Origin of the sequence: Paenarthrobacter sp. NPDC091669, assembly GCF_044756725.1 — a bacterium.
Lineage (GTDB): Bacteria > Actinomycetota > Actinomycetes > Actinomycetales > Micrococcaceae > Arthrobacter > Arthrobacter bambusae_C.
In genome coordinates this window covers 387991-440873 of sequence record NZ_JBIVTK010000001.1, presented here as the reverse complement: position 1 = coordinate 440873, position 52883 = coordinate 387991, and the positions used below count along the sequence as shown (strand labels likewise).

Below are 52883 nucleotides of genomic sequence, written 5' to 3'. Positions count from 1 at the left end.
CTTGGCTTCGCCCGACAGGTAGCCGATCAAGTGGTGTTCATGGATGGCGGCGTGGTGGTGGAAAGCGGCCCGCCCGAGCAAGTGTTGGGCAGCCCCCGGCACGAACGCACCAAGGCGTTCCTCTCCAAAGTTTTGTAAGCAGCAACGTTCCTTCAGCACCACGAAAGGCATCACCATCATGACCCGTCTCCAAGTCGCGACAGACCTGGCACCAAGCCCGGCCGGCCCATACTCCCAGGCAATTGTGGCCAACGGGTTCCTGTACACCGCCGGCCAAACGCCGCATGATCCCATCACGGACGAACGCGTGGGGATCACCATCGAAGAACAGACCGTCCAGGCCATGGAGAACCTGGGTAACGTCCTGGGCGCGCACGGCCTGGACTTCTCCCACGTGATCAAGGCCACCGTCCACCTCCACCACCCGCGCCGCGACTTTGACAGCTTCAACGCCATCTACGAAAAGTACGTCGTAGCCCCTTACCCGGCGCGGACCACCGTTGGTTCATTCCTTGGTGACTTCCTGGTGGAGATCGACGTCGTGGCGGCCATCCCGTAGCAAGAGCCCCCGCAGGAACGTTCCAACACCTTTCACGCGGCCCCGTCCGATGCAGATCACGGCGCATTGGGCGGGGCCTTCCTTGACTGCGCCCATAACACGGCCGCATCACGTCAGTCCCGGCAGCTCCGTCCCGGCTTGTCCAGCCCCTGAAAGGCCGTCATGTCAGCCCAAGCTATCCCCTACCCAAACCGCGGTGACCCCGCTTCCGCAGAACCGCTGAGCGACCAGCAGCTGCTGGCGATGGTGCGGGGAGGAGATGTTGCCGCCTTCGGCGAACTGTTCATCCGTTACCGTCGGCTGGGAGGATTCGTGGCCCGCGCGGAATCAGACAATGCCAGCGACGCGGCAGACATCGTGGGTGAAGCGTTTGCCGCCGTCTTCCAAGCGATCATCGAGGGCAGGGGTCCGGTGGAGTCGTTCCGGCCCTACCTCCTGACCACCATCCGCAGGATGGCCCACCGAAAGAACCAGACATCAGCCCGGCTGGTCCTCACTGACTCCAGCACGGTGGATGCCCTGGCCTTTGGCGGTGACGATCACGTCCTGGGGACCCACGAGACCATCATTTTGGTGCACGCCTTCCGTGAACTTCCCCGGCGCTGGCAGGATGTGCTCTGGTATGTGGACGTTGAGGGCCTCAGGCCGGCACAAGCCGGACCGTTGCTGGGGCTGACCCCGAACGCCCTGTCCGCCTTGGCCATGCGGGCCCGCGAGGGTCTCCGCCAGATGTACTTGCAGAAGCACGTGGGGGAGCCCGCCATTCAGTCCTGCGCACACTATCTGAGGCATTTCGGCAGGTACGTCCGCAACGGTATGAGCGGAAATGCGCAGGCCAGAATAAGGCAGCACACGGAGCAATGCACCCACTGTTCAGCTGTCTTGGCCGAACTCCGGGAGCTTCAGGCTTCCATGGGCGCCAACGCCAAAGGCCAGCCAGCCTCAGGCGGCGTCCTTGTCCGGGGCGACTGATGTCTGTCCTGCCACCACTGCGTCGCCAATCGGCGCCTTTCCTCCAGCCTGATTCCCGGCCAAACGTCGGCGCTCCAACTCGCAGTTGATGAGGTCCAGCAGCGCCTGCGCCGGCTCGGACAAGTGATGTGTGTCCGGTGAACCGAGTTGGTCGCAATGGACCAGTACGTGGCGGATTCGTTCCAGCTCCCGCGACGGCACCAACGGCCAGCGGTGGAACAACTGCCGGACGGCTATTGCTCCGAGGAGGGCATCGGGTTTGTTGGCCACACCGTGGTTTCCATGGTGAGCGGCTGCCCGTCGCCTGGCGATGGTGGCCGCCGAGAGCGCGACGCCATGGGCCATGAGATTCTCGGCCTTGAGTGAATTCGGGGCCATGGGGGACCTCCCCGGGTAGGGCGAAGGAAGCCGTATGCCTGACTTTGAAATTAGCTTACAGAATGTGACTTATGTCATGTCAATCATTACGTAAGATCGCCGCCGTCGTGCCCTGATATTCGTCCGGAGCGGGCATGCGCCCGCGTCAAAAGTCGCGCCGGACCGCCATTTTGTTTTGATCGAAGTGATGGCGCGCCCGGCGGAGAAAGCTGCCGAGCGCCTCTGTTTCCGACTCGGTGCGAAGTATTGAGAAGTCCATGATCCCAGCGCGCTCGTCAGTGTCCCACACGCGCCAGCCCGTGCCGTCACGGTCGATCCAAGCCGAAAGTTCGGCGCGGCCGGTCCGACCGAACCAGTTTGCGGTTGCCACGCGAACTGTGGCCAGATAATCCGCTACCCTCGCCATGGTCAGGGATTCGGGGTCCGCCAGCAACTCGTCCAAGCCGTGCAGATAGTGCAGCTCTTGATTGTGCATGGTCCCAGTATCCTTCGGAACTGTCCTGGAGACATGGGCGCCGCCACCCAGGCAGGTGGCGGCGCCGGTCGTTCAGCCCAGGTGAACGTGCGGGGTGTCGCTGGTTCCGCTGAAGCTCTTGCGGTCGATTCTGATCAGGAGAAGTGCGAGTGGGGTTATCACAACCGCCACCCCGGCCGCCCAAAGGAACACCATTGAATAGCCCGAGGTCAGCGCCGCAAGGGGCCCGCCGGCAGTTGTCGTGGTCGCTGCCGCGGTGGCAGCAGCCGCGATGGCGCTGAAGAGTGCTATGCCCAGCGATCCGCCGATCTGCTGCGAAGCGTTGACCAGGGCGCTCGCCACTCCGGCGTCGTCCTTGTCCACACCAAAGAGGGCCAGGTTCTGCATGGGGACGAAGACCAGGCCCAGCCCGATGCCCATGAGGATCAACGCGGGCAGCATGTTCACCGCGTACGTCCCGTCCGGCGTGACCTGGGTCAGCCACAGCATGGCTGCGGCCATGAAGACCGGACCAAGTGCGCTGGGGACCTTGGCGCCCAGCCGGGGCAGGTTCTTCGCTGCGATGCCCGCTGTGATGATCAGTACCACCGTCATGGGCAGGGACGCGATTCCGGCCGCGAACGGGGCGAAGCCCAGAACGATCTGGAGGTAGAAATTGATGAACAGGATGCCGCCAATCAGCACTGCTCCGGCGAGGAAGGACGCCAGGAATGCGGCGGCGCGGTTACGCTCGGTGGCGACGCGCAACGGAAGCAGCGGATTCTTGACCTTGCGTTCGACGGCGACAAAAAGTACCAGCAGCAGCACACCTGCCGCAATGAAGCCCCAGGATTCCACCGCACCCCAGCCGTGTTCGGCGTTGGCGAAGCCGTAGACCAGGGAACCCAGACCCAAAGCGGCAAGAACGACGCCGGGCCAGTCGTATTTGGTGGAGCCTCCCGCTTTGCTTTCGCCCACCAGAAGCCACACGCCGATCAGCGCGATGATTGCGATGGGTACGTTGACGAAGAAGCACCACCGCCACGAGACGAATTCGGTGAGGAAGCCGCCCAGCAGAACTCCTGCAGCTGCACCGACACCGCTGATGGATCCGAAGATGGCGAAAGCGGTGCCGCGCTCCTTGCCGCCGGGGAAGGCCACCGTCAGGAGTGCCAGGGCCGCCGGCGCGAGGAGGGCGGCGAAGATGCCTTGGAGGGCGCGGGCTCCGATGAGTTCCCAGGGCTGCTGGGCCAAGCCGCCGATAAGTGATGCCGCCGCGAAGCCCGCGGAGGCTGTGATGAAGGTCCTCTTACGTCCCCAGAAATCGGAGATCCGTCCGCCCAAGAGGAGGAAGGCGCCGAAGACGAGGGCGTACGCCGTGACCACCCAGGAGCGGGTGGAATCGCTGATGCCCATTTCCAGCTGGAGGCGGGGGAGTGCCAGGTTCACGATGGTGCCGTCCAGAACCACCATGAACTGGGCCAGGGCCAGGAAGGGCAAGGCCCGCCAGCCGATGTTGCCCTTACCGCCCGGTGGGGGGCTGGTGTGTTTGCTTGGGCTCGTCCGCCCGATGTCTCCAGTAGTTGCGATGCCACGCGTCACCCATTCTTGAAAGTAGTAATACTTATAAAAGTATAAGTACTACGGCTGGCATGTGTAAGCCCGGGCGGGGGTGACTTGTCTTACGTGCTCTTCGAGTTCGAAGGGGACGTCTCAGGTTCTGAAAGAAACGACGCCAACCGCTGAAGCGCCGGGAGGCTGGCCGCGATTTGTTCGCGTTCCTCCGGGAGCAGGCGGGCGCTCGCCGCGATGATTGCGTCAGCCCATCCATCCTCCAGGAGCGCCTTGATCCGCCGGGACTCGTCCGTGGGGTGGAGGGAAACGTAGCGCTTGTCTGAGGCATCCTTGACGCGCGTCACCAGACCGGCAGCTACGAGCTCACGCAATTGGGAACTGACGTTGCTCAGCTGCCGCCCCAGCCTGCCCGCCACCTCGGCAACGGTGACACCAGGATGGCCTTCAACCACGCGAAGGATTTCCAACACACCATTCGAGATGGGGCGGAGTCCTGTCTCGTTGAGTGACTTGCGGCGAATGTCGGACGAGATATCAATCATGCAGACGGCCAGGGCCTTGTGGTCCACAGTCTCTTCTCCCATCCCCCAAGCATAGGTGTGGCCGCACCCCTTCAACTCCCCGGACGTCGGATGCAATAGTGGCAGGATGATCAACCAGCAACAGCTTTGGGACCACGACGCGGCTGAGCACTATGACACCCCCGGGGTGGGGATGTTCTCACCAGATGTGCTTGGCCCCACGGTGGAGGTCCTGTCGGAACTTGCGTCGGGAGGTCCCGCCGTCGAGTTTGCCATCGGTACCGGACGCGTAGCCATCCCGCTTCTGGAAGCCGGCGTGCCAGTCAGCGGCATTGAGCTGTCACACGCCATGATCGCCCGCCTGCGTGAAAAGGTGGGGGAAGACCGGATTCCCGTGGTCCAGGGCGATATGTCCCAGGTTTCGATAGGTTCCCATTACACGCTGGCAATTTTGGTCTTCAACACCATCGCCAACCTCCTGACCCAGGACGAACAAGTCCGGTGCTTCCAGAACGCTGCCGGCCACCTGGTTCCAGGCGGCCGCTTCGTCGTCGAGCTCTGGGTACCGCAACTGCGTTCACTGCCGCCCGGGCACGGCGGAACGGTGGAGGTGAGCCAGCCCGGATACCTCTTGGTGGATACCTATGACGTGCTCCGCCAACACGTTATCTCCCATCATGTGCGGTTCGGCCCCGAGGTTGCGGATGGGCGCGATGCGCGGATCGGGCGGACACCGCACCGCTACATCTGGCCGAGTGAACTCGACCTCATGGCACGCATTGCTGGATTCGAGCTGGAACACAGGTGGGCCGACTGGGACCGCAGCGAGTTCACCGCGGAGTCCCGCAGCCACGTGTCGGTATACCGGCTCGCTGATCACCGGGTGACCTGAGCCTGCCGGGCGATAAATTAGGCTCGAAAGGGCTGCCGTCCCATCACGTCGGGGCGCACTCTAGTTTGGGGGAATAGTGAAGGTAAAACTCAAGGCTGCTTTGATTGCGGTCGTCCTTTCTGCGGGTTTGGTGGCCTGTACGCACCTGGAAGCTTCCCCCGGCCCGACCACCCCGGCGGCCGCCGTCGTCGTGCCTTCTGCATCGGCGACGCCATCATCCGACGCCGATAAACCGTCCCTGAAGGGGCATGCGGTGAGTGATTCGTTCGGCAATGTCGATTTCTACACAACGGTTGACGGCGATACCCTCGCCGACGTGGCAGCCTCCTTTAAGCTCTCCACAGCCAAGCTCGCCGAGTTCAACGGGATCGATCCCGGCACTTTGCTGAGTGTGGGCACCACCTTGCGCCTCATCCCTGCGCCAGGCCCGATCCCTGGCGCCATGGGAACCGCAACCGAGGATGCGAACGGCATCCCCACGAGCTACGTGATTGCCGATGACGACACTCTCGACGGGATCAGTTACCGGTTCGGGGTCAGCGGGGAGCAGTTGGCCGAAGCCAACAAAGTCCCGTACGTGCACGAGCAAGGAAACACCTATTTCATCCGCTCGGGGCACCTCATCCAGCTGCAGAAGAAGCCAGTGGACAGCCGGTCCGGTGCCGGTGTGACGATCACCAATTCCTTCGGCCAGCCAGTCTTCTACACCACGGTGGACGGAGATTCGTTCGACAGCCTCGGATACCACTTCAGGTCCACCACCGAGCAATTGCTGATGTACAACCCGTCCCTTTCGGCTGGAACACCCCTTCCCGTCGGCACGAAAGTTCGTTTGATACCAGGTGATCTTCCTATTGCGGGCGCCAAAGGAACCTTCACTTCGGACGCAGGGGGCATCCCCCTGACGTATACGACGGCGACGGGAGACACAGAGCGGCAAGTCGCCTTCCGCTTCAGCGTGGTTGACCTCCGGGCAGCGAACAGGCCGCTGACCGGCGGCGCCGCCGCTTGGTACAACGTCATTGACCCACCGACAGGAACTTTCGCGCCGGGCCAAACCATCAGCCTTGCGTTGGACAAACCGATCAATAAGTAGCGGGGACTGCTGGTCGGGGGCCTGTGCCTTCGCGGCGGACAGAGGTATAGTCGGCCCATGCTCTCCATGCGTCGATTTATTTGCCCCCGACCGGTGTCCGGTCGCGAGGGCACTAAGGCGCGCGCCTAGGTCCTGGCGCCGGAGTGAGTCGGGGGAGGAACCCAAACACTCCGAAACTTAAGGACCAGCAATGCCTGTTTATTTAAGCCCTGCCGAGCTTCACGATGCTTTGACCATCAGGGACCTCTCCAACCCCGACCATGGTCCGCATGCCATGCAGAAACTCTTGCGTGACGTGGTGGACACGCTTCAGACGCAGTGGAGCGTGCCCGGCAGAACCATACGTCACACCCCCTTGGTAAGCGTTGCGGACAACTATGACCGATTGGGGTACTGCCCCGCGGACATTACCCGCGACCAGCGATACTCCCGCTACGTCAGCCCCACCGTCATGCTGCGCAGCCATACCTCGGCGTCCATCCCGACGCTCCTGCGGGCGCTTGATCCTGCCGAGGGCGTGGACGAGCTCTGGGCGATCCCAGGCCTCGTCTACCGGCGGGACTCCATTGATCGCACCCATGTAGGCACGCCCCATCAGGTGGACCTGTGGCGCGTAAGTTCCATCCGAAAGCTGCACGGCGGGCACCTTCAGGAAATGATCAGTGCCTTGGTGGCTGCCGTCCTCCCGGGCGCTGAGTGGCGTGCCGTTCCGGCAGCCCACCCTTACACGACAGAGGGCTTGCAGCTTGACGTTCTTATGGGTGGCGAGTGGCTGGAACTCGCGGAGTGTGGGCTCATGGCACCGCAGCTTTTCCTGGACGCGGGCCTTGATCCCGGAAAATGGCGGGGCCTTGCGCTGGGGATGGGTTTGGACCGCGCCCTGATGCTTCGCAAGGGCATTCCCGACATCAGGCTGCTGCGGTCTGCGGATCCGAGGATTGAACGGCAAATGCTTGACCTGTCGCCGTGGCATCCTGTCTCCCGGATGCCTTCCATCAGCAGGGACATGTCAATCGTGGTTGCAGAGGACATGGACGATGAGTTGCTTGGCGATGCGGTTCGTTCGGCTCTGGGGGAGCAGGCTGAGGATCTGGAAAGCGTGGAGCTGTTGGCGCTGACGCCCTGCCGGAAGCTTCCGGCGGCAGCGCGGGACCGGCTCCGCATCAGACGGGGGCAGGCCAATGCCCTGTTACGGGTGGTGATGCGTCCCCTTGGGCGGACAATGACCGATCCAGAGGCGAACCAGATCCGGGACGATGTTTACCTTGCTCTGCACGAAGGCCCGGTCAAGGAACTCATCGCAGGCTAGGTCTGCTGCGCTGTGTCGGTGGTCGCCTCAGGCACAGCCGGCACAGTGGGGCCACGCCGCGGCGACTGAAGTAGGCGCCCGACAAAACCAGACCCAGTGAACCGCGTGAGGAAAAGTCAGGCTCTGCTGCAGGATTGCTAGGCTGGACCCATGACCCGTCGACTTGCAGCCCTGTCCGCCGTTCCCGTTCTGCTGCTGCTCGTGGGCTGCGGAGCCGTTGAGGAAGCAGCCGGAAACGCTGCCAGCGAGGCCGCATCAAAAGTTGCTACCGCCGCTGCCGACGAAGTGACCAAGCAGATCTGCGCTGTTGTCCAAGACGGCTTGGTGGGCGCCGAGGACAAGCAGGTACTCGCTGGCCTGGTGACAGCCGCCGAAGCTGCAGGCGTCCCCTCCGATATCACCACGCCCCTCCGTCAGATCGCCGACGCCGGCGACCAAGTACCGGCCGAGTCCGTTCAAGCACTGAAGGATGCCTGCCCGGCATAGCAGCTGTTGCGACGCGGGCATGTAAGAAGCGGCCGTGTATGACTCTGCTGTGCATTACGTCTGCCGGGCATTCTGCAGTTGTGGCTCCCGGGGACGTTCCGTCGCGGGTGGCCTGTCCGGCGGCGCCGGTGACATAGCGTCCTCGTGCCCTGGCAAACGTGGCGGTTTCGACCGGTAGATGTGCCCTGTAGGGGTTCGGACTTCCATGGTGTGCGTTTGGCCATGCGGCACACTGGCGCTCCAACCGGGATTTTCCTTGGTGTGATTGCATGCCTCGCATAGCCCCGCGCCGTTGTTGAGGGTGGTGGTCCCGCCGTTGTGCCATGGGACCACGTGGTCGAGATGCCTGATGGGCGCATCGCAATACGGGGTTCGGCAGATGTCGTCCCGGACCTCGATGAAGCGACGTAATCGTTGGGGGAAGATCCTCGCTTTGGCGTCCATGGTCAGGAGTTCGCCGCTTCCCGGAGCGGTGTAAAGTCGCCGGATCATCACTCGGAAGTCTTGGCGCTCCTTCGCTTCCGCATCTTGGTGGCTCTGGCTCGTGGACGTGGCGGGCGTGGCCGCAGACCCTGTTTGCGCGTCCGACCCGGTTGTCCCAGCCTCTCCCTCTGGCTCGGTGGGCCCGTCGGTCAGGAGAACTCTTGCCCATTCAGCGGGGACGATTCCGTACCCCTGGAGGCGGGCCGGTTCGCTGTCACCTTGGAAGAGCGTGCGGTCGGTCATGACGAGTTGGAGGTCGATCCCTGCGACCCCGCCAGGTGTTCCGGTGACGCGTTCCACCAAGGTGTCGGCCATGATCTGTCTACGGTTTCGGCTGTCGCCGGTCGAGCGGGCTGAGTCTGCGTGACGGCTAAGGGCAGCGTAGGCGGCGACACCTTGAGCCACTGGAAGCAGAGCGGTGAGGATTGTCATGGTGTCCGGAGCCGGGCGAAGGCTGACCCTACGTTCTGCGGCGGCGTGACTGGCCCGCTGGGTGACCGAGCGGGGGTCGCGCCGGTAGGCTGCGGCCTTGGCTGCGGCGATGATGGACCGGTCCCCGGACCCGTTGAACGTGCCCGTGTCCGGTGCCAGTTCTTCATCCACGGCGGCGCGGTCTTCAACGCTGAGGCACGCAGTTTCCTTGACCAACAGCGTGGCGCGCCATTCGTTAAGCTGGCCTGCTTCGAGAGCGGCCATGGTGCGTGGCATCTCCGTGACCAGTGCCTTCGCCAGCCCGAGGAGCCGGGACCCGCGGTTCGGTGATTCGCGCCGGGCGAGGGCTACCTGCGCGGCGACACCGCGGCCTTGCTCTGCCGTGGGAACGCCTGCTTCGGCCTGCTCCCGGCGCTGAGTCAGATCCAAAGCGACAGCGGCCCTGGCCTGACGCGCAGTGATCGCGGATTTCAGGTCCTCCAGGGCACGAATCTCATTGACAAGCTCGCCACTGCCTGTGCTCGCGGGCAAGGAAGCAATAACGGCCGCGAGACCCGCCAACGTAGCACCGGGCCGAGCCGTCTCCCAGTCGGGAGAATCGGATATCAGGCCTGACTTCGCCTATGTGGAAAACCATGCCTGACATCCGCCATCGCCTGGTTCGGCACCGTTGGGATGAGGCGGGTGGGGGTATTAGTGCTTGGAAGCCCCAACCCTTGCCAGCACCACCCGGGTCCTCACCGTGATCGCTGCGCCGAGGACCGACGCAGCAGCGACAGCCGCCGCGACCGCCGTCGGGAATGACTCGGGTGCAGCGGCGCTGCGGCCGACGGTGATCCAGGCCAGTCCCCACGCGATGGCGGCTGCGAGGGCGAGGCGGCCGTGTCCCTTGATGGCCAGAGCGATGCCAACAACGGCCACCACTGCCAGGACGGCCACTGACCAGACCTCGGGCCGCAACCCGAAGCCTGAAAAGCCGGAGGCCTTCAAAGCGGCGGCGATGTTGGCGCACACGGCAACGCTGGTCCAGCCGAGGTACAAGCCCAAAGTCCCGTCCACCACAACAGCCTCAACCCATGAGGTGGCACGGCTCTGGCTGTAGCGAAGGAACGCCAGGACGAGGGTCACCAGCAGGGCCAGGATCACCAGAACACTGACAAAGAGCCAGCCAGCTTGTACGGACAGGATCCACGCGGCGTTCAGAACCATGGACACGGCCACGATCCAGCCCAGGGAGCGTTGCCGCAGATTGGCCCGTTGGGACGGCAACCACTGCCATACCGTGTAGGCAACCAGTCCGGTGTACACCACGGACCAGATGGAGAAGGCAGGGGTTGCGGGTGCGAGGAGCGTGGAGTCGGCGGCCAACGCACCGCCTGCTGCCTGGGCGATGGGGGTCCCGCCGAAGACTCCGACGCCGATCATCGAGCCAACGATGCAGATCACCAAGCTCACGGTGACTGCGACCTGCCGCAAAAGATCCGGGTTTTGAGTTTTCATATGCTGAGCCTCTTTCCTGGGCTGATGTGCGGTGTCATGCATTCACGAGGTCCGTGATCTACTATCAAATTGCTAGCAAGACAAGCTTTACGTTTATCAAAGGACCATCGGATGGACTCGGAAGGCCACGCAAAGGGCTATTGGTACGGCAAAGACCCAGGTCAGAAGGCCATTGCCATTGATGTGCTGAATGCCCTGCGGGATTACCGCGCCTCCGAGCAAGCGATGCGCCGCAGGACGCGTTCGTCCATGGGAATGGGTGAGAAGGACCTGCTGGCCCTCCGCTATCTGTTCGAAGCCGAGGCCTCGGGCACGGTGATGAAGCCGAAGGACTTGGGCGACAAGCTCGGCATAACGTCGGCGTCCATGACCACACTGATTGACCGTTTGGTGGAGTCGGGCCATATTCGGCGCGAACCCCATCCGACCGACCGGCGTGCCCTGATCCTGAAGGCGACGCCGGGGTCGGACCAGGAAGTACGGCACACCCTGGGCGGAATGCACCGCCGGATGCTGGATGCGGCGTGCGCCTTGAACCCGGACGAGTCGCAGGTGGTGGTGAACTTCCTGCAGCATATGCGCGAAGCCTTGGACACGATCGACGAGGATCCTGGAGATCCAGAAGAGACCGACCACGCCGGGAACCCAACCCCGTCATGACGTGAGGCTCCAGTGCAGGATGAAGATGAGCGTCACCAGGAATCCTGACCCGTAGTTGAGCCAAATAAACCGCCGCCAGGCCACATTGGTGCGAGCCGCCGTCGTATCCGTCACGTTCCACCACGGCGCGCAGTTGGCGATGTACGGGAGGGCGATGATTGCCGCGAGCGGCCCGGGCCACGGCGTGGCGAGCATCGCGAGACCCGCAACAAGCCAGAGCACGACGGCGAGCCGCACCGTCCGGCGGGCACCGAACACTGTTGCTATGGAGCCGATGCCGGCCTGCCGGTCGGGCTCGATGTCCTGGACGGCGCCAAAGGCGTGCGCCGCCATGCCCCAGAGGAAGAAGGCCGCCAGCAGGATCACCAGGCCGGGGGTCACCTCCGCGCCGGCCAGCGCCAATCCGACGACGGCGGGACTGACGAAGTGCGTACTGGACGTCAGCGAGTCCAAGACTGGCCGTTCCTTGAAGCGAAGCCCAGCGACGGAGTAAGCCACCACCGCGAAGGCGCTCACGGTCAGGCTGATCCATGCGGCAGGTCCGCCCGCAAACGCCAGCACCAGCAGGAACGGCACATTGGTGATGGCCGCGAGCCACAGCATGGGGCGGTGCAGATGGGGCTGGAGGAGCGCACCCTCCATGCCGCCCTTGCGCGGGTTCTTCAGGTCGGATTCGTAGTCGAAGACGTCGTTGATCCCGTACATGGCCAGGTTGTAGGGGATGAGGAAGTAGAAGGTGCCCACCACCAGGACCCAGTCGATTTCACGGGTGGTGAGCAGCATTGCCGCCGCGAACGGGTAGGCGGTGTTGATCCAGCTGACGGGGCGGGACGCGAGGACGGCTTGCGGGACCAAGCCCTTGAGCCTCGATTCCGTCCGGCTTTCACTGGATTGCTTGCGGTTCCGCGTCAGCCACATCCATAGTCCGGGAAGCGCCACGACACCTGCCAGGGGGTACGCAAAGTCCTCAATCGGGGCGAGCCCAAGCTTGACGCCGAGGATGTGCGAAGCGTCGTAGTGGAAGAGTTCCATCCCGATCATGACGGAGTCGAACACCGCGGTCAGGACGGCCAACGCGGCAAAAGCGAGGCCCACAGCTTTCCAGTGCTTGCCTGTTTCTCCGGGCTGGGCGCCTTGCCGGGCGAAGATCACGCCGGCGATCACTGCTGCGGCGATGAACGCGAGGGCGAGCCACAAGTACGTCATGCGTTCTCCCGCTCCCGCTGCTTCGCACTGCGCGACGCCGTGCTCGAGCCAAGCAGCCGCCGGGCGCCCGTGTACAGGACCATGGTGCAGAGCACCAGGAAAAGCAGGAACACGGGTTCTTCGATGGGCAGCTCCGGGGCGATCAACAGGCCCGTGGCGATGGTGCCTTCACCTCGCAGGAAAATTCCCAGACCGATTCCGGCCAGGTCCCAGGCGAGAAGGAACAGGACCCCGACGGCGGTGACGATCGCCGCTGCTTTGGCGTCGCGCCAGAAGAACAACCGGAAACGGTGGTCAAGCAGGAGCATGCAGGTGATGCCCAGCAGCAACGACACCAAGTAGAGAACACCCATCAGCCAATCCTGCTAGCTACGGGCCTCACAGTGGTAGGGCCGGCACTGTGATCGCCGCGGATTCGTTTCAAGACCAGCTCGGCACTGATGAGGCACATGGGCACTCCCACTCCCGGGGCTGTGGTGGCGCCGGCGTAGTAGAGGCCCTGCACACGCTTCGAGGCATTTTGTGCCCTGAACATGGCACTTTGGCCCAGGGTGTGCGCCGGTCCCAGCATGCCGCCGCGCCAGGAGTTGTACTCATCAGCGAAGTCGGCGGGTCCAATGGTGTGCCTGACCACCACCCGGTCGCGGAGGTCCGGGATGTTGGCCCACTGGGCGATCTGGTCGATGGCGGCATCGGCGGTCCGCTCGATGAGGACATCGCCGCTGCCATCGGGTCCACCCCCTCCCAGCGAAGGATCGGCCGGGACAGGAACCAGGACAAAGAGGTTCTCGTGCCCTTGTGGCGCAACGCCGGTGTCGGTGGCGCTGGGTTTGCAGACGTAGATGGACGCGGGGTCCGGGATGCTGGTCTCCTCGCCAAAGATCGCGGCGAAGTTCGCCTCCCAATCCCGGGTAAAGAACAGGGAGTGGTGGGGAAGTTCCGGCAGGGAACCCTTCACGCCCAGCATCACCAGGACGGCACCGGGTCCGCTGGTGCGGCTCTGCCAGTACTTGCTGTTGTAGCTCCGGTCCCTGACGCCCAGCAGCTGGGTTTCGGTGTGGTGCAGATCGGCGCCGGAGACCACCAGGTCCGCAACGCTGTAGTGCTCCGTGCCCGAGTTGTCGCGCCACTTGACCCCGGTGACTTCACGGCCATCCTTCCCGGACAGGGCAGGCGGGAGCTTCACGCCATCGAAGCGGCCTACCTTCCTGGTCCGGGGTGCCTCGCGGGTGGTGATCTTCAAGGCTTCGGCACCGGTATGGATCCTGACGCCGGCATCCACCGCCAACGACTCCAGCCTCCTCACGAGCTCCCGGAATCCGCCGATCGGATACTGGACGCCGTCGCCCAGGTCCAGCGCACTCATCAAGTGGTACATGGCGGGAGCATCCGAAGGATTGGTGCCAAGGAACACCGCCGGGTAGCCCAGGACCTGCCGGAGCACGGGGTGCTGGAACCGTTGGGACACGTACTTATCCAGCGGTGTCAGGAGCAGTTGCGCGAGCTTGGGCAGGCTCCGCAGGACTTCCGGATGCAGCAGTCCTTGCAGCCTGGTGAACGGGTTGTAGAGGAAGAACCGTTCAGCCATTTCGGTGGTGTGACGCGCAGACGCGAGGTAGGAGGTGAGCTCCTTGGCGCTGCCGGGCTCCACGCTCTCGAAGGTTTCCAGAACCTGATCGCTGCCCAGCGGGACTGTCAGCGGGTCCGGCCGAACGCCGTCGTGGTTTGGCTCGCTGAAGATGCGGTACGCGGGACTGAGCGTCCGCAGGTCCAGCTGTTCCGCCGCGCTGGTGCCGAGCAGCTTGAAGAAGTGGTCGAAGACGCCGGGCATCAGGTACCAGGACGGGCCGGTATCCCAGCGGAAACCGTCCCGTTCCAGGCACCCGGCACGGCCGCCCACCTGGTCGCGCTGCTCCAGGAGCTGGACTTCGTGGCCTTCGTGGGCGAGGAGTGCGGCGGTGGCAAGCCCAGCGATGCCACCGCCGATCACTACAGTCCGCGTCATCGGTGCAGCTCCATCCAGGTTGAGGCGACGGCGCGGGCGGCGAGGCCGGCTTTCACGGCATCCGGCACCCGGACCCGGGAGCGATACAGCTCGTCCACCGTGGTCTGGTCAATCCTGTCCGTGAGGGCCTGGAACAGCGCCAACGCACTCCGGACAGCGGCCCTGGCATCGCGTGGCAGCATCGGAATGACGGCGTTGGCGTCGGCCAGCTGGGCCCGGACCGTCCTGACCCACTCCAGCCGGTCATGCTCCTCGAGGTGGTCCGAGGTGCCGAGGTAGTTGCGGCCCAACCGGGAGGTGTCGTCCGCCAGGTCGCGGAGGAAGTTGATGTTTTGGAAAGCAGCGCCCAACCTGCTGGCGCCATACTGCAAAGCTGCGGCGTCGCCGTCGTCGATGTTCTCATCCCGCATGAAGACGCGCAGGCACATCAGCCCCACCACCTCAGCGGAACCGTGCACGTAGCCATCATGGGCATCAGTGTCGAAACGGAGTGGTGCCGGCTGCTGCGCAGAAGAGCCGGCTGACGTGCGCTCGCCGAGGTCCGTTCGCATGGAGGCGAAGAAGGGATCGATGAGGGTCTCATCAATGCCCGCCGTCCTGGCAGTCTGGGCAAAGGCATGGATGATGAGATCGCTGCTGTAGCCGAGCTTGACCGCGCGGTGGGTTTCGTCGATGAAGTGCGCCAAGGCGTCGCACTGTTCCTGGTAGCTGAGGCCGGCTTCCGCAGTGACACCGTCCACGAGCTCGTCCGCCACCCGCACGAGGGCGTAGATGTTGCGGACGTGCTGGCGGTGCCGGGGCCCCAGCAACCTGCATGCCAGCCCGAAGGACGTGGAATAGGCGGCGATGACCTGGTTGGCGGCCCGCTCGGCCGTCCGGGTGAAATGGGTGAAAGAGGTATCGGTGGCGACGCTCATGATTGCCGTCCTTCCAGCTGCCCCGCAAGGTCGAGCAGTACGTTCCGTGCGTCCTGCGGGATGGTTCTTGTGAGCTGATGATTAAACGCTGCCATTTGTTCCTCGATGAGGCCCTGGACAAATGCTTCTGCCCCGCAATCGCTGAGGTGGCGGCGTACGTGCTCGCCTTCCTCGCCATTGAGTCCGGGCCTGCCGAAGAGGGGCGCGATGTGCGGCCACGTGCTGGTGGTCCGCGCATGGGCGATGATGGCCGTTTCCTTGCCTTCGCGCAGGTCCGAAAAAGGATCCTTGCCGTGGCGGCGCGGATCCCCGAACGTGGACAGGAGGTCGTCCTGGAGCTGGAAGGCCAGGCCAAGATGCCGGCCGGCTGTTGCCAGCGCAGTCTCGACGGCGAAGTCCGCACCGGCCAGCGCTGCGGCGGCACGCAACGGCAGCTCGAAGGTGTACGTGGCGGTTTTGTACCCACACATCACCAGGATGGTTTCCAGGTCCGGGGCAATGACGCCGTCGCCCAGGCCCACGTCCAGTTGCTCGCCGGCCACGGTCTCGTTGATGGTGTGCTCCAGGAGGTCCAGGAGGCGGAGCCGTAATGCGTGGGGGAGATCCGCACGGGCGAAGGCTTGGTGGGTTGCGGCGAGCAGCATGTCACCCATCAGGATTCCGCCGGTCTGGGCCCAGTGAAGGCCGCCATCCGGACGGGGGAGCTCGCCGGTTTCTGCGAGGAGGGAACCGATGAGGTTGGGGTGCCCGCGGCGGACGAGGTCGCCGTCGATCACGTCATCATGCAGGAGGAAGGCGTAGTGGAGGAGTTCGATGGCGGCTGCGATGCTGATGGCAGTTTCGCGTTGGCCGGGGCCTTTTTGTTCCGGCCGTGATGAGCCGCGTTGCAGGAGGGCGTCGTACGTTTCCATGAGCAGCAAAGGCCGGACAAACTTGCCCCCCAGCACGTTCTGGCCGGCCAGGTCCCACAGTCTGGCGAAGTTGGGGCCGTAGGCGGTTGCAGCGCTGGCCCTTTTGCCGATCAATCCGGTCAGCTCGTTTTCGATGGCGCCGCAGAGGTCTGTGCGGCTTCGGAGGGATCCGGAGGTGACGGTCATGAGGTGGCTCCCTCGTGTAAAGGCAACGCCCGCGCTTCCAGGAGTTGGGGGAACTGCAGGCCGAGCCACGGGCTGAAAGCGGACGGCGTGTGGGCCAGGGCATCCTCGAGCAGGGCCGGGGAAATCCAGGCCCAGTCAGCAACCTCGGCTGGATTCGGCTGCAGGGGGCCGCTGATCCGGGCCATGAACACCGGGCAGACCTCGTTTTCGACGATGCCCGTGGGGTCCACCGCCCTGTAGCGGAAGTCCGGGAGGACCAGTTCGATCCTCTTGGCGTCCACCCCAAGTTCAAACTGCGCACGCCGCATCACAGCGTCCTCGAACTGCTCGCCTGGTGCCGGGTGGCCGCAGAAACTGTTGGTCCATACTCCCGGCCAGGTCTTCTTTTCAGGGGAGCGGCGGGTCAGGAGGACCTCGCCGGCGTTATTGAGCAAGTAGCAGGAGAAGGCTAAGTGAAGGGGTGTGTCCAGTGTGTGCACTCCCGCTTTTGCGGCCTCCCCGATAGGTGTTCCGGCGTCGTCCAGGAGGACCACCATCTCTGTCGCGTTCATCCTGCGCCTACCTCCTACACCCGGTGCCTTAGAGAAACTTGAATATTGCTAGACAAGCTAGAAGAAAGGCTACCATGTAGGAAGTTGGGTGTAACATACTCAACATGTCCAGTCCTGAAGAGATTCCTGAAGAAGCCGGGACCCCGGTTTCCTCCGGTATTTATCACCTGGACGCCAACGATCCTCATGAGGACTTGGTGGACCGATCCGGTCTCTCCGAAGAGGATGTCCAGCAGATCAGTGACCTCATGGCGGCCCTTGGACGGCTGCGCGAGGCAGAACAGCGGCTCTCCGACGCCTCCCTGAGGTACATGAAGCTCAACCAATCAGACATGCGTGCACTGCACTACTTGATTGTCTGCGCCAACCATGACGTGATTGCCACCCCCGGAGCAATAGCCTCCCGCCTCAGCATCTCGACGGCGTCAACCACCAAGCTGCTCGACCGGTTGGAACGAGCGGGCCATGTCACGCGACGCGCCCACCCCTCCGACCGGCGGGCACTCGCCATAGCCATTACCCCTGAAACGCACGAGGCAGCGATGCGGACGGTGGGACGCCAGCAAGCCAAGCGGTTCCTGGCGGCAGCCCGGCTCACTCCGGCTGAACGGGAGACCGTGATGCGCTTCCTGGACGACATGGCGCAGGAAATCGAGGTTTCCGAAGAGGCGTGGGCAGGTTCTGCGGGCTCCCCTGTGGCGGACCAGCACTAGTACAGGAAGATCGGCAGCCAATCCCGGTTGTGGGCGTGGACCAGCGCCAGGAACAACACGAAGTCGAAGAGCAGGTGGACCGACACCACGTAGGTGAACGACTTGGTCAGCTTGAAGGTGTACCCCTGCAGCACTGCGAACGGGAACGTTAGTAAGGGACCCCAGGACTGATACCCGATTTCCCACAGGAATGAAGAGAAAACCACGGCTTGCAGGAGGTTGGCCAGCCAGTCCGGGAAGTGTTGCCGCAGCAGCGTGAACGTGGTGCAGATGAAGAACAGTTCGTCCCAGATGCCTACGGCGTTAACGCCCAGGAAGAGTCGCCAGAAGATGTCGGGATCGGAGGCGTCGGGCCAGTTCTGGTAGACGCCGGTGCTGATCAGGTAGACGGGCAGGATGAAATAGCCCAACGCAACGACGCCTATCAAGTACAGCTTCGCTGCCAGGGGCCATTTCCTGCCGGTGTTGATGGGGAACTTGATGATGTCTTCCCGATACGCGAAGCGGGACACCAGCCACGGCACCAGCACTGCCAGCGCGAGCGCCCCACCCATCAGGGCCATGTGCTCCGTGCTGAGGTCCGCGTTGAGAGGCACCAGGCTGAAGATGGTCATGCCTGCCGCGATCAATGCGAGGTGCCGCATCAGCCGGCGGTCAATGAAAGCGGCGGTGACAACACTGGCCAGCAGCAAGCCGTAGCCCAGCAGTTCGTTTCCCATGGCGAAGAGGGGAATGCCGGACAGCGAAAGCAGCGCCGCCGGTAAGAGTTTCCAGCTGAGCGCGGTGCGGGGTGCTTCCGTTGAAAGGGATGTCACCCCCTAAGCATCTCAGGCCGGCTGCCGCGCGACACGGTTTTGCGCGCCTGGAAAAGCGCACCGGCACAACGGCGAAGTGTTCTTCTGTATTATTCGTGACAGGGCCCACAGATGGGCCGGTCGGGTAGTTGTCTGGCTTTGCCAGCGGGGGATACACATAAAGGAATAGCTGATGGCTCAAGAAGAGGGCTCTCTTTCACAGGATGGCGCCAACGCGTCACCGCCTGCTGAAACGTCACCGCCTGTTGTCACGTCACCGCCTGCCATGGCGACCATGCGCGAGCAGGTGAACGACATCATCGAATCCATCCTTGCCGATACCGAACCGCGCAGCGAGGCCGCCAGAATCAGGCTCGGGGCGTTGTTGGAAGCCCACCCCGAAGACCCTCAGCGCGCCTTGTTGGAGCACCTGCTGGAAACCCGCAAAGAGGCCTCACCGGCAGCCACCGTGCCGGTTCACCTCGAATCCGCCAGCGTGCACCTCGAATCCGTTGACGCAGCGCGGACCGTGTCGGTTCCCGTCAGCCACGAAGTCCGGGAAGGAATCCAGGCGGTTCTGGCGGACAAGCTCCTGCTGACGGCCTTCCAGCCCGTCCATGCACTGCCCACCGGCGAGGTAGTGGGAGTTGAAGCACTCACCCGGTTCGTCGGTGAAGACGGCGCCGGCGCCGATGTCTGGTTCAGCGAGGCCGCTGCAGCAGGGCTGGGAACCGAGTTGGAGATCGCTGCCCTCCACTGCGCTCTCACCGCAGCGCACGACGTTCCGGACACCATGTCGGTGGCCCTCAACCTCACCCCGGCAACCTCCAGCGACCCCAGGGTCCGGAACCTGCTGGCCGCGGCGGCACTTGCACCGGACCGGATCATTGTTGAACTCACCGGCAGCCTGGCCGACGTCGGAGGCCAAACCGGCCGCGACGGACTCGGACCGCTGCGCGCCTTGGGTTTGCGCCTGGCCATCAGCGCCTCCGGAGCAGCGTTGGTCGCCTTGGAGCGGGTGGAGCAACTGCGCCCGGACATCATCAAACTGGACCGCCACCTGATTGAAGGCATCGAAAGAAGCGAAGGCCAAAGGATCCGGGCCAAGGCGATCGTTGAGCTCGCCAGGGAGATCGGGTCGGAAGTCATTGCTGTAGGCATCGAGACTGCCGAAGAGCTCAAGGAAGTCACGGCGCTCAACATCACCGCAGCCCAGGGATACCTCCTGGGTCGCCCCTCGGTTCACCCGTTGGACTGGTCGGCGTGGAGCATTCGCGCACAAACGGAAGCCCAGCCTGCCGGCTGACAACTGGCTCCGTGACTTAGTCAGCGATATGCCGCGGATCGTTGCCCACGAAGGTTCCGGGCAGCATTCCGGCGCCGAAGACAGGGCCCGGTTCCGGCCGCTTGGGGTGCCTGCCGTCGTCGTCGTTCCGCTGGGTCAGCCGACGCACCACCCAAGGGAAGAGATGATGGCGGGCCCACACAATGTCGCCTGCCCGGGCCTCCCGCCAGTTGCGCTCGGTCAGGGGTTTGGGCGTCAACGGCTCAAGGGAATGTGGAACGTTGAGGGTGTTGAGGACCATGATGGCGATGGTGTGCTGGCCCAACGGCGAAAAATGGAGCCGGTCAGGATCCCACATCCGGGGATCGGTGAGTTGGCGCAGCCCCCAGAGGTCGGCCACCAAGGCGTCATGGCGGGCCGCCACAGCCCGGACGTTCTCGTTGTAGATGGCCACCTTGCCGCGGGCGAGCCCCAGTACCGGGGTAGCGCCCCAGTCCGGCCCGGTGAACAGCAGGATGGTAGCGCCGGTGGAGGCCAGCGTTTCCACGCCGGCGTCCAGTTCGAGGGCCAATTTATCGGGATCGCTCCGGTGGAAGAGGAGGTCGTTGCCGCCGGCGTTGAGCGTGATCAGATCTGGTTTGAGGTCCAGTGCCGGGCCCACTTGCTCCTCCAGGATTTCATGGAGCAACCGCCCACTAATGGCCAGATTAGCGTACGCGAAATCCTCGTGCCCGGTGCTCAACTCTTCCGCAACCCGGTCTGCCCAGCCCCGTAATCCGCCGGGGCTCCGCGGCTCGGGATCGCCTAAACCTTCGGTGAAGGAGTCCCCCAAAGCCACATAACGGCTCCACGGGTGCAGGCCAGCCCCGAGGCTGCCCGAACCACCCTGCCCCCAACCGTTGGCACTTTGGGCGTTCATCTCCCCATAGTGCGCTGGATCATCGGGTTTTTGTACAGCCAACGCCCATTGAGGTGGGGTTTTAGCGGCATTACCTGTACAAAATCCCTGCCGGGCGGCTTTGAGGCCTGCTTTCGGTGTCACGTCCATCGCCTACGATGACAGCACCGGCGAAGGAGAAAATATGGGCGCCATGGATGAGCTGATCAATTCCAGTGTGGTCACCGAACTGCGTTCCATACTTATGGACGCGGGGCACGGCGTTGAACTGCGGGCATTGGAGCGCTCACATGGTGCCCTCGACGGGCAACGCCTCCGGCAGCGGGTGGATGTAGTGAGGGATGCCCTCCTTCAGGACTTACCGGCGGGATCCTCCGATGTTCAGAGGATCATGCTCGGTGCTCTCGACGACCCTCGGTTTACGGGGTGGATGGTCTGGCCGGCCACCGAAGTCGTGGCCGCCAGGGCGCTTCAATCGGGGTCGCTGACCGACTTTGACGCTGCGCTCACGGTCCTGTCCCGCCTGACTGGGAGGCTCACGGCAGAGTTCGCCATCCGTGACCTCATAGCTGCCCGTCCGGAACGAGCCATCGCCACCATGCAAACCTGGACCAATCACCACGACGAAAACGTCCGCCGTCTCGCCACCGAGGGCTCCCGCGCCTTTTTGCCGTGGGCCAAGAGAGTACCTTGGCTGGTGGCCCATCCAGCGGCAACACAAGGGATACTCGATGCCACCTATCAAGACCCTGCCGAATATGTTCGACGTTCCGCAGCGAACCATCTGAACGACCTGAGCCGGATCGATCCGCTGCTGGTGCTGACCACTGCGCGCCGTTGGAACGGAAAACCTGATGACAGCACTCCAAAGGTCATCCGTCATGCACTCAGGACGCTGGTAAAGAAGGGTAATCCGGAAGCGCTCGCCCTTCTGGGTTACGCGGGCGGTCGGCTCGAGGTCAAGGAGCCTCAACTCCTCCTCACGGCAGTCGCATGGGACGGAACAGTGGAATTTTCGGCCGAGGTAGTCAATGAAGGCCTTCAGCCCGCCACTGTGGCCATTGACTATTCCATCGGCTTCCAGCGGGCAAACGGCACGGTAAGCGCCAAAACCTTCAAGCTCACTTCCCGTCTGATTCCGCCCGGTGAGACCATCACTGTCACCAAAAAACACTCATTCCGCCCCATCACAACCCGCTCCTATTACCCGGGGCAGCACTACGTAGTGGTCCAGGCAAACGGAGTCGCGTCGGCTCCTGCGCACTTCGTCCTGGACAAGCAGGAGCTCAGCTGAACCGGGTGCCCGGCACCGTGCTTCAGGTCCCCATCAGCCGCTGCATCTGCTCCCCGGCGTCACTCCCCGGCGCAGGCGTGTAGACCACGATGTGGAGGTCCGGCCTGTCCGAAGGCGAGACCTGGTGGTGTTCCAGATGCAGCACGCCAACGGCCGGGTGATGGAACTGTCGCTCACGGGATTCGAAGCCCAGGATGTCGTACCGGTCCCAGCTTTCCTGGAACTCCGGGCTGGCTTCCTTGAGCCGGCCTACCTGGTACTCCACATCGGGGTCGCCTAGGCGCTGCCCGGTTTCGGCCCTGAATTCCGCCAGGAAGCGCTTGCTGGTCACATCCCAGTCCGGGAGCAGGTCACGAATATAGGGGTCGGTGAAGACGAGCCACAGCAGGTTCCTGTCGACGGCGTCGAACGTGCCGATGTTGGGATACAGCGCCTCGTAGGCGCGGTTCCAGCCAGCGATGCCCCAATCGGGTGACAGCGCGTAGGAAGGGTTGGGATCCAGTGCGTCCAGCAGACGCTGCACGTGGGCGGGAGCGTCCGCTGCAACCGGACCGGCCGGTGGCGCAGAGGAGTAGCCGCCCAAGGACAGCACGTAGCCCAGCCCGGTGTCGGACAAGTGCAACGTGCGGGCCACCGCTTCCAGTACCTGGCGCGAGGGGCTGATGTCCCGCCCCTGCTCCAGCCAGGTGTACCAAGTGACGCTGACTCCGGAGAGGAAGGCGATCTCTTCCCGGCGCAGGCCGCGCTCGCGGGAACGTCCCACAGGCGGCAAGCCATAGTCGGACCGCAGGGCTTGGTTGCGGCGGGTCCTAAGGAAGAGTCCCAGTTCCTTGCGTCTCTCGTCTTTCACGAACCCAACACTATTACTCTGGTACTTTCACTACTAGTAGCAGCACCGTCTTCCACCCGCTGTAGAACAACAGCAGGATGGTACTTATGCCTGCACTTCGCTCCAGAACAGTTACCCACGGCCGCAACATGGCCGGCGCCCGCGCACTGCTGCGCGCTTCCGGCGTCGCCAACACCGACATCGGCAAGCCGATCATCGCCGTGGCCAACTCTTTCACCGAATTCGTCCCCGGCCACACCCACCTGGCCCCCGTGGGCAGGATCGTCTCCGAGGCGATCCTCGCCGCGGGCGCTGTGCCGCGGGAATTCAACACCATCGCCGTGGATGACGGCATCGCCATGGGCCACTCCGGCATGCTGTACTCCCTGCCGTCCCGCGACCTGATCGCAGACTCCGTGGAGTACATGGTCAACGCCCACTGCGCCGATGCCCTGGTCTGCATCTCCAACTGCGACAAGATCACCCCAGGCATGCTGATGGCAGCCCTGCGCCTGAACATCCCCGTTGTGTTCGTCTCCGGCGGCCCCATGGAAGCCGGCCGCGTGACCCTGACCGACGGTTCCGTGCGCTCCCTGGACCTGGTAAACGCGATTTCCGACGCCGTGGACGAATCCATCTCCGATGAGGACATCAACCTCATCGAAGAGAACGCCTGCCCCACGTGTGGCTCCTGCTCCGGCATGTTCACCGCCAACTCCATGAACTGCCTTGCTGAGGCGATCGGCCTGGCCCTCCCAGGCAACGGCTCCGTGCTGGCGACCCACACCGCCCGCAAGGCGCTGTACGAAAAAGCCGGCGCCACCGTCGTCGAGCTCGTCAAGCGCTATTACGACGACGACGACCACTCCGTGCTGCCGCGCTCCATCGCCACTGCCGAGGCCTTCGATAACGCCATGGCATTGGATATCTCCATGGGCGGTTCCACCAACACCATCCTGCACCTGCTGGCCGCAGCCCAAGAGGCGGGCGTGGAGTACGGCCTGGCCGAAATGGACGCCAAGTCCCGCCAAGTGCCGTGCTTGGCCAAGGTGGCCCCGAACGTCGCTGGGGACAAAACGTATTACATGGAGGACGTGCACCGGGCCGGCGGCATTCCCGCCCTGTTGGGTGAGCTGAACCGCGGTGGCCTCCTGCACAAGAACGTCCACTCCGTGCACTCCAACGATTTGGATGGCTGGCTGGAGGACTGGGACATCCGCGGCGGCAAGGCCACCGAGGAAGCGCAGGCCTTGTGGCACGCGGCCCCTGGTGGCGTCCGGTCCTCCACCGCGTTCTCGCAGTCGAACCAGTGGACCACCCTGGACACTGACGCTGAGGGCGGCTGCATCCGTTCCGTGGAGCACGCTTTCTCCAAGGACGGCGGCCTGGCCGTGCTGCGCGGTAACGTCGCAGTGGACGGGGCCGTGGTCAAGACTGCAGGCGTGGACGAGTCCATCTGGATCTTCGAAGGCCCCGCCGTTGTGTGCGAGTCGCAGGACGAAGCGGTGGAGAAGATCTTGAACAAGACCATCAAGGAAGGCGACGTGGTGGTTATCCGCTATGAAGGCCCCCGAGGTGGCCCGGGTATGCAGGAGATGCTCTACCCGACCTCGTTCCTCAAGGGCCGCGGGCTGGGCAAGAAGTGCGCCCTCATCACGGACGGCCGCTTCTCCGGCGGAACCTCTGGCCTGTCGATCGGGCACATTTCCCCGGAGGCTGCCTCCGGCGGAGCCATCGCGCTGGTGGAGGACGGCGACATCATCAGCATTGACATCACGCAGCGCTCCCTCCGATTGGAGGTCTCGGACGAGATCCTTGCTGAACGCCGCGAAAAGCTCGAAGTCAACGGTGGCTACAAGCCGAAGGACCGCGAACGCCACGTGTCTCCCGCGTTGCGCGCTTACGCTGCCATGGCGTTGTCCGCGGACAAGGGCGCCGTCCGCGACGTCTCCCTGGTGGAGAACCTCTAAGGGTTTCGTTTTCAACAAAAAGCCGCCTGCCGCCGTCGTACTTCACTGAAGTACGACGGCGGTGCGGGGCCACCACAAACGTCGACCTGCCCGGATGGGCAGGTCGACGTTTTTGCTGTTGAGGGCTGAACTAGTTGATGGCTGCCTTCAGTTCCTTGGCGGCCAGTTCGGGATCCGCGGCGCTGTAGATGGCGCTTCCGGCAACGGCGACGTCGGCGCCTGCCAGCTGGACCGCTGCGATGGTTCCAGCGTTCACGCCGCCGGCTACTGAGAACGGGACGCGTGCTTCCTCGCCGGCGTTGAGCAGGGTGCGCAGGTTGTATCCGGGCTGTGCCTGCTCATCCAGGCCTGCGTGGAACTCGACGAACTTGGCGCCCAACGCGCGGGCTTCCTTGGCGCGGGATACCTTGTCTGCCACACCAATCAGGTCCACCACGATGCCCTTGTTGTGGGCCTTTGCAGCCTTGACCGCGCCGGCAATGGTGGAGTCGTCGGCCGTGCCCAGAACGGAAACCAGGTCCGCTCCAGCGTTGAACGCGATGTCGGCTTCAAGCTCGCCGGCATCCATGGTCTTCATGTCGGCGAAGACGATCTTGGTGGGGTGGGCTTCCTTGATGGCGGTGACGGCGGAGAGTCCGGCTGCCTTGATCAGCGGCGTGCCGAGTTCGATGATGTCCACGTGCTCGGCCACTTTGCCGGCCAGTTCAAGGGCGTCCTCGACGGTGAGGAGATCCAGTGCTACCTGAAGTTTCATGGGGTTTTTCTTTCTTTCGGAGGGGTTTGCTTTGGAGCGGGTGGTGCGGGTGGTGCGGGTTTTGGGGTGGGCTACTCGAGGTTGGCGTGGCGCAGCCAGAGTTGTTCGGCAGGCTCGTCGGTGTTCTCCCACAGGGTTTGGAATACTGCCTCGGTGGCGAGAAAAAGGGATTGCTCGAACAGGCTGCCGGAGTACTGGCGGGAAAGGCTGGAGCCATGATCGGTTTTCTGCGCGGCGGGGATGATCACCAATGCATCGGCCAGACCGGCCAAGGGCGATTCCGGGTTGGTGGTCACGGCAGCGACGTCCGCGCCGGCGGCGATGGCTGTTTCGGCTGCCTTGACCACGCCGGCGGTGGTCCCTGAGCCGGAGGCCACCACTAGGAGGTCTCCGGAGGTGATGGCAGGTGTGGTGGTGTCGCCGGCGACGTGGACCGTCAGGCCCAGATGCATGAGGCGCATGGCTGCCATGCGGAGAACCAGCCCGCTGCGTCCGGCGCCGGCGAGGAAGACCCGTTCCGCCCTGTGGATTCGTCCGGCGAGGACTGCCAACTGACCGACGTCGATCGCGTTGGTGGTGCTCACTATCTCGCCCTGGATCAGGGACAGGTTGAGGACGGCCTGGGCTGGTGTTTGGCTCAGGGCGGCCTTTTCTGCGACAGCGTCCACACTCTCTCCTTCAGTTGCCGTGAATGTCTTCCGTTCCAGCTTGGTGCAGTTGATGGGTGGGGGCAACGCTGTTTTATGACGGCTTTTCCTACCCCTTTGGGTAGTGCCTGCACGTCACTGGCACGTATGCTGGGCCGATGCAGAACTGGGACCTCCTTCACTCCGTCAGCGACCTCGCTGCCGCGCCGCTGAACCGCATCGCAGAAAGCCTTCGTCAGGCCACGCTCCCGTTCCTTGCAAGCAACGCCCTGGTCATCTTCACCGAGGACTGCACTGGCCGGCCCCAGAAAAAGGCGGGCGATGAAGGCGTCGTCAGCCGTGTTTCCATCGCAGAATTGGACCGGCTAAGGTCGGCGATGCCGGGGGAGGAGCCGTGGCGCACCTCTGCGGTCATCGCCGGTGAAGAGCGGGAAGTGCTCGCCTTGGGCTACGCGCCCAGCCAAGCGCTGTTGGTCCTGACTGATCCGTCCGTGACTGCCCCGTCCGTGACTGCCGGGCTGGAAGGATCGGAAGCGGAAGAGGAGGCTCTCCGTCTTCTCACCTACCTTTGGCGATTAACCGCCCGACGCATCCAGGAGAAAGTAACCGACGCGCCGCCGTCGTACCTTTTGGAATCGCGGGCCGCATCCGCTGAGCGGATCCGTGTGACGGCCGAGTTGGTAGACCAGCACTCCACCACGCTCGAAACCCTGCTCGCGGCTCTGCGGTCGACATCGATGGACGACGCCGCGGCGCGCGCCTCCGTGACCGACCTCGCCGTCAAAGCCCTGGTGGATCTGCGCACCCTCAGCGACCGCACCAGCGACCTGGTGGAAGAACCGGTAGCGACGGCTTTCGAGCGGCTGCGTGAGGACCTCCGGCCCCTGATGCACTTCAGCAATATCGACATACAGTTCATCGAGCCGCCGGCCAACGGGCGCGCACTCCCCGGCGAAGTGGCCCATGCTGCGCGTGCCGTTGTCCGCGGGCTGGTCCTGGCCATCGCGGAGCAGCCGGACGTCCGGAGGGTCCGCGCGCAGTGGGATTGCGATGGCGAGAACCTGTTGATCAACGTGCGCGACGACGGTCTGGGCGCACTCTCGCCGGATTCGCCCAGCATCGCCCGGCTGCAACAGCGGGTGCAGGCCGTTGACGGGCGGATGTCCCTTGAAGTGATGCAAGGCTGGGGCGCGGACATTTCGGTGGTGCTGCCGCTGGATCCACCGCCGGCCCCCGGCGGCGATGTAGCCGTCTGGGATCTGGCGCCCCGCGAGCTGGAGGTCCTGCAACTGCTCACCGCCGGGCAGCGGAACCGGAGCATCGCCGGCGCCCTCCACATCAGTGAAAACACGGTTAAGTTCCACATCCGGAATCTTTTCCGAAAACTCGACGTGCGTTCCAGGGCTGAGGCAATTGCCTTGGCGCACTCGGCGGGGCTGCGCTAGTGCAATTTAGTTTGTAAGCGATGGCCAAATGGAATGCAATGTGGGCTATGTTGTTTCGTAGGCGGCCAAATCGTCAAGTACAAAGGCTGCTTAGTACGTTTGCAATTGTTCCGTATCGATGAAAGGAAATGCCTTGGCTGTTTCTGTTGAATTGGGCAAAGCACTCGATAAAGCCTATGAAAACTCCACCCTGGACGAAATCCTCGCCGCTCCGCCATCGGCGCTGGCCGGCCTGACCGACAAACACAGCGAGCTGCTCGCCGAACTGGGAATCAAAACAGTCCGTGATCTCGGCAGCAACAAGTTCTTCTCCGCCGCCGGCGTGCTGGTGGCATTGTCTGGAAAGACAGGATAGTCAGCGTAAAAGCCGGATCGGAAACTGTTCTACGCAAGCGAACGACGGCGGGAGGTCCCCGACGTCGTTCGCTTGCGTTTTTCCCACATTTCAACGCAGTATTTCCAAGCAGGCCGGCAGTGACATAACAAGCAGTGACATAACAATGAGTACCCCCCATCTCAGACCAGTGCTGTGGCGTTGGCAGGTGAGCCAGTGGCTCCGATGATGTTGAGGGGCTTGATGCTGACCAGGGCGTCCCAGTTCCCGGCGGCTCGCATGTGCCGGCTCAGGGGACCCAGCTTCCAGAGTTCACCGAGCGGCATACCGAGTTTGGCGAGCAGCTGCTGGTGCATCATGCCGTGATCGTTGGGTGCCGTGTGCTTGAAGGGACTGTCGGGAACGGCCGGAAGGCACTCCACGGCAAAGTTGTCGGCCGCCACGAGGGCAAGCTGGTTGTCCCACGCCCACGCCACGAATTCTTCGGATTGGGCGATGCCCGTAGCTCGGCGGCTTTCCCGCAACTCCTGCTTGTGGCGGTGGGACAAGCTCAGGAACCATTCGCACCAGCCGGTGTGGAGCATGAGGATGTCGCCTGGCCGGAGGGTGACGGACTGGGCTGCCAATGCTGACTCGATCAGATCCAGGGCGAGCGGTTCCCCGTGGGCATGGTGGATCGGCGCGCCCTGGGCTGAGCGATAGCCCTCAAGGTCCACCAGCACGCCGCGGCCCACGATGGGTGCCTCGGACCATTCCTGTATCCCCAGCTCCGGGGTACCTTCCCGCACCAGATCATCCGGGGTGCCGTTGTAGAAACCGACGTCGTCCGCCCTCCGGTGCCTGAGCCCGTCGATCTGCGTAGAGCCCTGAAGGTAGTAACCGTCCAGGTAGTCGTCCCGGTGGGCCGCATGCGATGAGTAGATCGTGTGGCGTGGGGCGCTGCGCTTCAGCGACATTCCGGGGTCGAAAGCGTCCGCGGCGTAGTCCAGGCCAAAGGCCGTCCCGGTCCGGATACAGTCCCGCGCCTGTAAAACCGCTTGCGGGCTGATGAACGACGGCGTTCCGCGGCTTTCCCCGGAAAACAGCCCCCAGGAAGTGCCGGCGAGATTCCCGTCCCGTTGGAGCAGTTCGGCAAAGGTTGGGTACTTTCCGTCAAAAGTGTTCGTCACCGGCTCCGGGCCTCCTCGTGTTGACCTTGCTTTTGATGGCGTTTATAGCTGAGAAGGAAACCGGCGATCGCGCAGATGGAGGCGGCGATGCACATTGGATCCTTCAACGAATCGTTGAGGAACGTCAGCCACTCGCCCTTCCCCACCATGATGGCGATGGCTTGTCCGGCCACGAACACCACCCCACCCAGAAGCAGGGCAGCGAGAGTGAGGACGAAGATGGTTTGGATGAGTTTCACGGGAGCTTCCTTAGATGGGCAGGATGCCGAGAATGATCAGGACCCCAATGCCCAGCAGCGGAAGGGCGTAGTGGGTCAGCAACCGGCCGAACGTCGTGATGGGGTTGACGTCGGCGATCCCGCAGGCAACATACAGCGGCGCACCGCCGGGCGGAACAGCAGCTTCACACGATGAAAAGACCAGGACGGCGACGGCAGCAGTCGTGGCCGGGACACCGGCCGCTACAAGCGTGGCAACGCCAACGGTCCCGACGGCGGCCATGGTCGCTGTCGCGGACAGAGGCGCTGCCACGGCGATCACGATCAATCCAATAAGGATCGCGAGCAGCCATAACGGCAGGTTCATCTGATTGAGCAACGTGGTCATTTGCTGCGGCAAGCCTGTAGCTGCGAGGGCGTTGGCGCTGGCAAAGGCGAACACCACGGTGATTCCGACAACACCGAACCTGGGGGCGGAACTCTCTAGGAGCTTCCACCAATCCCGCCCTCCACGCGGCAGGCGCTTCCAGCCGAGCAACGCCCCGGTGACGATGAGGACCACGGGTATCCAGACAATGACGCTGACCGACTTGGTGACATCGCCGCCAGTCCAGTCGGACAACGCCGTGGCGATGGTGCCGGAGGTGATGATCAACGGAATCGCCACCACGACGAAGAGCAGCAAGGTGGCCCATCCCCGGCCGAAAGCCGTTTTCACGGTGAGTCTGTGTGCGGCATCCAGCGGTGCCATCCCACTTTTGCGGATCAGCAGCCACGTGACGATCAGCCGATGCAGGAAGCACCACAGCCCACCAAACAACAATGGCAGCACAAGATCGTTGCTGTTCAGCAACGGTCCCACGGTGGCGGAACCCACCAGGACGAACATGGAGGCGCTGAAGGGAAACGTGATGCCCATCCCGGCATTGCCGGCCACCAAGGTGGCGGCCGAGGGCTTGTCCAGCTTGGACTTTTCCATCCAGGGAATGGTCACGGAGCCGACCGTAGCTGCGATGGCTGCCTGGTTGTGGACCACTCCTCCCAGCCCGGCGGAGGCCACGGTGGACACCCACGCGGGCCCACCTTTGACCCCGCCGATCAGGGAATTCAGCAGGTCGATGAGCCGATCCAGCACGCCGGACTTGTCCAGCAGGTATCCCATGAAAACGAAAGCCATGGTGGCGTACACAATCTCATCGGTCACCGCCGAGTAGAGCGCTGTCCAACCGATCTCTACGGCAGCGGCTCCGGTGAACGGGAGCACCACCAGGAAGCCGATGATCATGGCTTCGCCGACGCTGCGTTTGATGAGGGTTGTCCACAGCAGGATGACGGCCAAGTAGGCGCCGAGGGCCCAAATGCCGATCATGATGCTGCTCCCGAAAGAAGGTGTGCCGGGGTTTGGTTCACCGGTGGTCCTGTCCTGATTCTTCCCGATGTCCGCTTCAGCGCAAGGGTGCGGCGGCTTCCGCCGGTTCGGATGCCATGCGGGTGAGGGCGGCGGCCGAGGCTGTGGTCATCTCTGCAGGAACCTGCAGGTCCGATGACAGGTAGTCGGCGGTGTCCTGCATTTCCTTGGAGCGGCGCTGGGCGTGTTTCGCCGTGCCAGTGAGGAAGCGGTCAATCACCGCCTGCCCATCACCGGCCAACTGCCGGGCGATCTGGCCGCGGATCCACTCTTCAAGACCGGCAGCCCGTCCAGCCGTCACGGCTTCAACCACCACGGAGGCCAGGCCTTTCATCAGGACGCTGCGGAGCAGCTTGTGGGACATGGCGGCGCCTGGGTCGCCGTCGGCGATTTCGACGTCGGCACCCAATGGCCGGAGCAGGTCCGCCACTGCGGCGGAGCCGGGACCGCTGACCATCAGCGGTGTCTTCGCGCCCTGGGTGGGGACGGGGCCAAGGATCGCTACGTCGGCGAAGAGGGCTTCGCTGGGCACCTGCCCGAGTTCCCGCATGACATGGGGAGACGACGACGTAAAGTCTGCGTAGCAGCTTCCTGTGGGTAACACAGGCAGGCATTCCTGTGCCACGGCCCGGGCTGCTGCAGCGCCTGTGAGAACAAGGACGATGTCTGCGTGGCCGCAGGCCTCCCCTGCGGTGGACGCCCTGGTGACGCCGGTGGGGGTGTTTGGGGCGACGGGGTCGAAGCCGGTGACTTGGTGCCCTGCGGCAACCAGGGCTGCCGCGTAAGTGGCTCCGGCTTCTCCGAGGCCGATGACGGTGCAAGCTGTCATTTTCTTCGTCTTTCCTACTTGGTCCGGTCCGCGATGATGGCGGCCCTGCGGTTGGTCTCGTCGGCGAACACGGCCTCGGCCGCCTCGGCGACGTTCGCTGCCTGATCGCGGGGGATGACGACGACGCCGTCGGAGTCGCCGATGATGATGTCACCTGGCATGACAGGGACTCCGCCGAAGGAGATGGGCGTGCCCAGACGGGATGGGCCGTTCTTGTAAGGACCAGCGGGGGTGGTGGCTCGTGCAAAGACCGGCATTCCAATCTCACCGAGGGTTTCCGCGTCCCGTGCAGCCCCGTCCAGCGCGAACCCGGCTATGCCAAGGTTGATGGCACGTTCCCCGATGAGTTCTCCCAGCAGGGCCCGGGACTCGTCTCCGCCACCGGCGACGACGATGACGTCGCCCGGGCGGGCAAGCTGCAATGCGCGGTGGATGCCTTGGTTGTCTCCCGGGCGGGTCCAGACCGTGAAGGCGGGGCCTGCGATGCGGGCGCCGGGCCAAATGGCCTGGATGGCCGAGTCGGCAACACCCAGGCGGTCCATGGCATCGCCGATGTTCGCTGCCGGGAGCTTGGCGAGGCGTTCCAGGACGTCCCGCGCGGGGCGGGGGAAACCGGCGTCGATGTCTTCAAGGACTGGAGTTGTCATGATGGGGTCTTCCGTGTGTGGTGGCGGGGGTCGGAGAGCGGCTTGGTTCAGTCGGTTTTTTGAACCAGCGGGAGAACCTTCTTGAAGTCCTCTTCCTGGCTCGCCCAGAATTCCTGGTAGTCCTTGCCGGACAGGTAGCTGGTCTGGAGTCCGAGGTCTTCCATCTTCTTGACCACGGTGGGATCCTCGATCGCTTTTTGGAAGGCAGCCTCCAGCTTGGCGGCTACGGCGTCCGGCAGGCCGGCCGGGGCGGAGTAGCCTCGGACGGTACCGGCCTCGATGTCATAACCGGATTCCTTGAAGGTAGGAACGTCCGGGAGGGAGGGAGCACGCTCTGCCGTCATGACGCCGAGCACCCGTGCCTTGCCCTGCTTGGAAAGGTCAGTGACATCGCTGACGTTGGCCACCAGGATGTCCACGTGCTTGCCGAGGAATGCGGTGGTTGCCTGCGCGGCGCCTTCTGAGAAGTGCACGGGAGCGAATTCGGCGTCCGTGGTTTCCTGCAACTGTGCCAAGGCGAAGTGTTCGCCTGTCTGCAGGCCAGTGGTGCTGGCTGTCATGGACTTCGGGTCAGCCTTGGCGGCGTCCAGGAGCTCCTTCAGGGTTTTGTAGGGGCTGTCCGGCTGCACGGCGATCACTGTGGGATCGATGACCTGGCGGCCCAGGGGCTGGAAACTTTCGCGGGTGTATTTCGCACCGCGTGCCGGATCCAGGGGCGAGACGACCACGGATGGGGAGCCTGTGGCGCCGATGGTGTAGCCGTCGGCTTTGGCGCTGGTCAGCTGGGTGTAACCGATCTGCCCGCCCGCTCCGGGCTTGTTGATGACTTCAACGTTGGTGCCGAGTTCTTTCTCAAGAATTGGCTGCACCAGGCGGGCGGCGGTGTCTACGGCCCCGCCGGAGGAGAAGGAGACGATCAGCTCGATCGACTTTCCCTTCTTGGGGAAATCGCCCCCGGCGTTGTTGGCGGCGCCGGCGTTGGCGCCGCAGCCGGTGAGTCCGATGAGGGCGGCGGCAGCGAAGGCGGCCGCGATGCGTGTGCGGGTCATGGTTCTTCTCCTTTGAAGGGGGTGTTGCGGTAGGTATTTACGTTTCGGGGTCTTCGTTGAGGGCTTTGGGCTTGCGGAGTTTGAGAAGTGGGCTTAGGACGATGAGGACGCCTACACCGATCAGGACCATCGAGATGGGGCGGTTGAGGAAGATGCCGAAGTCTCCTTGCGAAATCTCCAAGGACTCGCGAAGTGACCGCTCCATCAGCGGTCCCAGTACCAGTGTCAGGACCATCGGAGCCAGCGGGATATCGAGGTGCCGCAGTGCCAGACCCAGGAGGCCGAAGCCGATCATCACGAACACATCGAAGACATTGAAGTTGATGGTGTAGGCACCGATGACCATGAAGAGCAGGATCAAGGCCGTGAGGATGGAGGCCGGAACCCGAAGGATTGAGGTCCACAGACCCACCAACGGAACATTCAGCAGAAGCAGCAGCAAGTTGCCGATGAACAGGCTTGCGATGATTGCCCATGCAATTTCCGAGTGCTCCGTGAACAGGGTTGGTCCTGGGGTCAGGCCCTGCTGAAGGAAGGCGCCCATCAGTACGGCGATGGTTGGCGAGGCTGGGATGCCCAAGGTGAACAAGGGGATCAGGGCAGCGTTGGCGTGGGCGTTATTGGCGGTCTCCGGGCCTGCGACACCTTCGATCGCTCCCTTGCCCAGCTCGTTGCGGTGCTTGGAGAACTTCTTTTCGGCGCCGTAGGCCAAGAGTGAGGACACTGATCCGGTCATGCCGGGGATGAGGCCAAGACCGAACCCAATGCCTGTTCCGCGTGCCATGGACGGTGCGCTTCGGCGCCATTCCTTTCCGGTGGGGAGCAGGGAGCGCAGGCCTGGTGCATGCACGGCAGCAGCTTTGGAGTCTTTCCGGTAGGACAGGATTTCGGAGAGGCCAAACACGCCCACGATCACGGCTACAAAGCTCACGCCGTCCAGCAGGTTGTCGGACCCGAAGGTGAAACGGGGTGCGCCGGCTACGGGATCAATGCCCACCATGGAGATCAGCAAGCCAAGGGCGCCGGAGATGAGGGCCTTGACCATGGACTTGCCCGCCAAAGCCACCAGCAGCGAGATGCCAACCACCATGAGAGCGAAGAATTCCGGGGGACCGACGAGCAACCCCAGCTCACCGAGGGGCTTGGCAGCGGCCACCAGGCCAAGAGTTGCGATGGTGCCGCCAACAAATGACCCGACGGCGGCGATCGTGAGGGCCGCACCTGCCTTGCCGATCTTGGTCATGGCGTAGCCGTCGATGGTGGTGATGGCCCAGGCCGCCTCGCCGGGGGTGTTCAGCAGGACACTGGTGATGGTTCCGCCGTAAGCCGTGCCGTAGAAGATGGCGCACAACATGATGATGGCACCGGTGGCATCGAGATTCATGGTGAGGGGGATGAGCAGGGCGACGCCGGCCACGGGGCCAATGCCGGGAAGCACGCCGATGATGGTGCCGAGCAGGCAGCCCAGGAAAGCGAAAATCAGGTTCTGCCAGGTCAACGCAGAAGCGAAGCCGTTGGCCAGTTCGTTGAGGGTATCCACGGTTAGAGTCCGATCGAGTTCAGGACGGTAATTCCGGCGGTAGGCAGGGCCACGTTGAGGCCATAGTTGAAGGCGTAGAAGGCGCCGACGCTTCCGGCCAAGGCGATGATCAGCGATGACACCCAGCCGCGGCGGCCGCGGATTTTCAGGTGGTACATCAGGAAGAGGAACATGCTCAGCTGGAAGCCAAGCAGGTCCATGACCGCGGCCAGGAGTGCAAGGCTGACGACGACGGCGATCACCAGGCCGCGGTCGACGCCGCTGGCGGTTTCGCTTGGTTGGCGCAATTCCTGGACGAGCCAAATGGCGGACATGGCAACCAACAGCCCGCCCATCGCGAAGGGGAACATCCCGGGACCCGGGCCGAGGGACGTCCACAGGCCCAATTCCAGGGAGCTGACCAGTACGTAGACGCCGACGACGACGAACGCACCGATCCCTGCCAGCACGGTGGGTGCAACGCGGGTGCGCTGCGGCTCGGTCATAACTGACTCCGTTGTCATGGTCTTCCTTCTTACGTTCCGTGGTATTTCATTTCATAGAATGAAAGAATATTGCGCCTGAAGAAATAGTGACAGGAGCCACATGTGATGTCAAGCGCAAGGAAGTTACATAGAATGAAAGAATGACCGTGAGTTCAACGCACTCCGCCAGTTCAGCCGAAGACGGCCCCAAGGCAGCCAACATGCGCTCGCTTTCACGGGCGCTGGAGGTCTTTGCCGAGCTTCAGCGTGCAGAGCGGCCGCAGCGGTTGAGCGATCTCGCACGGACCTGTGGCATGAGCCTGCCCACCACGCTCAGGATCCTCCGCGTCCTCCAGGATTTCGGCATGGTCAGCCAGACGGACAAGACCTACCGGGTTGGGCCGGCGGTTCTCCCTGCCGCCCGGAGCTTCCTGGAAAACGATCCCCTGGTGGTTGCGGCGCGGCCCATCCTGCAGCAGGTGGCCACGCAGACGGCCCGTACCGCGTCCTTGTACACCCGCCTCGGCTTTGAGCGCATCCTGGTGGCCCGGGTGGATGGCGATTCACCCCTCCGGTACGACCTCCCTCTGGGTAAACGGCTGCCACTCACGGTGGGCGCCGCCGGAAAAATTCTCCTGGTGTCCGCTTCCCCTGAGGAACTGCAACAGGTGGCGCTGGCGGCCTCCGCGTCGGGCCACGAAGATGCCGAATTCACTGCCGACGATTTACGGGCACGACTGCCCCTTCCGGGTGAGGACTTTGCCTATTCCGCCGACGAGCGCGCCACCGGTGTCCTCTCCGTGGCGGTGGCAGTTCCCAACAGGACCGGACGTCCGAGTGAGTCCATTGCCTTGACAAGTCCGGTGGAGACGGCCACTGAAGCTGAGCTGAAAGCAAGCGTTCCGGAACTCCGGCGCGCTGCCGGCCGCCTGTCAGAGCTCCTGATGGGCTCCGTCTACTAGTTACCGGAAGCACGTGACGGGAAGCCCAACACTCCCTACGATTGGGCCCATGGAACCCAATGGGAGTGCCGAACACATCCGAAGCCTGCATGAGCTGGTGGTTGGCAGCTCGGATATCCATGCCATCCTCAACGGTGTGACCGGATTCGCGTCCGATGCGATGAGCAAAGTGGCTGGTGAAAACATCGACTGTGCACTCACGCTGCGCCGCCGCAAGCGCACCGCCACCGTTGCGGGCAGCAGTGAGAGGGCGGTGCATCTGGACAAGATCGAGCAGTCCCTTGGGCAGGGCCCTTGCCTGGAAGCGCTGGACGCAGGCCGCCCGGTACTGCTGGCAGACGTTGCTACCGACACCAGCTGGCCGAAGTACAGCCGGGCCTTGGCCGCTGAGGGTATTCACTCCGCCTTGGGCGTGCCCATGGACCTCGGCGAAACATCCCAGGCGGTCATCAACTTCTTTGCCCCCAATGCCGGCACATTCACGCAAGCTGTGATCGACGAAGCTGCCGCTTTTACGGAGGTCACCGGCAGTACCTTGCGTCTTGCCATCCGGATCGAAACCGTGGAGCAACTCAACGCGGACCTGAAAACCGCAATGTCTTCCAGGACTGTTATTGACCTGGCGTGTGGCGTCATCATGGCCCAGAACCGTTGCACCCAGGACGAAGCCTTCGAGTTCCTGACCAAAGCCTCCAGCCACAGGAACCAGAAACTGCATGCCGTCGCGTCGGACATCATCGCGCACTTGAGTGGCAGCACCGAAAGCCACTTGCGTTTCGAGGACTGAACTTCTCTTGGTGGACTGACCTAGCCGTACAAACCCATCAGCAGCTCCACAATCTGATCCCGCTCCCGCGGCGGATCCTTCCTGGACCACGCCGCATATACAGGAACTGGTGGAGCGTCCCGGACCGGGCGGTAGGTGACGCCCCGTCGTCGATATTGGTGTGCGGTGGATTCCGCCGTGATGCCCCGGGCTTTACCGCTGCCGATGAGCGTCAACCAGTCGTCAACGTCCTGGGTCGGGACAACGTTTGGCGGCCGGATATCCTCTGGCCAAAGGTCCAGCGTGGTGCTTCCCGTCCGTAGATCCATCGCCACAGGCTTCTGGGCGATCTGCGCCAGTGTCACCGACCTCTTCGGCGCCAACACATCATCCGATGCCATGGCGCAATATCGTTTTTCGGCACTTATCCGGACATGCTCGACGGCGGCCGCTTCAGGCAGGCGTCGGAGGATGGCAAGGTCGGTGCCTCCGTCAGCGAGGCCGGCGGTGGGTGTGTTGGAACGGACCAGCTGGAGCTCGGTGGAGGGGAAGGCGACTGCCCATCGCCGCTGGAATTCGGTGGTGTGCTCGCCCAAAGCCGACCAGGCGTAGCCGATCCGGACCTTTCCCGTGCCTGTTCCGGCGTCGCGTTCCAGATCTGCCAGCAGGACAAGAATGCGCCGTGCCTTGCCCACAGCGCGCTCGCCGGCGGTGGTGAGGCGGGCACTCCTGGTGGTTCGTTCCACGAGCCTGACACCCAGGGTTCGTTCCAACCCTGCGATGTTGCGTGACACTGCTGCTTGGGACATGCGCAACTCTATGGCGGCATCGGTGAAGGTGCCTTCGTCCACCACTGCCACCAAGCAGCGAAGCTGCTTCAGCTCAACGTCCATACGCCCATCCTATTCATGCGCTGGGCGTATAAATAGTGGCATCCATGCATTTAGGGGATGACCGGCAGAAGCGCAGAATTTCCCCATGATCGAGACCATGGGAGTGAGTGCAGCCAGCCCGCAGCCGTCCAGGAGAGCCGGCGGAGCGGCCACCCTCGTCGCCAGCGCACTGTCCAATCAGCTGGGTGCCGCAACTGGCTCCCTCGCCTTCCCTGTCATGGGCCCGGTTGGCGTGGTAGCGGTCCGGCAACTGGTAGCGGCCATAGTGCTGGTGCCGCTGGTCCGGCCCCGGCTCCGCGAACTGGGGTGGTCCCAGTGGTGGCCCATTCTCCTGCTCGCTGTGTCCTTCGGGACCATGAATCTTGGCCTGTATGCGTCCATTCAAAGGATTGGCCTCGGTTTGGCGGTGACGCTGGAGTTCCTGGGGCCGCTTGCCGTGGCGCTGATCAGTTCGCGACAGAAGGCCAGCGCCCTGTGCGCAGTGGCGGCAGCTGTGGGCGTCATCGCCATCACGCAACCCCAGGCGTCCATGGACTTCGTGGGCATAGGGCTGGGTCTCATTGCTGCCTGCAGTTGGGCGGCCTACATTCTCCTCAATCGGACCGTCGGCCGACGCGTTCAGGGCATTCAAGGGACGGCGGCCGCTACAGGTGTGTCCGCCACGCTGTTCCTGCCCGTCGCCGTCGTGATTTTCATGAGTCAGCCTGTAGACGGGTTTTCGGTCACGTGCGCAGTGGGTGCCGGCATTCTGGCGTCCGTTCTGCCGTACGTGGCAGACCTGATCGCTCTGCGGAGGGTTCCTGCCCATCTGTTCGGCGTGCTCATGAGCATCAACCCGGTGTTTGCTGCGCTGATCGGGGCCGTCGCCCTGCACGAGGAGCTTGCCGTGGGGCAGTGGGCCGGCATTGGATTGATCGTCGCGGCTAACGCCGCCGTGCTGTTGCTGGGCAGAAACGTGAAGCCGCGTCAGAGTCACAAGGAGCAAAGCCACGACGCCGGCGGCTGAGTCTAGGCGGCTTCGTCGCCCCGGGTACGCGACGGCGGCAGGCGCCCCGCACCGCCGTCGGGCCTCTTGCGTTGGAAGGGGATCGCGGCGGGAGCAGCAGGCGCGGTGGTACTTTCGAGGGTCCTTTTCATTCGAGGCCGGGCCACCAGCAGCGCGGCGAAAGGTGCCAACAACAGCAGGAGGGTCACCGCGCCCACCCCGGCTACACCGGCCAGGAAGACCAATCCCGCCATGAACAAGAGGTGGACATCCGGTGCGTCGGTAAATGCAAGGGTGGCGGTCATAGCCATTCCGTTCAGTGACTTCACATCGTGCTCCTGGGCGCATCCGTTGGGGTGTTTTTCCGTCTACTGATATGTGGGCGGGTCACCGGAAATGTGATGCGATTTCACGAGGCGTTGTTGTTCAGGGTTGGCGCAGAGGCATGGCCTTGGCCTCCGGGGCTGAGTCCTGCACAAGTTGCTTGTTGCGACTGTTGCGACCGAAATCATCAAAACCAAACATTTCTGCAAACACCGCGTCACGTTTCCGCAGGTCAACGCACATATTGAGTGCCCATGTCGTTGAACCGCGGACTGCGCCGTTGCCCTTTTCGGCTGCGATGCGGTTCACCGACGGAGTTAGCAGCGATGGGTGTGGCGGGTTCTGGGGCCCGCCCGGGGCGCCGTCGCTGCGTAAACCGGGCTAGTGCGGTCGGTCGTCTGAGTCGCGACCGGCCGCACGATCCGGTTAACAGCAGCATGGTGAGCGCCACCGGACGCCCACTGTCAGCGGGTCCGGACTATGGTGCGTGGTCCTGCAGTGAACCTAGACTGACCGCATGGCGCAGCCCCAGACCCGCATTGTCCGCGTTGTTTCCCTGGCATTCGTAGCTGCTGCTTTCCTGGCGGGCTGCGCGGGAAGCGGCACCAGCCCGTTCGTCGGAATCTGGGGTGATACCAGTGACGCCAAACAACCCTCCCTGGAGATGAAGTCCGACGGCAGTGCCACCGGTACGGATGGCTGCAACAGGCTCGTCGGCTCTTGGAAAGAGGATGGAAAAACCGTATCGTTCGGAGGTTTCTCGTCTACCCGGATGGCTTGCGAAGGCGTTGATCCGTGGCTGTCGAACGCTGCCACCGCCAAGATCCAGGAAGACGGAAAACTGGCTGTTTTCGGCCAAGGCGGGGATCAGATCGGCACCCTGGCTGCCGGTAAATAGCCCGGCTGGGAGCCGGTGCCTGTTGACGGTCTCACCCGGCAAGACCGGATTCCGTCACGGCTCGACGCCGCGGGGAACAGTCCAAGACCGTCATCGAGTGGCCCGCATGCTGTTGTTCCGCTTCTCATGCGTCAGTTCAGCCAAACCGAGGGCCTCCAGCAGAGGCGGCATGTACATTCCACGCTACACAGCATCGGGCTGAGTGTCTGCAGTCTCAGCATCGGAGGCATCCGAGGTCAAGGGATTCTGGATCTCGTCCGTCATCATGCGTGCCACGAAGAGGGCGACAAAAGCCATGATGGGGCACGCCAGACCGCCGACGAAAAAGATCAGCCAGATCGGAACCACCTCAGCAATGGGGCCGGCGAGGGCCATGGAGACGGGCATCAGGGCCAGGGAAACAAAGAAGTCCAGGCTGGAAATCCGACCCAACAGATGCCGTGGCACGCGCCGCTGCAGCAACGTTCCCCAGATGACGGTGCCGATCCCCTCAGTGACTCCGAAGATCAGCATGGCAGCGCCGAGCATCCAAAAGCTGTTCATGAACCCGATGGCCGCCACGGGCAGGCTGCCGAGGCCCCACGTCAGCACCATGACTGTCAGGTAGCGGCGGGGGAGACGAAGGGATGCCGTTGCCAGGGCGGCGATGGCGCTTCCTACACCCATGATGGCCAGCAGGAACCCGAACATCCTAGAGTCGCCGCCCAACTGGTCCTGGACAACGAAGGGCAGCAGGACCTCGATGGGTCCAATGAGGAAGAGCACCGACAGGCAGGCCCAGATCAGGGTCCACAGCAGCCATGGGGTGCGGATGGTGTAGCTGAACCCCTCCGCGAGGTCCTTGAAGAGGGACGACTTCGCTGGTGTGTCCTTGGTACCAACCGCCCCAACCGTGTCCACTCCCAGAGTTTGCCGGCTCAGGAAGTTCACAATTCCGAACGCCAGCAAATGACACACAGCAACACCCGCCACAGCGTGTGCCGGTGACAGCGCTGCCACCAGGATTCCGGCAAGTGCCGGGCCCGCCGCCTGTTGCAGGACCGGCCGAACGGTGCCCTCCAAGCCGTTGGCGGCCAGGAGGTCGTCGGCAGGCAGGATACGCGGCAGGATCGCCGAGTACGCAGGGAAGAAGAACGCCTGCCCCACGCCCAGGACGAAAGCACCGATGGCCAAGTGCCACAGTTGAAGGACGTTAAGCATGGCCAGCGCCGTGATGGTCGCGATGACGGCCAGATTGGCGCCTTCCACCGCAATAATCAGGAGCCGTTGAGGGAGTCTGTCGGCCGCAATGCCTCCGGCCAGCACGAAACCCACCAGGCCCAGGCTGGCAGCAGTGGCCACCAGTGACAGTTCCAATGGACCGCCGCCGAGGTGGATCACCTCGTAGACCATCGCCACTGCCCACATGCCCGATCCAAAAATGGAAATGGACAGCGCCGAAATCAGCACCCGGAATTCCCGGTGCGCAAACGGACGCAGCGCTCTTAACGCAGCCATTTCACCAGCCTAGACCTGGTAGTTGGCGCTGTGGAAGGCGCGCCTGCCGATGGCGCGTGGTGTAGGAACCTGAGTTATGAAGCGCCCGACGGCGGTGCGTCGTCGTCGTCGATGTCCGGGCCTTCGGCCGGGTCCTGGCTGTGGATGCCGGTATCGTGCGAAACCCAGCCCTCCGGCTCACCTTCCGCCGGGGCGTCGGTGTGGTGGCGGATGACGTGTTCGTTCTTTTCCGAGGCGTTCATAACGGATACTTCCTGTCCTGGGTGGACTGCTTCCGTGAGTGCCCCCAGTCTACGCCGCGGCAGCTCTGCCGGGACGTCCGCTGTGCGCGGAATAGTATCCACATAGCGCCCCGGGAAGGTCTCGCAGGTCAGGGGTGTGGCATAGGCTGAATCCAGCAGTTCCCAGTATGACGACCCAGCTGCCAAGGAGAGGTGAAGATGCCCAAGCGACCCAACCCGGCGGTGAAAATCGCCCAAGAGACAGCCCATAACGCAGTCTTCGATCAGGAAGGCAACACCAAGCCCGGCGTCCATAATGTCCTGCTGAAGGCCGTCGAAGTCCAGCGCCCTTTGGTCCTGGCCAACCTGCGCAGGCTGCAACGCAGACACCCGAATGACACGCCGGCCCAGCTCGCAGCCAAACTGGAGCGCCACTACTTGCTGGCCATCTCAGGTGGAGGTGCAGCGGTGGGTGCAACAGCGGTCGTTCCTGGCATCGGAACTGCAGCCTCCCTGGGACTTTCCGCGCTCGCCACCGTGGGCTTCCTGGAGACCACAGCGCTCTACGCGTCGTCCTTGGCGGAGCTCCACGGCATCCGGCTGACTGATCCCGTACGTGCGCAAACCATGGTGATGGCCATCATGCTGGGCGAGGAAGGAACGTCCATGCTCGGGGCACTGAGCGGCCAGTCGCTCGGCCGCGGAAAGGGCGTAACCAACGCCTGGGGCAGGACCCTTACCAAGAAGATTCCGGGAAGCGGCTTTGGGGTCATCCGCGACTCCATCCAGCGGGCCTTCCTCAAGAACCTTGTGAAGCGCCAGGGGACCGCGTTCCTGGGCCGTGCTTTGCCTTTCGGCGTGGGCGCAGTGGTGGGTGGTGCCGGCAACCTCATGATGGGCCGGGCCGTGGTTTCCACAGCCAAGGAAGCCTTCGGTCCGCTGCCGGACACCGTCCCGGGTGAGCTGCTCCCCAATGCACCAAAGAATGCCTTCGCTCCCGAATCGGCCGAAACCCTCACGCTGGAAGGCGGTAACAGTGGACCTGAACGCTGACCTCGGGGAGTCTTTCGGCTCCTGGACCATGGGTGACGACGCCTCGATGTTCCGCATCGTGAGCAGTGCCAACGTGGCCTGTGGCTTCCACGCCGGTGATCCTCTCACCATGTTGGACAGCTGCCGCGCGGCGTTCGAACTGGATGTCCGCGTAGGAGCGCATGTGGGCTACCGGGACTTGGCGGGCTTCGGCCGGCGTTCCCTGGACATGACCTTCGACGAACTCTTCGGCGACGTTTTGTATCAACTTGGCGCCCTCGATGGGATGGCCCACGCTGTGGGAGCGTCGGTGGATTACGTGAAGCCGCATGGCGCGCTCTACAACCGGATTGTCCGTGACGCCGAGCAGGCAGAGGCCGTAGTCGCGGCCGTCCATGCCTACGATCCCGGGCTGCCCGTGCTTGGCTTGCCGGGCTCCGAATGGCTGAAGCTCGCAGAAGAATCCGGTCATCCAGTATTCCGCGAGGCGTTCGTGGACCGTGCCTACCTTCCGGACGGCACACTTGTACCCCGTGCCCAGGACGGCGCAGTGCTGCATGATCCCGCTGCCGTGGTGGCTCAAGCCGTAAGGCTGGCAACGCGCAAGGAAATCCTGGCCATCGACGGAACCGTTGTCCCGGTAGTGGCTGATTCCTTATGCATCCACGGAGATACCCCGGGGGCCGTCGACATGGCCGCTGCTGTCCGGGAAGGCCTTGAGCAGGCTGGTGTGCAGATTGAGGCGTTCGCGTAGGCCTGATGCTGCGCAGGCCACGTTGTGCTGGTTCGTGAAGGAGGAGTTTGCCGGATGAGTGCAGTGGTGGTGGTCCCCGGAACGCTGACGCTTGCCCTCAAGCCCGATCAAGCGCTGGACCGCAAGTCCCTGCATCTGGCCAACGCCTTGCTGGGAAATCCTGAACATGCAGCCGGACTCGAGGTGCTGGTGGGCGGCCTGAAGCTGAGGTTCGTGACCGGGTCGGCTGTGGCAGTCACCGGTGCCGAGGGTGTGGTGACGCTCAACGGCTCAGAATTTCCGCTGAACAAAGCGGTCAGGGTAGCTCCCGGAGCAGTGTTGGACTTCGGCCCGGCGTTGTTCGGGATCCGTTACTACGTAGGGGTCCAAGGTGGTGTGTCGGTGCCCGGCGAAGCGCTGTCCGCCGGTGCGTCCGTAACGTTCGGAAAGCCACACGGCCAGGGTTTCCCTGAGGCCAACCACCCCGCCCGGCGGGCACCGGACCCCGAGAGGCCGGTAGTTGCCAGGGTCTCACGTATGCCAGAAGGGCCGGGCGACCCGCAGGCTCGGACTATCGACGCCGGCACGTGGCTTCGATTGACCACGGAACCGTGGACTCTCTCGCAGGAATCAGATCGCGTGGGTGCGCGATTGATGGGTCGACCGCTTGAGGTTGGACAAACGGCTCCAGCTGCCGAAACCCAAGCAGCCCATCCTCAACCGTTGCCCTTGGGCGCAGTGGTGCTGCCGCCGTCTGGCCTTCCCGTCATTGCGTTGGCCGGCCGTCCTGCGGCGGCCAAGTCGCCGGTGATTGCCGTAGTGCGCGACGAAGACCTGGACCTGATCGGCCAAGCAAGGCCAGGGCAGATGGTGCACTTGCTCGGCTGAGAAAACGCGGTGTCGATTTTCTCAAGAACGGCATTCCATGAGAAAACTCAGCCCCGCCGTCTTTCGGCCAGTCGCTGAACCTGCCACCCATGGACGTCGGCGAGCCATTCCAACGGAGCGGACGGGCCAACCCTCGGGTCTTCGGTCTCACGGCCGTCCAGCAAGGCCTGCACGTAGGCGCGATCCAAAGCAATCCGTTCCCGCAGTTGCCCAGCCAAGCCCACTGAGCCGTGGCCCGGGATCACGGCAACCACATTGCCGGCCACGGATTCGAAGAGCCGCAACGCTTCGAGGTAGTCATTGAGCGGATCTGCTGCCTCCAGGTCGAGGAACGGCATCAGGATGTCGGACAGCATGTCGCCGGCTACCAGGACACCGGCCCCCTCGACCAGGAGCGCCGCATGGCCAGGGGCGTGGGCTTGATGCTCCAGAATGCGGACGGTGGGTCCGTCCCACGGGATCTGCACAGTGTCGGCACGCAGCCCGGAAATGAGGCCGAGCAGCTCCATCGGAATCTCATCGGCATGCTCCGGTGGCAGCCCCTCGGCTACCTGTTCCTTCCAGTCAGCAGCGGCCAGGACTGTCCGGATGGAGGCCGCGCAGCGCGCCGTGCCGTAGCGGGGCGGGCTGCCGAAGGAAGGGTGCCAGAGCACATGGTCCCAGTCGGGGTGCGTGGAGAAACCGGCCACGACGGGCTGGCCCAACCCGTGGAGGTCGTCCGCGATGGCGGCCATTTCGTTGACCGTAATGCCGGCGTCGATCAGCAGCACACCGTCCCGGCCCTGCACCACCGTGCAGTTGCTCTGGATGAATTCGCTCTCGTGAACCAGAACGCCCTCAGCGACGGGAGTCAGCATGGAAGTGCCTCCCTTTAGAGTTTCTGCGCCAACATGACCAGGATCCCGCTGGGCCCGCGAAGATACGTCAGTTTGTAAACATCCTGGTAGTTCGCCACACCGCGCAGCGGGTGGCATCCGTGCTTCGCGGCGATCTCCAGGGCTTGATCGATGTCGTCCACCGAGAAAGCAACCCGGTGCATGCCGATCTCGTTGGGAAGGGTGGGGCTGGTCTCGATCGCATCCGGGTGGAGGTACTCGAAAAGCTCCAGTTGGCCGTTGCCATCCGGAGTTTGGAGCACCGCGATTTTTGCGTGGTTACCGTCCAGCCCTACGGCCGTATCGGCCCACTCACCACTGACCGTGTCACGGCCCAGCACGGTGAGCCCGAGATCGGTGAAGAAGGCGATGGTTTCTTCAAGATCCCGGACGGCAATGCCAACGTTTTCAAGTTTGATGGGCATGCGTTGAAGGTACCAAGGCCCGTGGGATAGCTCCAGAGCGCCGCCGGTAATTAGCCGAACAGCAGGTGCGCCACTGTAAAGATCGCAAGCCCGGCCAGGGCGCCCACCACGGTGCCGTTGATGCGGATGTATTGGAGGTCCTTGCCAACCTGCAGCTCGATCTTCTGGGACGTTTCCTCGGCATCCCAACGCGCCACGGTGTCAGAGATGACGCCTGCGATGTCCGAGCGGTACGTGTTCACCAAGTAGCCCGCCGCGTCTCCGATCCAGGCGTTGACCTTGCCGGCCAGTTCGTCGTCGTTGACCAGCCGTGTACCGAAATCGCGGACGGCGCCCTTGAAGCGCTGGCTCAGTTCACTGTGCGGATCGTCGACGGCGTTGAGCAACGCAGTCTTCACGGTTCCCCACGTGCGGGACGCCAGTTCGCGGACCTCGGGATCGCCGAGGATCTGGGCTTTGATGGACTCTGCGCGCTCAATCATGGCGGGATCATGCTGAAGGTCCTGGGCCAGATCCTTCAGGTAAGCATCGATCGACTGGCGCACTTGGTGGTTCTGGTCAGACTGAACAGCGCGAACAAATTTGGAGAGCTCCACGTAGACCCTGTCGCCCACCAGGCCCTCCACGAATGTGGGCACCCAGAGGGGCGAGCGATCCGAGACCAGCCGGTTGACCGTGGCGTGGTTTGCATCCACCCAGTCGGCGGCGCGGTCAACCAAAAGGTCAACCAGGGTGTGGTGGTGTCCGTCGGCGAAGATCCGTTCAGCCATCCGGCCCACGGGCGGTCCCCACGGCGGGGTGAGCAGGTGCTTACGGACCATTCCCTCGATGACTGCCTGGACGTCGTCGTCGTTCAGGACAGTGAAGGCGCCACGGATGATCGCGCCGCCTTCCTTCGCCACGCGTTCGGCTCCGCCCGGTGCCGACAACCACGTGCCGGCCTTGCGGGCAATGTCGATGCTGGACAGCTTGTCCTGCACCACTTCCTGGGAGAGGAAGTTGCTCTCCACGAAGTCACTGAGCGATTCGCCGATCTGGTCCTTGCGGCGCGGAATGATGGCCGTGTGGGGGATTTTCAGGCCCAGGGGGTACTTGAACAGCGCAGTCACCGCGAACCAGTCGGCCAACGCGCCCACCATGCCGCCTTCGGCCGCCGCACGGACGTATTCCAGCCAGGGATACTGCTTCTGGAACGCGAACGCCACGGTGAAGATCACCGCCATGGCGATCAGCAGCGCCAGCGCCAACCGTTTCATGCGGAGCAGCGCGGCCGCTTTTTCCATGTCACCTGCTGAAAGGTCGACGGCGGCGCCCCGCCGTGCGCGGGCGGAACCGGCGCGGGCGGAACCTATGGAACCTGTGGAACCCGGCTGGTGGGGCAGCGGATTGGGGTTGGTGACGTCTTCAGTTGGGATTTGTTCAGAGTTCACCTGCATGAGCCCAGCGTAGCCCCCGCAGATGCACGGAGGTGGGCTACCGTGTCTGCATGACTAGCGACGACTTCGCCCCAGGCCGGCCCAAGGTCTACGCCCATCGCGGCGCGAGTGCAGCCTACGCCGAGCACACCAGGGCGGCTTATCTGCAGGCAATCGCCGACGGTGCCGACGGTGTGGAGTGCGATGTCCACCTGACGCGGGACCAGCACGTGGTGTTGCTGCATGACGCGAACCTGGACCGGACGTCCACAGGTACAGGTCCGGTGGCGGAGCACACGTTGGAGGAGCTCCGCTCTCTGGACTTCTCGTCGTGGAAGGGCGCGCGCATCCCCGAGGCTTACGGGGGAGTGGCCGATCAGTTCCTGACGTTGCCGGAATTGCTGGACATCCTGCGCGGGGCCGGCCGCGAGATTGGTTTGGCAATTGAGCTCAAGCATCCCAGTCCTTACCTGCTCAAGCTGGAGGACAGGGTGTTGGCCTTGCTGGAAGAAGAAGGCTGGACGCCGGAGGAGTCCCGGCTGGAGAACATTCAGGTCTCCTTCATGAGCTTCGATACCGATTCCGTCCAGCGCCTGCTGCAGAGCGTGCCAAAAGAGCACGTGTGCCAACTGGTGGACGACTTCACCGTTAAGGAGCTCCGGCAGGAACTCGGGCTGGGCTTCCTGACCGGCGGGGCGGTAGCCAACGTCATGCGTGCCACGCAGCTGGAAGCAGAACGTGTTCTGGACACAGGCGAAGCATCAATTGCCGGCCCCGGAATTGAGTACGTGAGGGAGCATGCGCGTAACGTGCAGCGGTGGTTGGAAGACGGGCGTATATTCCGCGTGTGGACTGTGGATTCGGAACGGGACGTGGCACTGTGCCAAGGACTTGGAATCCATGAGATCACCACCAACAAGCCGGCGGAGGTCCTCAAACAGTTGATGGTGTCAAGCTGACTTTGGCGGCCACCCCGCTTGTGATTGAGTGGTCTCATGTCATTTCGCTGGTCAGCACAAGCAACCCGAACCACGTCCGCAGTAGCTTTGAGCGCACTGCTCCTGGCCAGCGCCGCGAAGCACTTCCGCACGCCTAAGTTCTACTACCCGGTGGTGCCGGACTACCTCTGCCGCAACGACGAGCCGGCCGGCAGCCCGAATGGACCGCTGGCAGTCATGTCCCGGGAGGAATGGGTTGCCTCGTCGGGGTTGATCGAGGCGGCTGCCGCCGTGGGGCTTCTGATCCCTGCCACGCGAAAGATTGCCGCGGATGCCACCACGGCCATGTTCGCTGCATTCCTTGCCGGGCATATAGATGCACTTCGGCGTGCCTATGGTCCCAGCGGCACGGCAGCCGAGCGCCGCATCCACACTGTCCGCCTGCCGCTGCAGATTCCGCTGATCCTGTGGTCGTGGAGTTTGCGGAAATGAGCGGGAGTGCTGCTCCCGTGAAGCTGAGGGAGTCGCCCGCTTTCAAGGTCGCTGTATCCCTCAGTATCGCCACGGGCCTGTATGGAGTGTCCTTTGGTGCCCTCTCCGTGGCGTCCGGGTTCGATTTCTGGCAGACCATGGTGTTGAGCCTGTTGCTGTTCAGTGGTGGATCGCAGTTCGCCTTCATTGGTGTGGTGGCAGGCGGTGGCTCCGGAGTGGCGGCCATGACGGCCAGTGCCTTGCTGGGGTTACGCAACGGCATCTACGGCATGCAAATCAATGCGATGCTCCGTCCCGGCGGATGGAAGCGTTATGTTTCGGCGCACATCACCATCGACGAATCGACAGCGACGGCGTCGGGCCAGTCCGATCCCGACGAGCAGCGCCGGGGGTTCTGGACCGCTGGAATCGGTATATTCATTCTCTGGAATATCTTTACGGCCGTGGGGGCCCTGGCCGGGGACGCGATGGGCGATCCCAAACAATGGGGTTTGGACGGGGCCGCGGTTGCTGCATTCCTGGCCCTCCTATGGCCACGGTTGAAGGGCCGCGAACCTTGGGCCATCGCCGCTGCCTGCGCACTGGCTACCATCCTGGCCGTGCCCTTCGTTCCATCGGGCGTTCCCATCCTGGTGGCGGCTGTGGTGGCAGGTGTCATCGGGTGGTTCAGCCACGCACGCCTGGACGAAGGACTGGAGCCGGACGTGGATCCCTATGCAGAGAAACACCGGCATGAGAAACCTGGAAACGGCGGCACGAAGTGAATCTGTGGCTATGGATCCTGATTGCCTGTGCGCTGGCATACCTCACCAAGCTGGTGGGCTACTTCGTCCCGGCCAAGCTGCTGGAGAGCCCCCGCATCATGCATGTGGCCGGCACCATGACCATTGGCCTGCTGGCCTCCCTGACGGTGGTCAACGCTGTTGCCTCCGGCCAGGGACTGGTCCTTGATGCCCGCATCGGCGCCCTGGCCGCCGCCGCCGTCGCGCTGTGGCTTCGAGCACCGTTCCTGGTGGTGGTGATTTCGGGTGCCGCGGCCGCGGCACTCCTCAGGCTGCTCGGCTGGGGCTAGCGGTACTGCTGGCCATGTGGCTGCTGGACCGGCGGCTGCGCACCTTGCTGGCCCGGCTGCGCATAACCTTGCTGGCCCGGCTGCGCATAACCCTGGGGGTACGGCTGCGCGTAGCCCTGCGGGTAGGCCACGAACTGCCGCCCGGCCGCCGGGCCCAGGTAGGGGGCGGAGCCGTAAGAGAGCATCGGCACGAAGACCACGGGCAACAGGACCAATCCAACGGTGTAGCCGGCATCCTTGCCGAATGACTTGGAGAGGTCGTGAAGGGCCACGATGCTGAAGTAGATTCCTGCGAACGGGATCAGGGTCAGCAGGAACCAGTACCAGGGGCGTCCGGCGATCTCCATGAGCTTGATGCTGTTGTAGATCGGGACAAAGGCCGCCCACGCAGGGCGGCCTGCCTTGGTGAACATTCCCATGTAGAGCACACCCACGATCGCAAAGACCACTGCGAAGTAGATGACCATCAGCAGCATGACCAAACCGGCTGCTGCAGCGGACTCGGAACCGCTGGATGAGTATGAGCTCAGGGGAATATTCATACGCCCGAGCCTAGTGCCACACAGGCCGTCCCGCGATGGGCAGGACTCACCATCAAGTCGTCCTCCACATCGGAGAGGGAAAACCTCGGCTATGGAACCTCGGTCAGCGTCACACCTGGGATGCCGGACTGTTCCGGAAGCGGCCGGGACGGGCGCTCGGTCCGGATGGCGTCTTCGATCAAGGCCACCGGGCGCTTCCAGGCTGCAGAGCCCGGTTCCATGGTGTCCACGGCGCCAATCAGCATGGCAACGAGCCGGACCATGTCCTCGATGGTGATGTCTCGCCGCAAGGAGCCCTGGCCCTGGCCGCGCTCAAGGAGGGTGGCCATGGAGCCGATGATGCCGCGGGTGATGCCTATCAGGAGTCCGCGGCGGCCTGCGACGGCGTCGAGCAGGTTCGCGTCTTCGCTGGCTACCTGCATCACGGCATCGATGACGTTGATGAGTCCCTCTGCAGCGTCCATGCCGTCCAGGGCAGCTGCGGCGACCGGGTCGACGTGCTGGCGCAGTTGGCGTGACAACGCGGCGAGGACCAGTTGCTCTTTGTCCGAGAAGTTGCGGAACAGCGTTGCGGGGCCAACTCCGGCGGTGGCGGCAATGGTCTGCAGGGGCACTTCGGGCCCGTGTTCCCGGAAACATTGCCGGGCGGCGGTAATGATTTTGTCCACATTGCGTGCGGCGTCTGCCCTGAGGGGCTTGCGTTCAGAGGGCTGTTCCATGCTTGTCAGGGTAGCAACGGAGCGCCCTTGGCCCGTTGTTACGCGGGAGTAGGCCGTTATATGACAAACCAGTACGTGAAACACTGGATTTTATGTTGCTTGCTTTCTCAGTCGCCCCTTCGGGCCAGCCCGCATCCGCCGCCAACGGCGGACCCACCCCCGACGCTTCCGTGCACGACGCCGTCGCTGCCGCCGTCAAGATCGTCCGTGAATCCGGATTGCCCAACCAGACGGACTCCATGTTCACCACCATCGAAGGCGAATGGGATGAGGTCTTCGATGTCGTCAAGCGCGCCACTGAAGCTGTGGGCCGCTACGGCAGCCGTGTCTCCCTGGTGATCAAGGCGGACATCCGGCCCGGCTACAGCGGCGAACTGACCGGCAAGGTGGAGCGGCTCGAAGAGGCGATTTCCGCCACGGACTAGATCCTTCCCCAGCGAAGCCACCGGTGCCAGACTGGGGCCCATGATTGAACACGTTGCCGAGCCCGGTTGGGTTGACGTCGAGCGTTACCTGACTGACGTCGTCGTACGTCCTGATCCTGCCCACAAGCGGGCCCTGGCGTCCGCCGTCGAGGCCGGCATGCCGGCGATTGAAGTAGCCCCCAACGCAGGCAAGCTGCTCCGGATGCTGGTTCAGATGTCGGGGGCCAGACGGGTCCTGGAGATCGGAACCCTGGCGGGTTTCAGCAGTATGTGGATGGCGCAGGGACTGCCCGACGACGGGCGGCTGGTGACGTGCGAATTCCTCCAGAAGCACGCGGACGTGGCACGCGCCAACCTTGATGCCGCCGGGGTGGGGCACAAAGTGGACATCCGGGTGGGTGCTGCCCTGGACACCCTTCCCACGCTGGCGGGGCAGGAATCGTTCGATTTCGTCTTCATCGATGCGGACAAGGAAAACGACTCCAATTACCTCGACTGGGCTATCCGTCTGGGACGCCCCGGGACGGTCATCGTGGTGGACAACGTCATCTGGGACGGCGCCATCCTCGAGCCCCAACGGGACCAGGTCAACGCGCCCGGCATCATAAAAATGTTGGACATGATGGGCCAGGATCCGCGCCTGGACGCCACTGCCATCCAAACGGTGGGCAGCAAGGGCTGGGACGGTTTCGCGATAGCGCGGGTGCGCTAGTGGATTTCACGCTTCGCCCCGCTACGGTGGACGACGCCGAAGCGATGGCCCTCATGCATGTCCAGTCGTGGCGCGAAAGCTACGGGCACCTCCTGCCCCCGGTGTTTTTCGAGAAACAGGAAGCGGCACTGCCCGACCGCATCGGGCGCTACCGCGACTACATCGCGGCGGGTCACGCCAGGATGCTGGCCCACGATCCCGATGGTCTCCTGGTAGGAATCGGCGCCGCAGGCCCGGGCAGGGATGAGGACAGTCCCTGCGAGCGGGAGCTTTTTATGCTCTACACCTTGGAACGTATTCATGGCCGGGGAGTTGGCCAAGCATTGGTGGATGCCTTGATCGGCGACGGCCCGGCCTGCCTCTGGGTCCTGGATGACAATCCGCGCGCCCAGGCCTTCTATCGGCGGAATGGCTTTGTTCCTGACGGCAAGCGGCAACTATGCGATCCCTCCTGGTACTCGCTGCCGGAACATCGCATGGTCCGTCGCGGGCTGTAGGAAGTTCCCACCGCCTGAGCTGTTCCCACAGCTGACTCATCTGGATATGGTGATCACGGGCGGTGTCGATGAAGACCGTCCGGTCCGATTCCCGGGAGGAAGCATGTCTATTCCAGAGCAGGATCCAAGCCAGCAGGAAGGCCCCGCGGACGGTGGCGCGGACGGCGTGCCCGGCACGCACGACGGCGGTGC

General features: G+C 63.6%; 64 protein-coding genes (1 of these 64 running past the window's edge). 28 read left to right on the top strand and 36 right to left on the bottom strand.

What is annotated here, in order from left to right; genetic code table 11:
* The 3 genes from ACIQLI_RS02125 to ACIQLI_RS02115 all read left to right on the top strand — a co-directional run.
* Positions 1-138 carry the 3' portion of an amino acid ABC transporter ATP-binding protein gene (locus ACIQLI_RS02125; protein WP_400384789.1) on the top strand. The gene continues 627 nt to the left of window position 1, outside the view, so 138 of the gene's 765 nt are visible here — the last part of the coding sequence; its start codon lies off the left edge, out of view; it ends in the stop codon at positions 136-138.
* A 40-nt stretch (positions 139-178) separates the two neighbouring features.
* A complete protein-coding gene (locus ACIQLI_RS02120) occupies positions 179-559 on the top strand; it encodes a Rid family hydrolase (protein WP_354231966.1) in 381 nt (126 codons plus the stop codon).
* Between the two features lie 162 nt (positions 560-721).
* Positions 722-1531 carry a sigma-70 family RNA polymerase sigma factor gene (locus ACIQLI_RS02115; RefSeq protein WP_400384535.1) on the top strand — a complete coding sequence of 270 codons (810 nt, stop codon included), beginning with the start codon at positions 722-724 and terminating at the stop codon, positions 1529-1531.
* Here the strand turns inward: ACIQLI_RS02115 and ACIQLI_RS02110 are convergent.
* The 4 genes from ACIQLI_RS02110 to ACIQLI_RS02095 all read right to left on the bottom strand — a co-directional run bounded on the left by ACIQLI_RS02110 (position 1502) and on the right by ACIQLI_RS02095 (position 4522).
* Entirely contained in the window at positions 1502-1909 is a 408-nt protein-coding gene (locus ACIQLI_RS02110; RefSeq protein ID WP_400384533.1) for a hypothetical protein, read from the bottom strand. The two genes, ACIQLI_RS02115 and ACIQLI_RS02110, sit on opposite strands and share 30 nt — an antisense overlap.
* A 145-nt stretch (positions 1910-2054) precedes the next feature.
* A complete protein-coding gene (locus ACIQLI_RS02105; protein ID WP_400384531.1) occupies positions 2055-2384 on the bottom strand; it encodes a hypothetical protein in 330 nt (109 codons plus the stop codon).
* Positions 2385-2456: 72 nt separating this feature from the next.
* Positions 2457-3965, bottom strand: coding sequence for an MFS transporter (locus ACIQLI_RS02100; protein WP_400384529.1), 1509 nt, complete (start codon positions 3963-3965; stop codon positions 2457-2459).
* An 80-nt stretch (positions 3966-4045) separates the two neighbouring features.
* Positions 4046-4522 carry a MarR family winged helix-turn-helix transcriptional regulator gene (locus ACIQLI_RS02095; RefSeq protein WP_400384527.1) on the bottom strand — a complete coding sequence of 159 codons (477 nt, stop codon included), beginning with the start codon at positions 4520-4522 and terminating at the stop codon, positions 4046-4048.
* Between the two features lie 64 nt (positions 4523-4586).
* Between ACIQLI_RS02095 and ACIQLI_RS02090 the strand changes: the two genes are divergently transcribed.
* The 4 genes from ACIQLI_RS02090 (at position 4587) to ACIQLI_RS02075 (ending at position 8242) form a co-directional block, all read left to right on the top strand.
* Positions 4587-5351 (top strand): class I SAM-dependent DNA methyltransferase, encoded by a 765-nt coding sequence (locus tag ACIQLI_RS02090; protein WP_400384525.1) that lies wholly within the window; start codon positions 4587-4589, stop codon positions 5349-5351.
* Positions 5352-5427: 76 nt separating this feature from the next.
* Positions 5428-6447, top strand: a complete 1020-nt coding sequence (locus ACIQLI_RS02085; RefSeq protein ID WP_400384523.1) for a LysM peptidoglycan-binding domain-containing protein — start codon at positions 5428-5430, stop codon at positions 6445-6447.
* Between the two features lie 190 nt (positions 6448-6637).
* Positions 6638-7756 carry a hypothetical protein gene (locus ACIQLI_RS02080; RefSeq protein ID WP_400384521.1) on the top strand — a complete coding sequence of 373 codons (1119 nt, stop codon included), beginning with the start codon at positions 6638-6640 and terminating at the stop codon, positions 7754-7756.
* Positions 7757-7906: 150 nt separating this feature from the next.
* Positions 7907-8242: a hypothetical protein gene (locus ACIQLI_RS02075; RefSeq protein ID WP_400384519.1), complete on the top strand. Its 336-nt coding sequence runs from the start codon at positions 7907-7909 to the stop codon at positions 8240-8242.
* A gap of 54 nt (positions 8243-8296) precedes the next feature.
* Here ACIQLI_RS02075 and ACIQLI_RS02070 read toward each other — a convergent pair whose 3' ends face one another.
* Positions 8297-9697 carry a DUF222 domain-containing protein gene (locus ACIQLI_RS02070; RefSeq protein ID WP_400384787.1) on the bottom strand — a complete coding sequence of 467 codons (1401 nt, stop codon included), beginning with the start codon at positions 9695-9697 and terminating at the stop codon, positions 8297-8299.
* Between the two features lie 153 nt (positions 9698-9850).
* Positions 9851-10657 carry a tryptophan-rich sensory protein gene (locus tag ACIQLI_RS02065; protein WP_400384517.1) on the bottom strand — a complete coding sequence of 269 codons (807 nt, stop codon included), beginning with the start codon at positions 10655-10657 and terminating at the stop codon, positions 9851-9853.
* Between the two features lie 111 nt (positions 10658-10768).
* Between ACIQLI_RS02065 and ACIQLI_RS02060 the strand changes: the two genes are divergently transcribed.
* The gene (locus ACIQLI_RS02060; protein ID WP_400384515.1) at positions 10769-11317 is read left to right on the top strand and encodes a MarR family winged helix-turn-helix transcriptional regulator; all 549 of its coding nucleotides are present in this window, start codon (positions 10769-10771) and stop codon (positions 11315-11317) included.
* On the opposite strand, the gene ACIQLI_RS02055 is transcribed toward ACIQLI_RS02060, so the two are convergent.
* Genes ACIQLI_RS02055 through idi form a run of 6 tightly spaced genes read right to left on the bottom strand, consistent with a single transcriptional unit; the run spans position 11312 to position 17093 of the window.
* Positions 11312-12523 carry a prenyltransferase gene (locus ACIQLI_RS02055; protein WP_400384513.1) on the bottom strand — a complete coding sequence of 404 codons (1212 nt, stop codon included), beginning with the start codon at positions 12521-12523 and terminating at the stop codon, positions 11312-11314. The two genes, ACIQLI_RS02060 and ACIQLI_RS02055, sit on opposite strands and share 6 nt — an antisense overlap.
* A complete protein-coding gene (locus ACIQLI_RS02050; protein WP_400384511.1) occupies positions 12520-12876 on the bottom strand; it encodes a lycopene cyclase domain-containing protein in 357 nt (118 codons plus the stop codon). The genes ACIQLI_RS02055 and ACIQLI_RS02050 overlap by 4 nt, the downstream gene beginning before the upstream one ends.
* On the bottom strand, positions 12876-14528 hold the full coding sequence (gene crtI / locus ACIQLI_RS02045; protein WP_400384509.1) for a phytoene desaturase family protein: 1653 nt from the start codon (positions 14526-14528) through the stop codon (positions 12876-12878). The genes ACIQLI_RS02050 and crtI overlap by 1 nt, the downstream gene beginning before the upstream one ends.
* Positions 14525-15445, bottom strand: coding sequence for a phytoene/squalene synthase family protein (locus ACIQLI_RS02040; protein ID WP_400384507.1), 921 nt, complete (start codon positions 15443-15445; stop codon positions 14525-14527). The genes crtI and ACIQLI_RS02040 overlap by 4 nt, the downstream gene beginning before the upstream one ends.
* Entirely contained in the window at positions 15442-16542 is a 1101-nt protein-coding gene (locus tag ACIQLI_RS02035) for a polyprenyl synthetase family protein (protein WP_400384505.1), read from the bottom strand. The genes ACIQLI_RS02040 and ACIQLI_RS02035 overlap by 4 nt, the downstream gene beginning before the upstream one ends.
* Entirely contained in the window at positions 16539-17093 is a 555-nt protein-coding gene (gene idi / locus ACIQLI_RS02030) for an isopentenyl-diphosphate Delta-isomerase (protein WP_400384503.1), read from the bottom strand. Before idi ends, ACIQLI_RS02035 begins: the two co-directional genes overlap by 4 nt.
* 104 nt (positions 17094-17197) lie before the next feature.
* On the opposite strand from idi, the gene ACIQLI_RS02025 reads away from it, so the two are divergent.
* On the top strand, positions 17198-17806 hold the full coding sequence (locus ACIQLI_RS02025) for a MarR family winged helix-turn-helix transcriptional regulator (protein ID WP_400384501.1): 609 nt from the start codon (positions 17198-17200) through the stop codon (positions 17804-17806).
* Here ACIQLI_RS02025 and ACIQLI_RS02020 read toward each other — a convergent pair.
* Positions 17803-18621 carry a CPBP family intramembrane glutamic endopeptidase gene (locus ACIQLI_RS02020; protein WP_400384499.1) on the bottom strand — a complete coding sequence of 273 codons (819 nt, stop codon included), beginning with the start codon at positions 18619-18621 and terminating at the stop codon, positions 17803-17805. The genes ACIQLI_RS02025 and ACIQLI_RS02020 overlap by 4 nt on opposite strands.
* Before the next feature lie 172 nt (positions 18622-18793).
* Here ACIQLI_RS02020 and ACIQLI_RS02015 point away from each other — a divergent pair, with 172 nt between their 5' ends.
* Positions 18794-19906 (top strand): EAL domain-containing protein, encoded by a 1113-nt coding sequence (locus ACIQLI_RS02015; RefSeq protein ID WP_400384497.1) that lies wholly within the window; start codon positions 18794-18796, stop codon positions 19904-19906.
* A 16-nt stretch (positions 19907-19922) separates the two neighbouring features.
* Here the strand turns inward: ACIQLI_RS02015 and ACIQLI_RS02010 are convergent, their stop codons facing one another.
* Positions 19923-20804 carry a GDSL-type esterase/lipase family protein gene (locus tag ACIQLI_RS02010; protein ID WP_400384495.1) on the bottom strand — a complete coding sequence of 294 codons (882 nt, stop codon included), beginning with the start codon at positions 20802-20804 and terminating at the stop codon, positions 19923-19925.
* 163 nt (positions 20805-20967) lie between these two features.
* Between ACIQLI_RS02010 and ACIQLI_RS02005 the strand changes: the two genes are divergently transcribed.
* Positions 20968-22077: a hypothetical protein gene (locus ACIQLI_RS02005; protein ID WP_400384492.1), complete on the top strand. Its 1110-nt coding sequence runs from the start codon at positions 20968-20970 to the stop codon at positions 22075-22077.
* 22 nt (positions 22078-22099) lie between these two features.
* Here the strand turns inward: ACIQLI_RS02005 and ACIQLI_RS02000 are convergent, their stop codons facing one another.
* Entirely contained in the window at positions 22100-22927 is an 828-nt protein-coding gene (locus ACIQLI_RS02000) for a helix-turn-helix transcriptional regulator (RefSeq protein ID WP_400384489.1), read from the bottom strand.
* A gap of 86 nt (positions 22928-23013) precedes the next feature.
* Here ACIQLI_RS02000 and ilvD point away from each other — a divergent pair, with 86 nt between their 5' ends.
* Positions 23014-24876 carry a dihydroxy-acid dehydratase gene (gene ilvD, locus ACIQLI_RS01995; RefSeq protein ID WP_400384486.1) on the top strand — a complete coding sequence of 621 codons (1863 nt, stop codon included), beginning with the start codon at positions 23014-23016 and terminating at the stop codon, positions 24874-24876.
* Positions 24877-25006: 130 nt separating this feature from the next.
* Here the strand turns inward: ilvD and hxlA are convergent, their stop codons facing one another.
* Positions 25007-25630 (bottom strand): 3-hexulose-6-phosphate synthase, encoded by a 624-nt coding sequence (gene hxlA / locus ACIQLI_RS01990; protein ID WP_354514343.1) that lies wholly within the window; start codon positions 25628-25630, stop codon positions 25007-25009.
* A 71-nt stretch (positions 25631-25701) separates the two neighbouring features.
* Positions 25702-26298: a 6-phospho-3-hexuloisomerase gene (gene hxlB, locus ACIQLI_RS01985; RefSeq protein WP_400384482.1), complete on the bottom strand. Its 597-nt coding sequence runs from the start codon at positions 26296-26298 to the stop codon at positions 25702-25704.
* Positions 26299-26435: 137 nt separating this feature from the next.
* On the opposite strand from hxlB, the gene ACIQLI_RS01980 reads away from it, so the two are divergent.
* The gene (locus tag ACIQLI_RS01980) at positions 26436-27722 is read left to right on the top strand and encodes a LuxR C-terminal-related transcriptional regulator (RefSeq protein ID WP_354232019.1); all 1287 of its coding nucleotides are present in this window, start codon (positions 26436-26438) and stop codon (positions 27720-27722) included.
* 133 nt (positions 27723-27855) lie between these two features.
* On the top strand, positions 27856-28077 hold the full coding sequence (locus ACIQLI_RS01975; protein ID WP_400384479.1) for a hypothetical protein: 222 nt from the start codon (positions 27856-27858) through the stop codon (positions 28075-28077).
* A gap of 161 nt (positions 28078-28238) precedes the next feature.
* On the opposite strand, the gene ACIQLI_RS01970 is transcribed toward ACIQLI_RS01975, so the two are convergent.
* From ACIQLI_RS01970 to ACIQLI_RS01935, 8 genes are all read right to left on the bottom strand, one after another.
* Entirely contained in the window at positions 28239-29225 is a 987-nt protein-coding gene (locus tag ACIQLI_RS01970) for a cyclase family protein (RefSeq protein WP_400384476.1), read from the bottom strand.
* Positions 29222-29464, bottom strand: a complete 243-nt coding sequence (locus ACIQLI_RS01965; protein ID WP_400384473.1) for a hypothetical protein — start codon at positions 29462-29464, stop codon at positions 29222-29224. Before ACIQLI_RS01965 ends, ACIQLI_RS01970 begins: the two co-directional genes overlap by 4 nt.
* Before the next feature lie 10 nt (positions 29465-29474).
* Positions 29475-30812 carry a TRAP transporter large permease subunit gene (locus tag ACIQLI_RS01960; protein ID WP_400384470.1) on the bottom strand — a complete coding sequence of 446 codons (1338 nt, stop codon included), beginning with the start codon at positions 30810-30812 and terminating at the stop codon, positions 29475-29477.
* Between the two features lie 76 nt (positions 30813-30888).
* A complete protein-coding gene (locus tag ACIQLI_RS01955; protein WP_400384467.1) occupies positions 30889-31680 on the bottom strand; it encodes a DUF1932 domain-containing protein in 792 nt (263 codons plus the stop codon).
* A gap of 14 nt (positions 31681-31694) precedes the next feature.
* A complete protein-coding gene (locus ACIQLI_RS01950) occupies positions 31695-32327 on the bottom strand; it encodes a methyltransferase (RefSeq protein WP_400384464.1) in 633 nt (210 codons plus the stop codon).
* A gap of 47 nt (positions 32328-32374) precedes the next feature.
* On the bottom strand, positions 32375-33376 hold the full coding sequence (locus tag ACIQLI_RS01945; protein ID WP_400384461.1) for a tripartite tricarboxylate transporter substrate binding protein: 1002 nt from the start codon (positions 33374-33376) through the stop codon (positions 32375-32377).
* 37 nt (positions 33377-33413) lie between these two features.
* Positions 33414-34916: a tripartite tricarboxylate transporter permease gene (locus ACIQLI_RS01940; protein WP_400384459.1), complete on the bottom strand. Its 1503-nt coding sequence runs from the start codon at positions 34914-34916 to the stop codon at positions 33414-33416.
* Positions 34917-34918: 2 nt separating this feature from the next.
* A complete protein-coding gene (locus tag ACIQLI_RS01935; RefSeq protein ID WP_400384456.1) occupies positions 34919-35419 on the bottom strand; it encodes a tripartite tricarboxylate transporter TctB family protein in 501 nt (166 codons plus the stop codon).
* Positions 35420-35541: 122 nt separating this feature from the next.
* Between ACIQLI_RS01935 and ACIQLI_RS01930 the strand changes: the two genes are divergently transcribed.
* Both ACIQLI_RS01930 and ACIQLI_RS01925 read left to right on the top strand, forming a co-directional pair.
* On the top strand, positions 35542-36342 hold the full coding sequence (locus ACIQLI_RS01930; RefSeq protein WP_400384453.1) for an IclR family transcriptional regulator: 801 nt from the start codon (positions 35542-35544) through the stop codon (positions 36340-36342).
* A gap of 49 nt (positions 36343-36391) precedes the next feature.
* On the top strand, positions 36392-37129 hold the full coding sequence (locus ACIQLI_RS01925) for an ANTAR domain-containing protein (RefSeq protein ID WP_400384450.1): 738 nt from the start codon (positions 36392-36394) through the stop codon (positions 37127-37129).
* 20 nt (positions 37130-37149) lie between these two features.
* Here the strand turns inward: ACIQLI_RS01925 and ACIQLI_RS01920 are convergent, their stop codons facing one another.
* Positions 37150-38001: a LysR family transcriptional regulator gene (locus ACIQLI_RS01920; protein ID WP_400384447.1), complete on the bottom strand. Its 852-nt coding sequence runs from the start codon at positions 37999-38001 to the stop codon at positions 37150-37152.
* 85 nt (positions 38002-38086) lie between these two features.
* On the opposite strand from ACIQLI_RS01920, the gene ACIQLI_RS01915 reads away from it, so the two are divergent.
* Positions 38087-39007, top strand: a complete 921-nt coding sequence (locus ACIQLI_RS01915) for an EamA family transporter (RefSeq protein WP_400384444.1) — start codon at positions 38087-38089, stop codon at positions 39005-39007.
* A 2-nt stretch (positions 39008-39009) separates the two neighbouring features.
* On the opposite strand, the gene ACIQLI_RS01910 is transcribed toward ACIQLI_RS01915, so the two are convergent.
* Both ACIQLI_RS01910 and ACIQLI_RS01905 read right to left on the bottom strand, forming a co-directional pair.
* Positions 39010-39315 carry a hypothetical protein gene (locus ACIQLI_RS01910; RefSeq protein ID WP_400384441.1) on the bottom strand — a complete coding sequence of 102 codons (306 nt, stop codon included), beginning with the start codon at positions 39313-39315 and terminating at the stop codon, positions 39010-39012.
* A 97-nt stretch (positions 39316-39412) separates the two neighbouring features.
* Positions 39413-39619 (bottom strand): hypothetical protein, encoded by a 207-nt coding sequence (locus ACIQLI_RS01905; RefSeq protein ID WP_400384438.1) that lies wholly within the window; start codon positions 39617-39619, stop codon positions 39413-39415.
* A 208-nt stretch (positions 39620-39827) separates the two neighbouring features.
* Between ACIQLI_RS01905 and ACIQLI_RS01900 the strand changes: the two genes are divergently transcribed.
* Positions 39828-40208, top strand: a complete 381-nt coding sequence (locus ACIQLI_RS01900) for an META domain-containing protein (protein WP_400384435.1) — start codon at positions 39828-39830, stop codon at positions 40206-40208.
* A 90-nt stretch (positions 40209-40298) separates the two neighbouring features.
* Here the strand turns inward: ACIQLI_RS01900 and ACIQLI_RS01895 are convergent, their stop codons facing one another.
* From ACIQLI_RS01895 to ACIQLI_RS01885, 3 genes are all read right to left on the bottom strand, one after another.
* Positions 40299-40379: a DUF6855 family protein gene (locus ACIQLI_RS01895; RefSeq protein ID WP_400384785.1), complete on the bottom strand. Its 81-nt coding sequence runs from the start codon at positions 40377-40379 to the stop codon at positions 40299-40301.
* Positions 40380-40391: 12 nt separating this feature from the next.
* A complete protein-coding gene (locus ACIQLI_RS01890; protein ID WP_354232036.1) occupies positions 40392-41705 on the bottom strand; it encodes an MFS transporter in 1314 nt (437 codons plus the stop codon).
* Positions 41706-41779: 74 nt separating this feature from the next.
* Positions 41780-41947, bottom strand: coding sequence for a hypothetical protein (locus ACIQLI_RS01885; RefSeq protein WP_354232038.1), 168 nt, complete (start codon positions 41945-41947; stop codon positions 41780-41782).
* 198 nt (positions 41948-42145) lie between these two features.
* On the opposite strand from ACIQLI_RS01885, the gene ACIQLI_RS01880 reads away from it, so the two are divergent.
* Genes ACIQLI_RS01880 through ACIQLI_RS01870 form a run of 3 tightly spaced genes read left to right on the top strand, consistent with a single transcriptional unit; the run spans position 42146 to position 44579 of the window.
* Complete coding sequence (locus ACIQLI_RS01880) at positions 42146-42979, top strand: hypothetical protein (RefSeq protein ID WP_354232040.1); 834 nt, start codon at positions 42146-42148, stop codon at positions 42977-42979.
* Entirely contained in the window at positions 42963-43712 is a 750-nt protein-coding gene (locus ACIQLI_RS01875; RefSeq protein ID WP_400384430.1) for a LamB/YcsF family protein, read from the top strand. The genes ACIQLI_RS01880 and ACIQLI_RS01875 overlap by 17 nt, the downstream gene beginning before the upstream one ends.
* Positions 43713-43766: 54 nt before the next feature.
* Positions 43767-44579, top strand: coding sequence for a biotin-dependent carboxyltransferase family protein (locus ACIQLI_RS01870; RefSeq protein WP_400384427.1), 813 nt, complete (start codon positions 43767-43769; stop codon positions 44577-44579).
* Between the two features lie 47 nt (positions 44580-44626).
* Here the strand turns inward: ACIQLI_RS01870 and ACIQLI_RS01865 are convergent, their stop codons facing one another.
* From ACIQLI_RS01865 to ACIQLI_RS01855, 3 genes are read right to left on the bottom strand one after another with little or no spacing between them, the layout of a single operon-like run.
* Complete coding sequence (locus tag ACIQLI_RS01865) at positions 44627-45436, bottom strand: MBL fold metallo-hydrolase (protein WP_400384424.1); 810 nt, start codon at positions 45434-45436, stop codon at positions 44627-44629.
* Between the two features lie 14 nt (positions 45437-45450).
* Positions 45451-45879, bottom strand: coding sequence for a VOC family protein (locus ACIQLI_RS01860; protein WP_400384421.1), 429 nt, complete (start codon positions 45877-45879; stop codon positions 45451-45453).
* A 50-nt stretch (positions 45880-45929) separates the two neighbouring features.
* A complete protein-coding gene (locus ACIQLI_RS01855) occupies positions 45930-47315 on the bottom strand; it encodes a DUF445 domain-containing protein (RefSeq protein ID WP_400384418.1) in 1386 nt (461 codons plus the stop codon).
* Between the two features lie 50 nt (positions 47316-47365).
* Between ACIQLI_RS01855 and ACIQLI_RS01850 the strand changes: the two genes are divergently transcribed.
* Genes ACIQLI_RS01850 through ACIQLI_RS01835 form a run of 4 tightly spaced genes read left to right on the top strand, consistent with a single transcriptional unit; the run spans position 47366 to position 49796 of the window.
* Positions 47366-48253, top strand: a complete 888-nt coding sequence (locus ACIQLI_RS01850) for a glycerophosphodiester phosphodiesterase (protein ID WP_400384416.1) — start codon at positions 47366-47368, stop codon at positions 48251-48253.
* Positions 48254-48289: 36 nt separating this feature from the next.
* Positions 48290-48724 carry a hypothetical protein gene (locus ACIQLI_RS01845; RefSeq protein ID WP_354232054.1) on the top strand — a complete coding sequence of 145 codons (435 nt, stop codon included), beginning with the start codon at positions 48290-48292 and terminating at the stop codon, positions 48722-48724.
* Positions 48721-49488, top strand: a complete 768-nt coding sequence (locus ACIQLI_RS01840) for an AzlC family ABC transporter permease (RefSeq protein ID WP_354232056.1) — start codon at positions 48721-48723, stop codon at positions 49486-49488. Before ACIQLI_RS01845 ends, ACIQLI_RS01840 begins: the two co-directional genes overlap by 4 nt.
* On the top strand, positions 49485-49796 hold the full coding sequence (locus tag ACIQLI_RS01835; RefSeq protein WP_089593385.1) for an AzlD domain-containing protein: 312 nt from the start codon (positions 49485-49487) through the stop codon (positions 49794-49796). The genes ACIQLI_RS01840 and ACIQLI_RS01835 overlap by 4 nt, the downstream gene beginning before the upstream one ends.
* On the opposite strand, the gene ACIQLI_RS01830 is transcribed toward ACIQLI_RS01835, so the two are convergent.
* Together ACIQLI_RS01830 and ACIQLI_RS01825 are read right to left on the bottom strand one after the other, a co-directional pair.
* A complete protein-coding gene (locus ACIQLI_RS01830) occupies positions 49793-50338 on the bottom strand; it encodes a DUF5684 domain-containing protein (protein WP_400384411.1) in 546 nt (181 codons plus the stop codon). The two genes, ACIQLI_RS01835 and ACIQLI_RS01830, sit on opposite strands and share 4 nt — an antisense overlap.
* 89 nt (positions 50339-50427) lie before the next feature.
* Positions 50428-51057, bottom strand: coding sequence for a helix-turn-helix domain-containing protein (locus ACIQLI_RS01825; RefSeq protein ID WP_354232060.1), 630 nt, complete (start codon positions 51055-51057; stop codon positions 50428-50430).
* Between the two features lie 92 nt (positions 51058-51149).
* On the opposite strand from ACIQLI_RS01825, the gene ACIQLI_RS01820 reads away from it, so the two are divergent.
* From ACIQLI_RS01820 to ACIQLI_RS01810, 3 genes are read left to right on the top strand one after another with little or no spacing between them, the layout of a single operon-like run.
* Positions 51150-51482, top strand: coding sequence for a thiamine-binding protein (locus tag ACIQLI_RS01820; RefSeq protein ID WP_089593387.1), 333 nt, complete (start codon positions 51150-51152; stop codon positions 51480-51482).
* Positions 51483-51522: 40 nt separating this feature from the next.
* Positions 51523-52194 (top strand): O-methyltransferase, encoded by a 672-nt coding sequence (locus ACIQLI_RS01815; protein ID WP_400384407.1) that lies wholly within the window; start codon positions 51523-51525, stop codon positions 52192-52194.
* Positions 52194-52691, top strand: a complete 498-nt coding sequence (locus ACIQLI_RS01810; protein WP_400384405.1) for a GNAT family N-acetyltransferase — start codon at positions 52194-52196, stop codon at positions 52689-52691. The genes ACIQLI_RS01815 and ACIQLI_RS01810 overlap by 1 nt, the downstream gene beginning before the upstream one ends.
* Positions 52692-52883 lie beyond the last annotated feature (192 nt).

Coding starts and splice junctions, on each gene's coding strand:
- crtI (WP_400384509.1), bottom strand. CDS start 14,528: ATGACGCGGACTGTAGTGATCGGCGGTGGCATCGCTGGGCTTGCCACC.
- ACIQLI_RS01840 (WP_354232056.1), top strand. CDS start 48,721: ATGAGCGGGAGTGCTGCTCCCGTGAAGCTGAGGGAGTCGCCCGCTTTC.
- ACIQLI_RS01865 (WP_400384424.1), bottom strand. CDS start 45,436: ATGCTGACTCCCGTCGCTGAGGGCGTTCTGGTTCACGAGAGCGAATTC.
- ACIQLI_RS01935 (WP_400384456.1), bottom strand. CDS start 35,419: ATGACAACGGAGTCAGTTATGACCGAGCCGCAGCGCACCCGCGTTGCA.
- ACIQLI_RS02035 (WP_400384505.1), bottom strand. CDS start 16,542: ATGACCGTCACCTCCGGATCCCTCCGAAGCCGCACAGACCTCTGCGGC.
- ACIQLI_RS01845 (WP_354232054.1), top strand. CDS start 48,290: ATGTCATTTCGCTGGTCAGCACAAGCAACCCGAACCACGTCCGCAGTA.
- ACIQLI_RS02010 (WP_400384495.1), bottom strand. CDS start 20,804: ATGAACGCCCAAAGTGCCAACGGTTGGGGGCAGGGTGGTTCGGGCAGC.
- ACIQLI_RS01900 (WP_400384435.1), top strand. CDS start 39,828: ATGGCGCAGCCCCAGACCCGCATTGTCCGCGTTGTTTCCCTGGCATTC.
- ACIQLI_RS02090 (WP_400384525.1), top strand. CDS start 4,587: ATGATCAACCAGCAACAGCTTTGGGACCACGACGCGGCTGAGCACTAT.
- ACIQLI_RS02025 (WP_400384501.1), top strand. CDS start 17,198: ATGTCCAGTCCTGAAGAGATTCCTGAAGAAGCCGGGACCCCGGTTTCC.
- ACIQLI_RS01925 (WP_400384450.1), top strand. CDS start 36,392: ATGGAACCCAATGGGAGTGCCGAACACATCCGAAGCCTGCATGAGCTG.
- idi (WP_400384503.1), bottom strand. CDS start 17,093: ATGAACGCGACAGAGATGGTGGTCCTCCTGGACGACGCCGGAACACCT.
- ACIQLI_RS01890 (WP_354232036.1), bottom strand. CDS start 41,705: ATGGCTGCGTTAAGAGCGCTGCGTCCGTTTGCGCACCGGGAATTCCGG.
- ACIQLI_RS02095 (WP_400384527.1), bottom strand. CDS start 4,522: ATGGGAGAAGAGACTGTGGACCACAAGGCCCTGGCCGTCTGCATGATT.
- ACIQLI_RS02040 (WP_400384507.1), bottom strand. CDS start 15,445: ATGAGCGTCGCCACCGATACCTCTTTCACCCATTTCACCCGGACGGCC.
- ACIQLI_RS01855 (WP_400384418.1), bottom strand. CDS start 47,315: ATGCAGGTGAACTCTGAACAAATCCCAACTGAAGACGTCACCAACCCC.
- ACIQLI_RS02005 (WP_400384492.1), top strand. CDS start 20,968: ATGGGCGCCATGGATGAGCTGATCAATTCCAGTGTGGTCACCGAACTG.
- ACIQLI_RS01885 (WP_354232038.1), bottom strand. CDS start 41,947: ATGAACGCCTCGGAAAAGAACGAACACGTCATCCGCCACCACACCGAC.
- ACIQLI_RS02055 (WP_400384513.1), bottom strand. CDS start 12,523: ATGACGTACTTGTGGCTCGCCCTCGCGTTCATCGCCGCAGCAGTGATC.
- ACIQLI_RS01945 (WP_400384461.1), bottom strand. CDS start 33,376: ATGACCCGCACACGCATCGCGGCCGCCTTCGCTGCCGCCGCCCTCATC.
- ilvD (WP_400384486.1), top strand. CDS start 23,014: ATGCCTGCACTTCGCTCCAGAACAGTTACCCACGGCCGCAACATGGCC.
- ACIQLI_RS02110 (WP_400384533.1), bottom strand. CDS start 1,909: ATGGCCCCGAATTCACTCAAGGCCGAGAATCTCATGGCCCATGGCGTC.
- ACIQLI_RS01960 (WP_400384470.1), bottom strand. CDS start 30,812: ATGATCGGCATTTGGGCCCTCGGCGCCTACTTGGCCGTCATCCTGCTG.
- ACIQLI_RS02050 (WP_400384511.1), bottom strand. CDS start 12,876: ATGGGTGTTCTCTACTTGGTGTCGTTGCTGCTGGGCATCACCTGCATG.
- ACIQLI_RS02115 (WP_400384535.1), top strand. CDS start 722: ATGTCAGCCCAAGCTATCCCCTACCCAAACCGCGGTGACCCCGCTTCC.
- hxlA (WP_354514343.1), bottom strand. CDS start 25,630: ATGAAACTTCAGGTAGCACTGGATCTCCTCACCGTCGAGGACGCCCTT.
- ACIQLI_RS01895 (WP_400384785.1), bottom strand. CDS start 40,379: ATGCCGCCTCTGCTGGAGGCCCTCGGTTTGGCTGAACTGACGCATGAG.
- ACIQLI_RS01955 (WP_400384467.1), bottom strand. CDS start 31,680: ATGACAGCTTGCACCGTCATCGGCCTCGGAGAAGCCGGAGCCACTTAC.
- ACIQLI_RS01830 (WP_400384411.1), bottom strand. CDS start 50,338: ATGAATATTCCCCTGAGCTCATACTCATCCAGCGGTTCCGAGTCCGCT.
- ACIQLI_RS01950 (WP_400384464.1), bottom strand. CDS start 32,327: ATGACAACTCCAGTCCTTGAAGACATCGACGCCGGTTTCCCCCGCCCC.
- ACIQLI_RS02065 (WP_400384517.1), bottom strand. CDS start 10,657: ATGAAAACTCAAAACCCGGATCTTTTGCGGCAGGTCGCAGTCACCGTG.
- ACIQLI_RS02105 (WP_400384531.1), bottom strand. CDS start 2,384: ATGCACAATCAAGAGCTGCACTATCTGCACGGCTTGGACGAGTTGCTG.
- ACIQLI_RS02060 (WP_400384515.1), top strand. CDS start 10,769: ATGGACTCGGAAGGCCACGCAAAGGGCTATTGGTACGGCAAAGACCCA.
- ACIQLI_RS02075 (WP_400384519.1), top strand. CDS start 7,907: ATGACCCGTCGACTTGCAGCCCTGTCCGCCGTTCCCGTTCTGCTGCTG.
- ACIQLI_RS02080 (WP_400384521.1), top strand. CDS start 6,638: ATGCCTGTTTATTTAAGCCCTGCCGAGCTTCACGATGCTTTGACCATC.
- ACIQLI_RS02015 (WP_400384497.1), top strand. CDS start 18,794: ATGGCTCAAGAAGAGGGCTCTCTTTCACAGGATGGCGCCAACGCGTCA.
- ACIQLI_RS01980 (WP_354232019.1), top strand. CDS start 26,436: ATGCAGAACTGGGACCTCCTTCACTCCGTCAGCGACCTCGCTGCCGCG.
- ACIQLI_RS01930 (WP_400384453.1), top strand. CDS start 35,542: ATGACCGTGAGTTCAACGCACTCCGCCAGTTCAGCCGAAGACGGCCCC.
- ACIQLI_RS01860 (WP_400384421.1), bottom strand. CDS start 45,879: ATGCCCATCAAACTTGAAAACGTTGGCATTGCCGTCCGGGATCTTGAA.
- ACIQLI_RS02120 (WP_354231966.1), top strand. CDS start 179: ATGACCCGTCTCCAAGTCGCGACAGACCTGGCACCAAGCCCGGCCGGC.
- ACIQLI_RS01920 (WP_400384447.1), bottom strand. CDS start 38,001: ATGGACGTTGAGCTGAAGCAGCTTCGCTGCTTGGTGGCAGTGGTGGAC.
- ACIQLI_RS01815 (WP_400384407.1), top strand. CDS start 51,523: ATGATTGAACACGTTGCCGAGCCCGGTTGGGTTGACGTCGAGCGTTAC.
- ACIQLI_RS01870 (WP_400384427.1), top strand. CDS start 43,767: ATGAGTGCAGTGGTGGTGGTCCCCGGAACGCTGACGCTTGCCCTCAAG.
- ACIQLI_RS01915 (WP_400384444.1), top strand. CDS start 38,087: ATGATCGAGACCATGGGAGTGAGTGCAGCCAGCCCGCAGCCGTCCAGG.
- ACIQLI_RS01880 (WP_354232040.1), top strand. CDS start 42,146: ATGCCCAAGCGACCCAACCCGGCGGTGAAAATCGCCCAAGAGACAGCC.
- ACIQLI_RS01820 (WP_089593387.1), top strand. CDS start 51,150: ATGTTGCTTGCTTTCTCAGTCGCCCCTTCGGGCCAGCCCGCATCCGCC.
- ACIQLI_RS01850 (WP_400384416.1), top strand. CDS start 47,366: ATGACTAGCGACGACTTCGCCCCAGGCCGGCCCAAGGTCTACGCCCAT.
- ACIQLI_RS01825 (WP_354232060.1), bottom strand. CDS start 51,057: ATGGAACAGCCCTCTGAACGCAAGCCCCTCAGGGCAGACGCCGCACGC.